Source organism: Pseudomonas sp. EA_65y_Pfl2_P74 (assembly GCF_963970575.1).
Classification (GTDB): domain Bacteria; phylum Pseudomonadota; class Gammaproteobacteria; order Pseudomonadales; family Pseudomonadaceae; genus Aquipseudomonas; species Aquipseudomonas baetica_A.
The window spans coordinates 1-51,094 of sequence record NZ_CAXAOQ010000041.1; the positions used below are offsets into that span (position 1 = coordinate 1).

Below are 51,094 nucleotides of genomic sequence, written 5' to 3' on the forward strand. Positions count from 1 at the left end.
GTTTTGCTCAAGCAACTGCTGCTTGAGGCACTCAGTCGCCAAGAGGAATCGGCCCAGGCTTATCAGACCCACATCGTCGACCTGAAAGAACAGATCAAGCTGTTGCGCGACCGTCTGTTCGGGCGTAGGTCCGAGCAAACCATCGAGCCCAACACCCCGCAATTGGCCTTGTTCAACGAGCCCGAAAGCGAACCCATGCCGTTGGTTGGCGACGCTGATGAAGAAGTTGTTGCCGCGACACCGCGCCGAGGCAAGCGCAAGCCACTGTCGGCTGATCTGCCGCGTATCGAAGTCATCCACGAACTACCCGAACACGAACTGACCTGTGCCTGCGGTTGCCGCAAGCATGTGATCAGCGAAGAAACCAGCGAGCAGCTGGATATCGTGCCGATGCAGATCCGCGTCATCAAACATATCCGCAAGATCTACGGTTGCCGTGGTTGTGAACGTGCACCGGTCACCGCCGACAAACCGGCGCAATTGATCGAAAAGAGCATGGCCAGCCCGAGTGTTCTTGCCATGCTGCTGACCACCAAGTACGTCGACGGCTTGCCGTTGCACCGGTTTGAAACGGTACTGAGCCGACATGGCATTGATATTCCTCGTCAGACGCTGGCGCGCTGGATCATCCAGTGCAGCGAACACTTTCAGCCGCTGCTGAATTTGATGCGTGACCGGCTGCTGGAAAGTGCGGTGATCCACTGCGATGAAACTCGCGTTCAGGTCCTCAAGGAACCGGGTCGAGACCCGACCAGCCAATCCTGGATGTGGGTACAAGCCAGCGGCCCACCCGATCGTAAAGTCGTGTTGTTTGACTACACGTCCAGTCGTGCGCAGGAGGTGCCGTTACGGCTGCTGGAAAGTTATCGCGGTTATGTCATGACCGATGATTACGCCGGCTATAACGCCTTGGCGTTGCAATCGGGTGTGGAGCGCCTGGCGTGCATGGCCCATGCGCGCCGCAAATTCGTGGACGCGCAGAAGGTTCAGCCCAAGGGCAAGACCGGGCGGGCCGATATTGCACTGACGATGATCAACAAGCTGTACGGGATCGAGCGTGAACTTAAGGAAGCCGACGATGAACAGCGGTTTATCGCTCGCCAGGAAAAGAGCCTGCCGATCTTGGGGCAGCTGAAAGTCTGGCTGGATAAAACCCAATCCCAGGTGACACCGCAAAGTGCATTAGGCAAGGCGGTGCATTATCTGGCGAATAACTGGAGCCGACTGGAGCGTTATGTCGAAGCGGGTTATTTACCCATCGACAACAACGCGGCCGAAAGAGCGATCAAGCCGTTTGTCATCGGACGCAAGGCCTGGTTATTCAGCGATACCGTCAACGGCGCCACTGCCAGCGCAAAGATCTACAGTCTGGTCGAGACCGCCAAGGTCAACGGCCAAGAGCCCTATACGTGGCTGCGCCACGTACTGGAGCGGTTGCCGCATGCCTCGTCGGTCGAAGAGTACGAAGCGTTACTGCCGTGGAACTGCTCGCCGCAGATGCCACGGTAGACCGTTGCCCCACCACTGGGTAGGTGGGGTTTATGGATCGCATACATTGGGCTCTGGAAGCTGGGGCTGTAGCGTTTCTGTATGGCATTGACGACAGCAAAATTGATCACATGGTCTACCCCAAGGATCTCGTCGAGTACGCGAGATCGCAAGCCAAAAAGCCTTAAATCTAAACTACGATATTCGTCACGGACATGACACTTGAAAATACGGCAGAAATATCTTACTGAATTACATTACGAAAACTTCCTGACAAACTACGAAGAAGAATTCGAATTCTGGAAGGACAAACTATTCACAGCAGACTCTCCTGAACAAGAGAAGTCTCTACGAGCCAGGAATTTTAAAAACCTCCACTTGGAGCACGTCTTTATGCTCTACACCGCTGGAGAGGACATACAAAGTCTGGTTCAGCCTCTGAAATTGCTGATTGCCAGTTATGAAGAACTCCAAAAATATCAGGCCACTTATGAACAGATACCTAACATCACTCCTCTGATTATTGATGACTGGCCAGATGAATATGAAGAATGCCTGCAAGTCATAAGTTTGTGCATCTTGTTGCACCGCACTGATTTGCTAAAACGTTTTGTCTTTTTAATCGACAGTGCAGGATATGCCGGCACGGACACTCTTTACGAAGACTTGCTGATCAAGGTTTTACCTGAGCGGGCGGATATCGATCAGTGGTATCACGATGTTTCCACGCCGCTGATACAGGCCATTTACGCTGAAGATAGGAATGAGGCTTCCAGTTTTCTAAGCAATTACTGCGAGAACTGGTATTCCGCCTTTGAGCAGGCGCCATGGCATGACACGCACCACGACGGCGAGGAAGGCAGTTACGTCGGATATTGGGCTTTCGAAGCGGGTGCCATTGCTTACTTATACGGCATCGATGACAGCAAAATAGACCACATGATCTACCCTAAGGATTTGGTCGAATATGCCAGAAACCATCAACTTTCTAATAAGCCAGGGGCGTTCGTTTAGATGCTGGCCTACCCTGTAGTCATGACAGGAAATTGGTTTACGCCGGCGTAAGCCGACTAAAGCAAGCGGAGGTGTAGAGACGTGAAAAAGAGACAAAAATTCTTCAGCGATACTCATTACAAGAACTTCCTGAGAGAGCACGACGAAGTTATAGATTTCTTGAAAACAAACACCTTTGAGTCAGACTCCCCTGAGGAAGAGGCAGCACTTCGCTCTCGGCATTTGCAAAAACTCGCGCTTGACCGGCTTTTGGCAGCTTATACTGCGGGCGAAGAGATCACTTCACTACCTCCCCTCTTAAGTGACTTGATTGACAAGTACGAGACCAGACAAGCAAAACTTGCGATATTCGAAAACACTCCTGCAATATCACCACTCGCGATTGATGACTGGCCCTACCTCTATGAAGAGTGCGTACAAGTTATAGGCTTCTGTGTATTACTGCAGCGTACCGACCTTCTTAAGCGCTTTGTAAAGCTAATGGACGATGCGGGCTATATCGGCGGTGATACTTTATTTGAAGACCTGCTAATTAAATTATTACCCGACAGAATAGATGTGGACCAATGGTTTCACGATATCTATACCCCTTTAGTTCAGGCCATCTACGCAGACAGCAAAGAGGAAGCATCCTCGCGCCTAGAGCAATACTGCTGCCAATGGTATTCAGCATTTGAACAAGCCCCATGGCACAACTTACATCTGCAGGGAGAAAATGGAAACTACGTCGGTTACTGGGCTATAGAGGCTGGAGCTATTGCATTTCTATACGGTATAGACGACAACAAAATCGATCACATGATCTACCCCAAGGATCTGGTCGAATACGCTCGCAACCTGCAACCACAATGACCTTTTCGAATGCCGCGCTACTCCCCCCTCAGCCTGCCCTCTTTCCACGGCAGGCTTTTTTGAGGGTGAACTCAAGCAGGCGCTTTCCAGTTCAACATTTGCTGCTGCGCGACCTGGAGCAAGTCATTGCCATCCTGCGTCAGCAGGTAAAGCGCATGGGTAATGTGTGGGATGTCCTGCACGTCGGCGTGCTTGAAGCACAGGCAATGCATGGTTTCGAGCAGGTCGGCGGCGGCGCGGATGCGCTGGACGGCGGCTTCGAGGATGTCTTTCGGGTTGGCTTGGGTGTCGATGAGCAGTGCCGGGGTTTCGGTGACGTTGCTGCTGAGGGGGAGATAGCGGTTTTGTAGCATTTTAATTATTGGCATTCTGAGTTACTCAACTGTATTAGAAGGTAACCGCCATAGCCGTGACCAAACGGTGGGAGGCGGCCGTGTACAGGCTTGGTCAACCGAGAACAGTTCAAACTCAGCTCGCCCGAAGGCGTCCTGCACACAGCCGCCACAGCAATGCACTTCACGGATCGTGAAATCCGAACGGTGCAAATGATGGCACATATGCAATGAACTTTTCTCAGGTGACCAAACCCGAACCACTGATTTTGCAGCGGCAACCGACAATAACTGTCCCGCTCCAGCCGCCGAAAGCAGACAAGGCACCAGCCTTTGTAGGAATTCGCCAAACGTTCCTGAGAAAACCGCCGCACTCCCTGACAGCCGGCGTTCAGCTCGGTTAACCATCTCTTAACGCCGTGGTCAAAAACTCTACTGAACTGCACGCCCTCAGCCGTTTTGGCTGTCGCCCAGTGCGGCAGGTTCGGGTGCATCACGCCGAACTCTAGAACCGCCACTCGGGAGTCCTTTCATGAACATTTGTCCTTTATTGCTCACTGCCGCCCTCGCCTGCACCGCGTTTGCCGGGCTGGCCCAGGCCAATGACACCTCTGCCACTTCCAAAGCCGTGCCGTATGAGTACGGCATGCCGCTGCATGTGGCCAAAGTGGTGTCGTTGACCGAGCCGCCAACGCATCTGTGCAAAGTGGTCACGGCCGATATGAAGTACATCGACAATGCCGGTAAGCCTGAGGAAATCAGCTACCGGAAATTGTCTGACGCATGCAACTTCCAGAACTGACAGAAACGTCTGATTTGCGGGTTTGCGGTAGGCGTGGGGAGTTTCGGCGGGTATGCTCGGAGCCCTCCCCACTGCCGCAAGGATTCGCCATGCAGTTGTCGTTTCGCACGTTGTCGGGCTTCACGTGTTCGTTGTGTTTTTTGCTGGCGCTGGCCTGGGGCGTTTTCCCGCAGAGCCTGCTGGCGATCTGGAGCATCGAGTACTCCGAAGGTGCCGGATTTGTCGCACGGCGCAGCGCGGTGCTGTTTGCAGCGTTGGGCGTGATGTTTTATCTGGTGCGCAAAGCGCCGGTGTCACTCGCGCGTAATGCCCTGAGCAACGGGTTTATCGTCGGTTGTTTTGGTTTGGCGGTGCTGGGTTTTGCGGAATGGCTGAACGGTCATGCCGGCCCCGGGATTTTGCTCGCGGTGCTGGTCGAGTTCGCGCTGGGCCTTGGTTTTTTGCAGGCCCGGCGCGTGACGGTCGAACTGGGTGAAACAGTGCGTTAAACGGCTTTTGATCGAGGACTGTAATGATGTGGCGTCGCTTGTTGCGCCAGATCCGAGCGCAATCCGGCAATGAGGTCGTTGATTGCGCGAGCGCCATTGAGGTGGCTGGCATCGATGCCGCTGACGAGCAGGTCGACCTGATCGGTCTGGTGATCGCCGAAGACCTTGACGGTCATCGACAACTCCGGCGACAGCGTGCATTGGCAACGTTTCGGCAGAAAACTGCTTTCAATGATATTGCGTAGTTCCAAGGCAGACAGAAACATGGTGAAACTCTCCTTAATAATGAAACCGCCAATCAACGCTTCACGCTGACCGTTTTTACTGCCCCCTGCACGGGTGGATCCCCGCTATTTCCCTGGGCGCGGCAAACGGTTGTACGGCGAAATGCCTCTTGGAGTGTAGGCGCCCGAAGCCGGTGCGCCGCACCAAACAGAGGCATAAAACGTGCCTTTCATCGGATCGTTTTGCCCCTATAAAAATCAAGCACTTGGCGACGAGGCCAGTATTTGGCCAGTTGCAAAATGCAAGAAAAGGCCTGCCAGGCCCTGCAAATTGCAACTCGGCGTCGGTTTGCATTCGACGCGCGTGAGGGTAAGAATGCCGCTCAACCACACTACACCCGCAAGGAGGCTCCCATGGTTTCTTTCCGCGCCTGCGCGACCACCGGCCTGATCATCGCCAGTCTGTCCACGTTTGTTCACGCCGCCAAACTGGAAGATGTGGCGCCGTATCCCAAGGCAGAAACCGGCTTCACCCGCCAGGTCATTCATCTGCCCAAGCAGGATCAGGAAGAGAACTTTCAGGTCGAAATCCTCGCGGGTAAAACCCTTGAAGTGGACTGCAATCGTCAACACCTGGGCGGCGTGCTTGCCGAGAAAAACCTCGAAGGCTGGGGCTACCCGTTCTATCGACTGGAAAAGGTCAGCGGTCCGATGAGCACGATGATGGCCTGCCCTGCCGGGATCCCGAAGAAACGCGCGTTCGTGCCCGTCGTCGGTGACGGCTTCCTGCTGCGTTACAACAGTAAACTGCCGGTCGTGGTTTATGCGCCCTCGGACGTCGAAGTGCGCTATCGCATCTGGTCGGCTTCGGACAAAGTCGGCACTGCCATTCAGGAATGACCTGAGCAAGGAGCGACATCTGTGATTACCTGCCACGTCAGATACGTGATCGATCCTTACCAATTGACGGAGTTCGAGGCCTACGCCAAGGCTTGGCTCGGCATTGTCGAGCGACTGGGCGGCACCCATCACGGCTACTTCCTGCCGTCAGAGGGTGCGAGCAATATCGCTTACTGCCTGTTCAGTTTTCCGTCGCTGGCGGATTACGAAAGCTACCGGCATATCACCCTGACTGATCCGCAAAGCAGCGCGCTGGTGCAATCACTGCTCGAGAAGAAGTTCATCGTCAGCTACGAGCGCAGCTTTCTGCGCCCCTTGCTGGCTTGAGCGCTTACGCCGGAACGCCGCATGCAGCGGCGCGCTCGGCGACGTGGCGCAGGCTGTCGAAGTTGATGTTGGCACCTGAGTCGATCGCCACGAAGGTCTGATCCCGCACACCGCTTCGCGCCACGTACTGTTTGATCCCGGCCACCGCCAATGCACCGGAAGGTTCGGTGATCGAGCGGGTATCGTCGTAGATATTCTTGATTGCCGCACAGAGGTCGTCGTTGCTGACCGTGAGCACCTCATCCACGCAAAAGCGGCACACCTCAAACCCATACTCACCGATCTGCGCCACGGCCACACCGTCGGCGAAAGTACCGACATTGGGCAATACAACCCGCTCTCCGGCGTGCATGGCCGCTTTCAGGCACGCTGAATGTTCGGACTCGACGCCAATAATGCGCACTTGCGGGCGCAGGTATTTGACGTAGGCGGCGATCCCGGCGATCAAACCACCACCGCCTACCGGGATGAAGATCACGTCCAGCGCGCCTTGATGCTGACGGAGAATTTCCATCGCTACGGTGCCTTGCCCGGCAATCACCTCCGGATCGTCGAAGGGCGAAACAAAGGTGCGCCCGGTCTGCTCGGCCAGTTGCAGCGCATGGTCCAGGGCAAACGGGAAGCTTTCGCCATGCAGCAGCGCTTCGGCGCCGCGACTTCGCACACCCAGCACTTTCAACTCCGGCGTTGTCGACGGCATGACGATGATTGCTGCGATCCCTAACTCCCGCGCCGCCAGCGCCACACCTTGGGCATGATTGCCGGCCGATGCGGTGATCACCCCGCGCGCCTTTTGTTCGTCGCTTAGCTGCACCAGTTTGTTGTAGGCGCCGCGGATCTTGAAGGAGAACGTCGGTTGCAGGTCTTCACGCTTGAGCAGGATGCGGTTGCCCAGTGCTTCAGACAACGCCGGCGCGGCCTGCAACGGCGTGCGTATGGCAATGTCGTAGACCGGCGCGGCAAGGATCTTTTTCACGTATTGCTCAAGCAAGGCTTGCTGGTCGGGGCTGTGCGGCATGGTCGTCTCCTGACGTTTTGATCAGAACCCCGGAGACAGAAAGTAAAAACCCGCCTCTAGGGCGGGTTGGGTGCTGCAGTCGTGAGCTAACCCGCCAAATGAGGAATGGCGGTAATAATGCTTGGCTGGCAGCGCAATACGATGGAAATCATGGCCTGAAAATTAGCCCGGACGTTGCTCACAAGTCAATGGTCAATTCTGCGTGGCAACGCTAGGCTGTCGATTGCACTCATCACTTCAAGGAACGAACGCATGATGTCTATCGCCCTGCCCCTCACCGCTTTGCTTGCGTTTACCGGTTATACGGTTTCGGTGATGCTTCAGGCTGAACAGTCGTTGATCGACTTCGGGATCAGCCTGATGTCGCGCCCCGATACCGCGCAGGTGGTGATTGATTTGTACCTGCTGGCGACACTGGCCGGCGTCTGGATGGTCAAGGATGCCAAGGCCCGTGGGCAGTCAGGTTGGTCGGTGGTGCCTTACTTGCTGTTGACGGCGGTTTTCGTGTCCGTTGGGCCTTTATTGTATTTGGTGGTTCGTGGGGTTCGGGAGCGGAAGAAAATTGACGAGGCGGCTCAACTGAGCTGAACCGGATGTGGTGTTGATGCTCAATCAGCGTTCGCGGGCAATTCCCAAAGGTTTCAGTGTCAATTGCGGTGTTATGCCCATCAAGGCCCGCCGTCGCGGTCAGCCATTCACTGACTTGCCGCTTGCGGCGCAGTGATGGCCCTGATCTTTCCTGGCAACTCTCCTGCGCCAAAGCTTCGGATCAACGGCAGATGCCCATAAGCATAGCGCCCGAATTCAGGCCTGCCTTGAACAGTCACTGACAAAGCAATGAATAAAATTTCGCTCTGTGGTGTTCAAAGTCAGACACAACCCTCAGTGGAGCCTTGCCCATGACTATCCGTTCCGTTATGTTCGCCGCCCCGTTGCTGCTGGCCGCAGCCCTGTCCAGCCATTTGGCGTTTGCCAATGGCGATGAGGGCGAGCCGGTCAAGAAGCCCGAATGCCCCAAAGGCCAGGTCCGGGACAGCAAAACGCAGAAGTGTGTGTTGCAAACCAGCAGCCTGTTGCCCGACGCCGATCGTACCGATTACGCCTATCGTCTCGCCAAGGACGGTCGCTACGAGGAAGCACTGGCGCTGCTCGACACCCTGCAACAACCGAACACCGCCAAGGCTCTGAACTATCGCGGTTACGCCACACGCAAACTGGGCCGTACCGATGAAGGTATTGGCTATTACCTGCAATCGGTGAAACTCGATCCGCACTACGCGCAAGTGCGCGAATACCTCGGCGAGGCCTATGTGATCAAAGGTCGCGTCGATCTGGCGCAGGAACAGTTGCAGCAGATCAAATCGATTTGCGGCACGTCTTGCGAGGAGTACCAGGACTTGGCTGAAGCCATCAACGATTCATCGAAAACCTGAGCATCAACTAGCGGAGGCGATCATCGTCAGCGATCAGGCATTCAGAACAGAACTCGGGCAGCACCTGGCGCGATTGTGGCGTTACGGTTTGTTGCTGTCGCGCAATCGGCATGTGGCCGAGGATCTCGTGCAGGCCACATGCGTGCGGGCGCTTGAGCGTTCTGCGCAGTACGTGACCGGCACGCGGATGGATCGCTGGCTGCTGAGCATTCTGCATTCGATCTGGCTTAACGACGTGCGCGCCCGACGTGTGCGTCAGGGTTCGGGTCAGGTCGATGCCGATGGGCGATTGGCGTTCGATGGCGAGTACGCAGCGCAGACTCACGTCATGGCGGCGCAGGTGATCCGCCGGGTCGATGCGTTGCCGGAAACCCAGCGCGAGACGGTGTATCTGGCCTACGTCGAAGGCCTGTCGTATCGCGAAGTCGCCGAGATTCTACAAGTGCCAATCGGCACGGTGATGAGCCGCCTGGCGACCGCACGCCTGAAACTCGCCGAATACCCGCCGTTGCAATCAGTGCCGAAAACCACCGAAGGAGACCGCTCGTGAACACACCTTCGGATGAGCAACTGGTGGCGTATCTGGACGATGAACTCGACCCGGATTATCGCCGCCAACTCGACCACGCCATCGCCGACGATCCGTTGCTCAACCTGCGCGTGCAGTGGCTGAGCCGCAGCAGCCTGCCGTTCAGGAATGCTTACGATGAACTGGCGCAACAGGCGCCACTGGATCGACTGCAAGCGCGGCTCGACGCCATTGCTTCGCCGCAAAAGCCAGGGCTGAGCCGACGCTGGTTTACCGGCGCGGCAGCCGCTGCACTGGTCGCCGGTGGCGTGCTGGCGGATCGTTTGTTTCTCGGCTGGCAGACGCAGCAAGCGCATAACTGGCGCGGTGTGGTCGGCGACTATATGGCGCTTTACGTGGTGCAGACGCTGGAGCACTTACCCACTGATGAGGCCTCACAACGCGCGCAGTTGCGCAGTATTGATGCAAGGCTTGGTCTGAGCCTTTCGCCAGCCGCGTTGAAACTGCCCGGCGCTGAACTCAAACGCGCACAAATGCTTGAGTACGACGGTGTACCGATTGCGCAGATCGTTTATCTGGATGCGGAACATGGGCCGCTGGCGCTGTGTGCCACGCGTTCGAACAGCGGCGCCCGGCCGCTGGCACATGAACGTCGACATGAGATGAACGTGGTGTTTTGGACCGAGCAAGAACATGCGTGGATGCTGATCGGCCGCGAAAGTAGCGCAGGACTGGAAGACAAAGCAAATTTGTTGAGAAGTCGTTTAGCGGTATGAGAAAAACCGCTTCTATGCTGGAAAGTCATCTTCCAAGGAGTATTTAACCGATGCCGATTTCGTCTCGCACTGCGTTACTGGTGATCGACGTTCAAAACGACTTCATCCCCGGCGGTCAATTGCCGGTGCCTGAAGGCGGCCGGATTGTACCGCTGATCAATCGCATTGCCGGCAGTTTCAAACAGGTCGTCATTGCCCAGGACTGGCACCCGAAGGGTCATGTCTCGTTCGCCTCCAGCCATCCTGGCCATCAACCCTTCGAGGTCATTGAACTGCCTTACGGTGAGCAGACACTGTGGCCCGACCATTGTGTGCAAGCCACACCCGGTGCCGACTTCCACCCGGAACTGGACCTGCCCCACGCCCAATTGATCATCCGCAAGGGCTGCAATCCGGACATCGACAGTTATTCAGCGTTTCTCGAGGCAGACCGGCGCACCACCACGGGTTTGTCCGGTTATCTGAAAGAGCGCGGTATCGATACGGTGTACATGGTGGGCCTGGCGCTGGATTTTTGCGTGATGTTCTCGGCACTGGATGCGCGGGCGGCGGGGTTCAATACTTTTGTGGTGCTGGATGCCTGCCGGGCGATTGATCTGGATGGATCACTGGCGTCGGCGATGGATCGCATGAAAGGCGCCGGCGTCGGGTTGATTCAATCGACCGACCTGTTATGAACGGTAGGAGCTGCAGCACGCAGCGCCTACAGGCATTCGATGATCAGGCGTTGGTGGGTAGCCACAGGCGGAATCGCGCCCCACCCAACGGCGAAGTCTGGACGGTCAATGTGCCGCCCTGCGCTTCCAGTGCGCGGCGACTGATCGCCAGCCCAAGGCCGAAGCCACCTGTGGCCCGATCTCGGCTGCGATCGAGCCGATAGAACGGTTCGAAAACCCGCTCACGCTCATCGTCGGGAATACCGATGCCGTCGTCATCCACCCAGATCTCACAACCGGCAGCGCTAACCTGCACGCCGATCTGAATACGCTTTTCGCAATAACGCATGGCGTTGCGCAGCAGATTCTGAATGGCCCTTGCGGTCAATCGAGGATCGAGCGAAAAACGCTCCAACTGGCCGTGCAGCAACACATCGATGACGATATCCGGCGACTCCAGTTCTTCGTCGACGCTGCCCAAAATGCTGTCGATGAACTCATCCAGCGATACCTCGACCTGCTCGGGCAACTGCGCCGGGTTTTGCAGCCGACTGTAAGACAGCAACTCCAACACCAGCTCGTCCAGCTCACGAATGTGCGCAACCAATCCCTGCAAACGCTCGCGGCTCGTGGCTGGCAATTCGTCGGACAGCGCCAGCGCCAGGCCGAAATCCAGGCGCGTCAACGGCGTGCGTAATTCGTGGGAGACCGCATTGAGCAAATCGCGCTGCTGGTTGAGCAGGTTCTCGATGTCGCCGGCCATGGTGTCGAACACATTGGCCAAGCTGCCGATGTTCGAACTCGGGGCGATTTTTGTGCGTTCACTCAAATGGCCTTTACCAAAACGCTCAGCGGTACCTTTGAGGCGCTCCAGATCACGCCAGTGAGGGCGCAACCACATCAACAGGCAGGCGAGCAGCGTCGCGCCGACCAATACGTTGATGCTCCAATACAACAGATTGACGTCCAGTGGGTCCGGGGGCACGACCATTTGCACCACAGAGGTGTCGTCAAGCGGCGTGACGGCAAGCGTACGCCAGCCCCAGTCGCCGATGCGGACCACGTTCTCGCCGCGCTGCAATCGCTCTCGCTCAATGGCGGTGAAGTCGGCATCGTCGATGCGCGCCAGTACGATGTGCAGCGGCTGGAAATCTTTGTCCATGGATGCCGCCACAGCGGGCCATTGTTCCTTGGGCACCGCATGAAACTGTTTGGTGATCAGCGTTTGCAAACCACGGGAAAAATCAAGGTTATAGGTGACGAAGCGCTCCCTGAAAGCCATGACCACCAGGTCCGGCACCAGATAGATCGCTGCGCTGTACGAGACAATCGTCACCAGATAGAGACGAAACAGGATGCGAAACATCAGCTCAACATTCCCATTCAGAGCGACTGAACAAGTAACCCTTGCCCCACACGGTCTTGATCTTGCGGGCCTCACCGGCATGGTCATCGAACTTGCGTCGCAACTTGGAAATCGCCACGTCCACGGAGCGGTCAGTGCCGTTGAACTCTATGCCGCGCAGACGTTGCAGAATCTGGTCGCGGCTGAGCACTTCGCCGGCGTGTCGCGCCAGCACCACCAGCAAGTTGTACTCGCCGCTGGACAACTCGACGGGCTGCTCGCGCCAGGTCACGGTGCGTTCGGACAGGTCGATGCACAGGTTACCCATGAGGATGCGATCGTTGGCCGTCAACGGCTCGCCAAGGCTGCTGCGGCGCAATAACGTGCGCACCCGAGCCAACAGCACCCGTGGTTCACAGGGTTTGGTGACGTAATCGTCGGCGCCCATTTCCAGGCCCAGCACCTGATCGTGGCTGTCGTCGCGTGCGGTAAGCATCAGGATCGGTAGCGTCGCCGAGTCGGCGCGCAGCAAACGACAGACTTGCAAGCCGTCGAGCCCTGGCAGCATCAGATCGAGGATCACCAGATCCGGCGGATTGACCCGCGCCCGCTCGCGCACATGGTCGCCACGGCCAATGACGCTGACGGAATAACCGTTGCGCTCAAGGTAGCTGGAAATCAGTTCGGCGAGGGCGGTGTCGTCTTCGACCAGGAGGATGTTGGGCATGGGGTGTTCCAGAAAGTGCTGTGGCGACCGGGTGGGCCTCATCGCGAGTTTGCTCGCGAAAGCGGTTTATCTGTCGCAATAAATTTCAAGGCCTGAAGGATATACGCCCTCGCCCATTCCTGAGTAAAACCCTTACACAATTTCACACAGCGCCTACAAAGCTTCACCGCTACTCTCGGCAACTGCCCGTAGGATGCGGGCATCAATATTGGGGGTGGTAAATGTCGAACAAACTGCTGGCCGGTCTCGGCCTGATCGCGATAGCACTGACGCTGAGCGCCTGTGATTCTTCCTCGAACGCCGAAGAACAATCCCCGCCAGCCACCGTGCGCATCGAGACCATCGAAGCCCACCCCCTGTCGATCAGCAGCGAACTCAGCGGTCGAATCGCCGCGCCGCGTATTGCCGAGGTGCGCGCCCGGGTCGCCGGCGTGGTATTGCAACGCACCTACCGCGAAGGCAGCGACGTGAAAAAGGGCGACGTGCTGTTCCGCATCGATCCGGCACCGTTCAAGGCGGATCTGGACAGCGCTCAAGCCTCATTGCGCAAAGCGGAAGCCAATGCATTCCAAGCCAAACTGCAGGAGCAGCGCTACGCCCAGTTGATCGACGACAACGCCATCAGCGCTCAGGACTACGACAACGCCCGCGCCAACACCCGGCAAACGGCCGCCGATGTCGCCGCCAACAAGGCCGCGGTGGAGCGCGCGAAGCTGAACCTCGGCTACGCCACCGTCACCGCGCCGATTTCCGGACGTATCGGCCGCGCGCTGGTCACCGAAGGCGCGCTGGTCGGGCAGAACGAGACCACCCCCTTGGCGCTGATCCAGCAACTCAACCCGATCTACGCCGACCTCACCCAGTCGACCCGCGAGCTCAATGAATTGCGCCGCGCGTTCCGCTCCGGGCAATTACAGGAAGTCGGCCAAGACGAGGTCAAGGCCACGCTGATTCAGGATGACGGCAGTCTGTATCCATTGCCGGGGAAACTCTTGTTCAGCGACATCACCGTTGATCCGGGCACCGGCCAGATCATCCTGCGCAGCGAATTCCCCAATCCCGACCTCGACCTGTTGCCTGGCAGCTTCATTCGCGTGCGTCTGGAACAGGCAACCATCGCGAACGGCATCACCGTACCGCAACGCGCCGTGCAGCGTGACAGCGCCGGCATTGCTCAGGTGCTGACCGTCGATGAGCAGATGCGCGTCGCTGAGCAACCAGTGCAACTGGGCGCGGTGCAGAACAATCGCTGGATCGTCACCGGCGGCCTCAAGCCCGGCGACCGCATCGTCATCGAAGGCCTGCAACACGCCCGCCCCGGCGAGAAAGTACAGATCGACGACACCCCTCTTCCACTTGCCCAGACCTCTGGTCAGTAAGCAGGACGCTTCTATATGCCGCAGTTCTTTATCGATCGCCCGGTGTTTGCCTGGGTGGTTGCACTGTTCATCCTGTTGGCCGGCGCACTGGCCATCCCGCAGTTGCCGGTGGCGCAGTACCCCGACGTCGCCCCGCCACAAATCGAAATCTATGCCGTGTACCCCGGCGCGTCAGCGCAAACCGTCGATGAAAGCGTGGTCAGCCTGATCGAGGAAGAACTCAACGGCGCCGACCACCTGCTTTACTTTGAATCGCAAAGCAGCCTCGGTAGCGCGACGATCAAGGCCACGTTCCAACCGGGAACCAACCCGGAACTGGCGCAGGTCGACGTGCAAAACCGCCTCAAAGTCGTCGAATCGCGTCTGCCCCAAGCGGTAAACCAGCAAGGTTTGCAGGTGGAGAAAGTGTCCTCCGGCTTCCTGTTGCTGATCAGCCTGACGTCCAGCGACGGCAAGCTTGATGACGTCGCGCTGAGCGATTTTCTGGCGCGCAACGTGATGAACGAGATCAAGCGCCTGGACGGCGTCGGCAAGGCTCAGCTGTATGGTGCCGAGCGGGCCATGCGTATCTGGATCGATCCGCAGAAACTCATCGGTTTCAATCTGACCCCGGCCGACGTCAACGCTGCCATCGTTGCGCAGAACGCCCAGGTGTCGGCAGGCAGCATCGGCGATCTGCCGAACCCTTCCAGCCAGGAAATCACCGCAACGATTCTGGTCAAAGGTCAGTTGTCGACGCCTGAAGAATTCGCCGACATCGTGCTCAAGGCCAACCCCGACGGCTCCACCGTGCGCATCGCTGACGTCGCGCGGGTCGAGATCGGCAGTCAGGAATACCAGTTCGGTACGCGTCTCAACGGCAAGCCGTCCACGGCGGTGGGTGTGCAGTTGTCGCCGGGGGCCAACGCGCTGAGCACCGCGACCCTGGTGCGGGCGAAGATGGATGAGCTGTCGCGCTACTTCCCGGCCGGTGTGGAATACAAGATTCCGTACGACACCTCGCCGTTCGTCAAAGTCTCGATCACCAAAGTGATTTACACCTTGGGCGAAGCGATGCTGTTGGTGTTTGCGGTGATGTTCCTGTTCCTGCAGAACGTGCGCTACACGCTGATCCCGACACTGGTAGTGCCAGTGGCGCTGATGGGGACTTTCGCGACCATGCTGGCGCTGGGCTTCTCGATCAACGTGCTGACAATGTTCGGCATGGTCTTGGCCATCGGTATTCTGGTGGACGACGCCATCGTCGTGGTGGAGAACGTCGAGCGGATCATGGCCACCGAAGGCCTGTCGCCCAAGGAAGCCACACGCAAGGCGATGACGCAGATCACCGGCGCGATCATCGGCATCACGCTGGTGCTGGTCGCGGTGTTTATTCCGATGGCGTTCATGCAAGGCTCGGTCGGGGTGATTTACCAGCAGTTCTCGCTGTCGATGGCGACGTCGATTCTGTTCTCGGCGTTCCTCGCCCTGACCTTGACCCCGGCATTGTGCGCGACGCTGCTCAAGCCGATTGCCAAGGGTGAGCATCACGAGAAGTCCGGGTTTTTCGGCTGGTTCAACCGCCGCTTCGAGCGCCTGACTGATCGCTATCAGGGCTGGGTCGGCTATGCGTTGAAACGCAGCGGCCGTTACCTGCTGATCTACGCTGTGCTGCTGGTTGGACTGGGCCTGTGCTTTGCGCGTCTGCCCTCCTCGTTCCTGCCGGTGGAAGATCAGGGCTACACCATCACGGATATTCAACTGCCGCCCGGTGCGACCAAGAATCGTACGGTGGCCGTGGCTGAACAGCTTGAGGCACATAACGCCGGCGAGCCAGGGATCAGTGACACGGTGGTGATTCTCGGTTTCAGCTTCTCCGGTAGCGGCCAGAACGCAGCCTTGGCGTTCTCGACGCTGAAGGACTGGTCGCAGCGCAGCAGTGATGATGCCGCCAGCTCGATTGCCGATCGCGCCAATATCGCACTGACTGAAATCAAGGACGCCATGGCGTTCTCGGTGCTGCCACCGCCCGTGGATGGCCTCGGCACGTCCAGCGGTTTCGAGTTCCGTTTGCAGGATCGCGGCGGCCTCGGCCATGCGACCTTGATGCAAGCGCGCACCGAACTGCTCGCCGCCGCCGAGAAAAGCCCGGTACTGATGAACGTGCGAGAAAGCGCGCTGGCCGAAGCGCCGCAGGTGCAGTTGGTGGTCGACCGCAAGCAGGCCAATGCCCTTGGCGTATCGTTCGCCGATATCGGCAACGTGCTGTCGACTGCCGTCGGCTCCAGCTACATCAACGATTTCCCCAATCAGGGGCGCATGCAGCGTGTTGTCGTGCAAGCCGAAGGCGATCAACGCAGCCAGGTGGCCGATCTGCTGAAAATGCACGTACGCAACAACACCGGACACATGGTGCCGCTGTCAGCGTTCGTGCAGGCCAACTGGATTCAAGGCCCGGCGCAGTTGACTCGTTACAACGGCTATCCGGCGATTGCGATTTCCGGCGAACCGTCGCCGGGACACAGCACCGGTGAGGCCATGGCGGAGATTGAACGTCTGGTGGCGCAGGGGCCGAAAGGTCTGGGTCAGGAATGGACCGGGTTGTCGTTGCAGGAACGCTTGTCCGGCAATCAGGCGCCGATTCTGCTCGGTCTGTCGCTGCTGGTAGTGTTCCTGTGCCTGGCGGCGCTGTACGAGAGCTGGTCGATTCCGACTTCGGTGTTGCTGGTGGTGCCGCTGGGCGTGCTCGGCGCGGTGCTGGCGGTGACCTTGCGCGGCATGCCCAATGATGTGTTCTTCAAGGTTGGTCTGATTACCATCATCGGTCTGTCGGCGAAGAACGCGATCCTGATCATCGAATTTGCCAAGAGCTTGTACGACGAAGGTCACGATCTGATTGATGCGACGTTGCAGGCTGCTCGCTTGCGCTTGCGGCCGATCGTGATGACTTCGCTGGCATTCATTCTCGGCGTGGTGCCGCTCGCGATTGCCACTGGCGCAAGCTCGGCGAGCCAACAGGCGATCGGTACTGGTGTGATCGGTGGGATGATCACCGCCACGCTCGCAGTAATTTTCGTACCTGTCTTCTTCGTCGTCGTCATGAAGCTCGTACAACGATTCACCAAACCCCACTGATAGCAGGCTCGCGCCCATAGGAATTTTGCAAACATCCAACGTTGTGGTCACAACTGTCATCGCTGGGCTAAGGTGTCTGAACCACCCGGGCCCATCGAGTCCTCATGCGCTTCCTCGCCCGCACCCACCCTCGCCTGTCCGCCGCCGCCCTCCTCGGCCTCGCCAGCGGTTTGCTGGTCCCCGCCGATTCCATCGTCAGCAAAATCCTCATCGGCTGGAACGCCGGTGTCTGGACTTACCTGATCCTGATGTTCTGGCTGACCGTGCGCGCCAAGGCCCCGGACGTCAAACGCATTGCTGAAGTCGAAGACGAAAATGCCGGGCTGGTACTGTTTGTGGTGTGCATCGCCGCGCTGGCCAGTCTGGCGACCATCACCTTCGAACTGGCGGGCAGCAAGGATCTGGAAACCACGCGCAAACTCATGCATTACGGTTTTACCGCGCTGACGGTGATCGGTTCATGGCTGCTGATCGGGGTGATTTTCTGCGTGCACTACGCGAGGTTGTTTTACACCTGGGATGGAAAGGAGCCGGCACTGCGATTCTCCGAAGGACTTACTACCCCCAATTATTGGGACTTTCTGTACTTCTCGTTCACCATCGGGGTGGCTGTGCAAACGTCGGATGTGGGTGTTGCGACGCGGGAAATTCGAAAAATCGTGCTGGCGCAGTCGTTGATCGGTTTTGTGTTCAATACGGCGATCCTCGGGTTCTCGATCAACATTGCAGCAGGGTTGTTCGGCTGAAAAACACGGCAGGTTCCTGCCGTTCAAAGATCACAAAAAAGCACGCCTGTAAACTGTCAACACTGACAGTTTACAGGCGTGCTGTATTCAGGCTTCCATACAACATCCAGAAGTAGGACGGGTCAGTCTTTGGATGTCCCCCACCATATCGTATGGAGATAAAACTCATGAGCTATGCAGCCCGTGCCTACGCGACAATCTTTCCGGCTTCAGCGCATACCTATTTGTCAGCCACGATCAACGGCGATGCCAATCCACGCTACAGGTTTGTAAAAGTCCCTCAATTCATGGAGTTTCGATCTACCTCTGCGCCTACCTTCGGGCCGAAGCCCTACCCGGAAGGCACGCGTTACGTCCTGAGCGCTGGATACACGGTGAATGGTGTGACGCGAACGATTGATTTTGTGTTCCCTTCCAAACCCCAATCAATGAAATATGACCTGTCCGAAGATAGCGATGATGTCAGAAGCACCTACTATTCCAATCCCGCGACGGGTGATCTGCACATCTCTGTGAGCGGGAGCCTGACAGTGAGATATGACGACATTGAAAAAACACTGAGTGGCACCTGGTCCGGCGCCTTTGACCATGGTGGAGAGAACGGCAACGAAGAATTCCCGATCACAGGGGAGTTTGTCGCTGTCGCCGACCTGAGCAAAAGAAAAAACGCTTAATGACTACGGAAAAAGGAAGCTGCGAAGCTTCCTTTTTTTAATGCTGATGCGATCAGAAATTGAAGCTCAACCCGACACTCGCTCCTAGCTCCTGGTCAGCTTTGCTGCCCCTGCTAGTCCCTATCTCACCATACATCTGCCATTTGTTATTGGCTGGCACCCAGTTCAGGCCAGCGGTCAGCTCAAGACTGGTGCTGGACAAATCGTTGTTGAAGTCAGTGTCATTCACGCTGACACGATTGTTGTTGACGAATTCATGACTTACCGCCGCGTGCAGCCTGGGTTGCAGTTTGCCGCCATTGTTCAGCACCACCTCGCGGCCAACTGTCATTCCGACCTTGCCGAGCAATGAGCGGGTCTCGTTGCTGTCTACCTGCAGTCCATTGTCCAACTTGTAGTCTTTGCCTTTCACAGTCGCGACACCAAACTGAGCAGAGGGCTCGATGAAGTAACCTCGGTTCAAGACGATATGCTTACCCACTTCGACGGTTCCACTGATGCCGATATTATCGAAGTCTCCCTTTGTTCGAGTGTCATCGCTCAAGGTGACTTTGACGTCATTACTAAAACGGTTGATTTTGCCAACGGTATCCACGTAGTACCCGGTCATTTCGTCATACCACGACAGATACATCCCGCCATAGGTGCTGTCGATCGTGCCGGCGCTGCCACGGGCAAGGTTAAGTCGAGTGGTGCTGTATCCACCAAAAACTCCGATCAACCATTGGCCATCACCTATCGGTAGTGGCGTATCCACCCCCAACGAGACGCCAGTCTGATTTTGTTTATAACCATCACCGTAGGCATTCTTGACGTTGTACTGATTGGCATGTGTCCGTATCCACAGGCCGGATGTCGCGTTCTGATTATTTGAGTCCAGTGCAGCAACCGATCGCGACCGGGGTTGAGTGCCGGCCATGCGACGGTCGCCGAGGCGGGTATTGAGAGTGGTCATTTCCGAATAGATAACCGTCGGTGCGGTACCGGCAATAGCCAGTGCTGTTTGTGAACCTGTGCTCGGCGTTGTCCCATCCGTTCGTAGGAAAATACCTTCGCCCTCTCGCACCAGTTTGTACGCCAAAGCACCAAGATCAACCTGACCGTTTCTCAGATCGAACTGAGCATCCCCGCCAGCGATGTTAGCCACTTGAACGGGTGCACCAGTGACAGGTTCGCTGGCGCTTGCACCGACCACCAGCTCATGACGGCCACTGGCTGACTCCGTGACATTGAGAAAGTCGGTTTCACCGGTGGACACGTCAGCATCCAAAAAAAACCGGCCATTGCCTGACAAGTTGGCAACGTCCAGGCGGACGAACTCGGCGGGCGTGCCGAGTCTCACGTTCCCGCCATGCATTTGGACATTCGATAACGAATTGTTGCCAACCAGGTTCCATTCAGCACCACGCCCGATGGACATAGTACTGACGCCGGTAACCGAACCGTGCAGGATCGAGTCGTTGTCCAGCGTCACGACGCCAGTCCCCGAGCCCTGAATGTTACCGGTGAGTATGCTTCGGGTATCGAGCGAAACAGAGGCAACGTTGAGCAAATTGCCATCAAGGCTGGCATTGTTTTGCAAGAAAACGGCGGCGGTTCCACCGTCAGCAACCTCTACATTGCCCGTCAACTGGCTGTTGTCGACCTGAAATCGCGCCGCTGCGCCATCGATGACTTCGAGGATATTGCCGTTGCCGCCGATCAGGTTCGAACGGTTGGCTATTTCGATCAATACCGGTTGATCGTCCGGCGTCGCAAAATCGACTTTGATCGCTGCGCCGGTGCGGCCCTGCACGGTTGACCCATCAACCTTCAATACGCTCTGTGCGGTGACATCGCTCGGGTTCAAAACGGTGTCCTCGCCGAAGATGATCCCGTTCAGTTCTCCGATGACCCGGCTGTCTGCACTGATGTTGGCGTTGCCGCCATAAAGCTCGAGGCCAACACCACCTGCGTCGGTCCCTTCAACCCGGCTGTCCACCAGATTCAACGTACTGAGGGATGTCACCGCGGCACCCGAGAAACCTCCTGTCAGCGTACTGCCAGTGACGGTCGCTGTTGAGCCAACGGGTATGTTCAGGTCGCGCGCAAGCAACATAGCTCTGCCATCGCTGGACAGCGTACTGCCGGATACCACTGCCGAACTGTCGGTCAAGCTCAGCGCAGTGTCAAAATTGCTACCGGTCACCGTCGCCCCATCCAGAGTCACGAGGGCATCTGCGGAGGCTTCAATCTGTGAAGTGTTGGCGGAAATCGCGTTTAACGTCCCACCGCCGACAACGATGTTAAGCGCATCACCACCATTGAGGTTGAGCGTGGCAGTGGCAGGGATGAACCAGGCCTCTGGCGTAGCACCGACGGATACGGTTTCGACCTCGCCAGGGTTGAGATTTCGCGAAAAAGAAACCTCCGAGAACGCAACTAGCACTGCCGCGTACGAGAGCGTGCCAGTAATTTTTAAAACTGTCGGCCCCAGTCTTTTTTCAATCGTCATATTAACTTCTCATTGAGTTTAATCGGGACTGAAAAACGACGGCTCAGATAATCAAGCCCCTTCAGTCACCCGTGGTTGAGGGGGGGCAGAGGATACCTGCAGGCCCGAACCATCTCTGTAGGAACAATCCTCTTTGTTAGTGGGTTTAATCGTCCAGAATCGAGATGCAACGTACGTTTTTAGTCGTCAACGAGGTTGCATTGCCGGAGGAGTTTCGCTCTCCCGGCAATGCAATAACACCGATTGCCGATTAAGGAGCAGGCGCAGGATCCCAACCCGGTTCCGTCTCGCAGTACTTGAGGTCACCGTTGAGCAAGTAAACCACCATTTCTTCAACTTCCGATGTAGGCACAGTCGGCGTGGAGTACCAGATTTTCACATAGCCCGCATAAAAATCGGCTGGATCAGCTGGGGTAGCAGGAGGACGAGGAAGATTGCGAATATTAGGTGTATACGGAATGTCCCAGATCATGCCATCCGTTAGTTCTGTATCGGTGATAGCACGAGTCTCACTAAACACGGTATCGGCCGGCGCATCTATCGTATAAGCTTCGTCATGCCAGCCTTGCCAATTGAATGTGATTTGCATCCCATCGGTGAAATGATCATTTGGCTGGATCTTGAAGCTCGCAACGTGTTCATCTCCCGTCAAACTTCCGCAAATGATGTACGGGTATCCGGTGCCATCGGTCGGTGGACGTTGGAATTCCGGTTTATCGAGGACGATGACTACAGTATTGACAGTTACCGTCTCTTTTTCCGACTTTTGAGTATTATTTCGAGCCGGGTTTTCATATACCCACCAAGCGTCTTTAGATCCAATACCACCCGGGCCGACAACGCTATATGGCAAATCTACCTCAATGATTGTATTGATATTCGATATAGTCATTGGCATTGAATTAACGATAATTTCGCCTTGATCCCCGAGATACATCAGAGTGACCAGATCGCCCGGCTCGGGATCGGGAAATGTCGTCCCGACTGTGACAGGCGATACATCGATGTGAGCCTTGGCTGTTTGATTGACGTCATGAGGGCCGAGCACGTTGTCCGTAACAGGGGCCTGTCCGCGGACAATAAGTTTCTTGAACTCGGGATTAACCTCAAGGGGCGGGTTCGCCGGGTCGACGGTATAAGGCGGATGCGTCGAGAAATCTGTTTTGACAGTTATCGTTCCATCGTCGATCGATAAATTGCTACGCATCAAGTCAGCTTTGACGACCACGTCCAGCTCAAAATTCGTCCCCGTCTGGTTATCAAAGTATTGTTTGCTCAGACTCGCCCAAGGAATGGTGAACTCCAGCTCCTGGAGTGCATTGAATTGGAGATCCTGGGCAGGTTGAGTGCCATACGTCAGGCTCACTCCATCGGTGTCGAGCGTATCTACCAACCGGCTGACTTTTACCTTCACACCTGTACGCGCATCTTGTAAATCGATCAGACCATCTTCGTTTGCCGGGACGGTAATTACGCCCAATTTAGGAAGTGGCAGAAAACGTACGTTTCTGTAATACGCACCCCATGCGCTCTGGTTGCTGGCAGCGTCAGATATGATGAACCAGATGAACACCCGGCCGCTCGTTACCTTGCGCAGCTCTGCGGTCGGGATGGACAGCTTGCCATCGGTGGGCATTGGCCCTTCGAAAAAAGGCGGCACTTGCGGAGGGTTGGTACGTATACCTGCCACGTACAGGGTCAACGTGTCATCCGGCTGAGCGTTGGGGTAGGACGTATCAATTACTACCTGCAATCCCCCTGAGTTACCTGGCAGGTTCGCCCATGTGTCATCGAGATCGCCGGGGGCATTTGGAAACGTGGCTGGTGGAATTGTTTTGGCGCCAGGGATTTGCCCGGGATTTGTACCTGTTTGTGCAGGTTTAGCCTGCCAGGCACCGGTGCGGTCGATAAAAAACTGCATCACAGTGCCGACCAGCGGGTTGAGCCCCCGCTCATACAGCACGCTACGAACCCAGATCGGCGTCGGTCCGTCAGGGGTTGCATCTTCGCCCAGATATTCGGTAGGCACTGTGATCGGAATATCTACAGGGCGGCTGGCCAGGTTACCGAGTTTCACCCGTGGTAGCCGCGTGAAGTCTGTCGGCAACGGGGTGGCGGGAGGTTGGGTTCGCGTGACATCAAGGGTGATCTCATCCAAGTCGTGGGGGTTCAACCACACATTAGTCTTGACCATAAGTGTCAGCGGGCCGCCCACAGGAATCGCGGCTATCGGAATAATGTTCTTGTTTGGACCGCGCCCATCCGGTAACTCCGGGGTCGGCGCAGCCAAAATGCCCACTGGTGACCCTGACGCCGCTGTTTGAATACTTGTCATGTGCTTTCTCCATTGCGTAGAAAATGTCTTCAACCCATGCATCTTCGACAATGGCGAACGGCGCCAACTGCAGTCGTGATATCGCTGCCACTATTACGCTCTGATCAAGTCATCCAACTTGAGTCAGCGCAATATTCGGTTTCTCCCGGAATCACCCTGTCTACTTTCACCAGCCCGGGAAAAGAGCGAAATATAGCAACTCCATTTCGCAACAACTGGTAATTGACGGTCGCTGAATGCTTGTTTCGCATCGGCTCTATATGTGAGGCAAATGGTTTTATCACCAACTTTACCGGTTGCTTGCTTACAACATCAGTTACAACCTCAGTGAATTCGAACTCTGGCGTTAATGGTTCTACTAATTCTCCTGGTCCGTTTAGAGAGTTCCATGCTTGCCAATACACCATGAGAACATCTTTTGGTTCAAATAAATCATCAAAGGGGATCTCGACGCGAATCCCTTCCCAGATAAACAAGGACTCCGGATCGTCGGGATAATTTTTATGACAACCGATGTATCCCCAAAGGTCTGCGTCGGGAAAACCCGCCTCTTTCAAACGTTGCGGTGGCGCAACGATTGCGTAGGTGAGGCGTCGTTTATCCGACGTCGTAGGGTTGATCGAACGGACCGTATAAAACAACTCAAACGTCGCCACATCCGGTAGTTTCTCGGGAGCCACTGAAATACGAAATTCCACAGCGTCGTCCGCGGCCCCATATTCGCCCCAGGCGACAAAATCGGGATTACCGGCAATGAAGATCTCGACACGGTCTTTGCGCGCGCCAGAAACAGGAAAATTCAGCCAGCGGTCAATCACGCAGACGATGCCGACTTGTTTTGCGTCCGGCGGCAATGTTCCCGCCGGATCTTGGGGGTCAACTCCGTCCACTCGCGGAAGGCTCAGGAGCACAGCGGAATTCAATGTGCTGCTGGCAGTAATTGGCGCTTTGGTCGGCATGGAATTTCTCACTGGATGGTCACCTTGGCCTGAAGAAATTAAGCGCTGTTATCCAGAAACTGCCTACTGTCAGATCTGACAGGTCAAGTAACCGCCTGTCGGAAATCCGGCTTGCCATGAATGCTTTTGACGTATTTGAAGGTTGACGACCCAGGGTTTGATAGTGTCTTCTGAAACCGGTTTCAGTGGTATTTCATATTGAACCGCTACCCTCCAAAAATAAGGTCTACCGAATTGAACGTCCTTTCCGCCGCTCAGCACAGCCGCGTCACCATGCTTGATGTTGCCAGACGCGCAGGCGTGTCCAAGGCCAGCGTCTCGCGCTTCATCGGCGATGACCGCGCCCTGCTCTCGGATGCCATTGCCCTGCGCATAGAGCAGGCAATTGCCGAACTCGGCTATCGTCCCAATCAGATGGCTCGCGGTCTGAAACGCGGGCGTACGCGCCTGATCGGCATGCTGGTCGCCGATATCCGTAACCCTTATTCGATTGCCGTGATGCACGGGGTGGAAACCGCCTGCCGTGCGCACGGCTACAGCCTGGTGGTGTGCAACACCGACCGTGATGACGAGCAGGAACGCCAGCACCTGGCGCTGTTGCGCTCGTACAACATCGAAGGCCTGATCGTGAACACACTTGGCCATCACCGTGACGAGTTGCATGAGTTGCGCCGCGAGATACCGCTGGTGCTGGTGGATCGCAAGGTCGACGGTCTCGACAGCGACATGGTCGGGCTGAATAACCCGCAGGCTGTCGAGATGGCGCTTACCCATCTCGAGCAGCGCGGTTATCGGGATCTGGTGCTGGTCACTGAGCCGTATGACGGCACCAGTTCGCGGATCGAGCGGGTCAGCAGTTTTCAGGCGCAAATTGCTCAACGTTCCGATTTGACCGGGGCGGTGCTGGAAACCGGCAACGATCTGGCCACTCAGCTTCACATTTTTCTAAACACGCCAGATACCAGGCCGAAGGCGCTGTTCTGCGCCAACGGTGTGGCGGCGCTGGCGGCGACCCATGCGTTGCGGACGATCGGTTCGCGGCTGTTCGAGGATGTCGGGCTCATCGCCCTGGATGATCTGGATTGGTATCCATTGGTGGGCAGCGGGATCACTGCGCTCGCCCAACCGACCGAGGAGATTGGCGCGCGGGCGTTCGAGTGTTTGCTCAAGCGTTTGCGTGGGAATGATGAAGCGGCGCGGGTGCTGGATTTTGCGCCGGTGCTGGTTGAGCGGGGTTCGACCCTCGGGATTTTGCGGTGACTGATCTGGCCTCTTCGCGAGCAAGCCCGATCCCACAATGGGATCGCATTCCAGGGTGGCAGCGGGCTTGCTCGCGAAAGGGCCCGAAGGAACAACAGAGAAACATCTGAAAAAAAATTAAACAAAAATGAAACCGGTTTCAGAGGTACACAACAATGAATAGACCTGCTGTTTCCATCAGCCTGTCCAGCTACGGCGCCGAGCTTGTACGTCTGCGCGGGCAAGATTTTTTTATCGACGTATTGGCTGCCGCCGGAGCTGATCGCATCGAGTGGCGCGAGGAATTGCTGACCCGAGAAGTACCCGCGCAGTTGAGCGCCGCCACTCAGGCGCTGGGTTTGCAAAGCATCTATTCGTCGCCGACCGAACTGTGGCTGGCCGGCCAGTCCCATCCCAACCCGGAGTTGATTACTGCCCTGCAACACGCCGAGGCGTTCGGTTCGAAGTGGCTGAAGGTTTCACTCGGCTACTTCACCGACAACTGCGATCTGTCAGCCCTAAAGCCATTGCTCGGCAATATCGAGGTGCAGTTGCTGGTAGAGAACGACCAGACTCTGCACGGCGGGCGGATCGAGCCGTTTCAGCGGTTCTTCACTGCCATCGAAGCACACAACCTGCCGATCAAAATGACCTTCGACATCGGCAACTGGCAGTGGCAGGACCAGTCCGCCACCAACGCCGCGCGCCTGCTCGGTCGCCACGTCGGTTACGTGCATTGCAAAGCCGTGGCCCGCCGCGCCGACGGCAAACGGGTGGCAGTGCCGCCCGCCGCGAGTGATTTGCATCAGTGGGAACAACTGCTGAGGCACATGGCTCAAGGCGTTATGCGCGCGGCCGAGTATCCATTGCAGGGTGATGATCTGGTCGAGTTGACCCGCGAACACGTCGCCACCCTCGCCCGTCTCGGCCAATGCCGTCTGGAGCCTGCTCATGTCTGAGATCGATATTCTGTCGTTTGGCGAAACCATGGCGATGCTGGTGGCCGAGCAATGCGGTGATCTGGCGGCGGTCGAGCACTTCCATAAACGTATTGCCGGAGCCGATAGCAACGTGGCAATCGGGCTTTCGCGGCTGGGTTTCAATGTGGCTTGGCTGAGTCGGGTCGGCAACGATTCGCTCGGACGCTTTGTGGTCGAGACCTTGATCAAGGAAGGTCTGGATTGCAGCCATGTTGATGTCGACAAGGCGCACCCCACTGGTTTCCAGTTCAAGTCCCGCACCGACGATGGCAGCGACCCGCAAGTCGAATATTTCCGTCGAGGCTCGGCGGCCAGTCATTTGTCGCCACAGTCGATTACGACCCATCTGCTGAGCGCTCGCCATCTGCATGCGACGGGCATCCCTCCAGCGCTCTCGGCCTCGGCGCGGGAGATGTCCTCTGAGTTGATGACCCGCATGCGCAACGCCGGGCGCAGCGTATCGTTCGACCCCAATCTGCGCCCGAGCCTGTGGGCCAGCGAGCGCGAGATGATCAGCCAGATCAACCGCCTCGCCGCCCTCGCCCATTGGGTACTGCCGGGGTTGAGTGAAGGTCGTTTGCTCACCGGTTTCGACGACCCGGCGGACATTGCGGCGTTTTATCTGGACCAGGGTGCTGAGGCGGTGGCGATCAAGCTTGGCCCAGAGGGTGCCTATTACCGCACGCATCTGGATCAGGGATTTGTCGCCGGGGTGCCGGTGGCCAATGTCATCGACACGGTGGGTGCCGGCGATGGCTTCGCAGTGGGGATGATCAGTGCCCTGCTTGAGCACCAGAGTTTTGCCGAGGCGGTGCAGCGCGCGAACTGGATTGGTAGTCGGGCGGTACAGAGTCGCGGGGATATGGAAGGTTTGCCGACCCGCCAGGAGTTATCCGCTGAATTTGAAGCCGCCTTCGCGAGCAAGCCCCCTCCCACATATGAAACGCATTCCACTGCCGGAGCGGGCTTGCTCGCGAAGAGGCCCGCTTGATCAGCGTCAAAATTTGAACCTGCTGCGACAAAAACAACAAGCTCAGGAGCAAGACCCATGAAAACCGCAACCCTCGCCACCCGCCGCTGGTGGTACATCATGCCCATCGTGTTCATCACCTACAGCCTGGCGTATCTGGATCGCGCCAACTACGGTTTCGCCGCTGCGTCCGGCATGGCCGCCGACCTGATGATCACCCCGGGCCTGTCCTCGCTGCTCGGCGCGCTGTTCTTCCTCGGCTACTTTTTCTTCCAGGTCCCGGGCGCCATCTACGCGCAAAAACACAGCGTGAAGAAACTGATTTTCGTCAGCCTGATCCTTTGGGGTGGCCTCGCCACGTTGACCGGCGTGGTCTCCAACGCCTATTGGCTGATCGTCATCCGCTTCATGCTCGGCGTTGTCGAAGCGGCAGTCATGCCGGCGATGCTGGTGTACCTGTGCCATTGGTTCACCCGCGCCGAACGCTCGCGGGCCAATACCTTTCTGATCCTCGGCAACCCGGTGACCATGCTGTGGATGTCGGTGGTTTCCGGGTATCTGGTGCAGCATTTCAGTTGGCGCTGGATGTTCATCATCGAAGGCTTGCCGGCGGTGCTGTGGGCGTTTATCTGGTGGCGTCTGGCCGATGATCGTCCGGCCCAGGCCAAATGGCTCAACGACCAGGAAAAGCAGGATCTGGAAAGTGCCCTAGCCGCCGAACAGGTCGGGATCAAAGCGGTGAAAAACTATGCCGAGGCATTCCGCTCGCCGAAGGTGATCATTCTGGCCCTGCAGTTTTTCTGCTGGAGCATTGGCGTCTACGGCTTTGTGCTGTGGCTGCCGTCGATCCTCAAGGCCGGCGCGCAAATGGACATGATCGAGGCCGGCTGGCTGTCGGCGCTGCCGTATCTGGCGGCGGTGATCGGCATGCTCGTCGTTTCGTGGGGCTCGGACAAACTGCAAAAACGCAAACGCTTCGTCTGGCCGCCGCTGCTGATCGCCTCGATTGCGTTTTATGGCTCCTACGCGCTCGGCGCCGATCATTTCTGGTGGTCGTACACGCTGCTGGTGATTGCCGGCGCCTGCATGTACGCACCTTACGGGCCGTTCTTTGCCATCGTCCCGGAAATTCTGCCGGCCAACGTTGCCGGCGGCGCGATGGCGCTGATCAATAGCATGGGTGCGCTCGGTTCGTTCGGCGGCTCCTATCTGGTCGGTTATTTGAACAGCTCCACCGGCTCGCCTGGCGCTTCGTACCTGCTGATGAGTGGTGCGCTCATGCTGTCGGTGGTGCTGACGATTTTTCTCAAGCCCGGCGCCAGTGATCGCGTCGTCGCCAAAGCCGTCGCCAAGCGGGCCGTGCCAGCTCATTCCTGAAGAGACTTTTGCCATGAAAAAACAGGTCGTGTTGTACAAGAAACTTTCGCCCGCGCTAATGGCGCGTTTGCAAGAACAGTGCGAAGTGACGCTGATCGACAGCCTCGATGCCGACGGCCTCATGCAACTGCGCGATGCCCTGCCCCGCGCCCAAGGCTTGCTCGGCGCCAGCCTGAAACTCGATGCGCCGTTGCTCGATCTGGCGCCACAACTCGAAGCCATCGCCAGCGTTTCGGTGGGCGTCGACAACTACGACATCGACTACCTGACGCGGCGCAAGATCCTGCTGACCAACACCCCGGACGTACTCACCGAAACCACCGCCGACACCGGTTTCGCCTTGATCCTGGCGGCGGCCCGGCGCGTGGTGGAACTGGCCAACATGGTGCGCAGCGGCCAATGGCAGCGCAGCATCGGGCCGGCACATTTCGGCACCGATGTGCACGGCAAGACGCTGGGCATCATCGGCATGGGCCGCATTGGCGAAGCATTGGCCCAGCGCGGACATTTCGGCTTTGGCATGCCGGTGATCTATCACAGCCAGTCGCGTAAGCCGGCAGTAGAGGATCGCTTTGATGCGCAGTACCGCAGCCTTGAAGACTTGCTGAAGCAAGCCGATTTCATCTGCCTGACCTTGCCGCTGACCGCGCAAACCGAAGGGCTGATCGGCGCTGAGCAGTTCGCGCTGATGCGCCCGCAAAGCATCTTCATCAATATCTCCCGGGGCAAGGTTGTCGATGAGGAGGCGCTGATCGATGCACTGCGCCATAACCGGATTCGCGCGGCGGGCCTGGATGTGTTCGAGCGTGAGCCGTTGAATCAGGACTCGCCGTTGTTGCAGCTCAATAATGTGGTGGCGACGCCGCATATGGGATCGGCGACCCACGAGACACGCGAGGCGATGGCACGCTGTGCCGTGGAGAATCTGTTGCTGGCGTTGAGTGGGGAGAAGCCTTTGAATCTGGTCAATCCATTGGCCTGGCAAGGCTGAAAAACCGTCGCCTGACAGACCGTTCTCGCGAGCAAGCCCGCATTTGAAATGCACGCCACTGTGGGAGCGCGCTTGCTCGCGAAGGGGCCCGTTCAGGCAACACAAAACCCCTCAGGCACGGCGCATCTGTAACAACTGCGCCGCACACAGGGCAATCCGCGCACAGGCATCGGCCAGTTTCACCCGGTCCACCACCAACCCGATGCGAATATGCCCCGCCGCACTCGGCCCGAAGGCTTCACCGGCCAGCACCGACACGCCATAGCCCTCCAGCAACCGCTCGGCAAACGCCTGCGCGCCGAGCCCGGTCTGGCGGATATCGACCATCACGAACATCCCGCCATCCGGCCGGATCGGCTGCAAACCCGGACAGCCGCGCAACCGCTCGCACACCAGATCGCGACGCAGGCGATACTCCTCGCGCATCTGCGTCACTTCGGGCAAATCCGTTTCCAGCGCCACTTGCGCGGCTTTCTGGACGAAATCCGGCAAGCCGAACAACATGCTCAGCGACAGGTTTACCAAGTGCTCAGCCAATGATTTCGGCCCGATCATCCAGCCGATGCGCCAGCCGGTCATGGCGTGGGATTTGGACAGGCTATTGATCGTCGCGGTGCGCTCGGCCATGCCCGGCAGGCTCGCCGGGCTGACGTGCTCGCCCTCGTAAAGCAGTTCGCTGTAGACCTCATCGCTGATCAGCCACAAATCGTGACGAATGCACAAGGCCGCCAGTTCCTGCCAGATCAGCAGCGGCAAACTGGACCCGCTGGGATTGTTCGGACTGTTGAGCAGCATGGCGCGGGTCTTGGGGGTGATGCGCGCGGCGACATCGGCGGGGTCTACGCGAAAGCCGTTTTCCGGCCGTACCGGCACCGGCACCACCGTCGCGCCACAGGCGCCAAACACGCCTTCGTAGGTCACGTACATCGGCTCGGCGACAATCACCTCGTCACTCGGATCGAGCAGGCATTGCGCCACCGAATACACCGCGCATTGCGCGCCGGGCATGACAATCACATGGTCGGCATCGACCGTTTGACCACTGCGCCGCCGATGGCGTGCGGCAATCAACTGGCGCAGCGCCAAACGGCCGCGCACTTCGGAATAATGGGTATCACCTGCCAGCAAACTGTCGATGGCGCCGTGGATAATCGGCAGCGGCGTATCGAAATCCGGATCGCCCACGCTCAGCAGCAATATATCGACACCCTCGGCGCGCAACGCCAGCGCTCGGTCGTGAATCTGCCAGGCCGCTGCACCCTCCCCGGCGATTCGTTGGGTCAAGGCTGAATAGCGCATGTACGTCTCCTGATGGCGCGGTCTCCAGCCTTCACCCTATCTCAAATCACAAAACGCGCCACCATGGCGTTCAAATCCGCCGCCAGACGCGACAGTTCGTGGGTCGCGGCGCTGGTCTGGTTGGCGCCTGCGGCCGATTGCGTGGCCAGGTCGCGGATGTTGACGAGATTGCGGTCAACTTCACGGGATACCTGCGCCTGCTCTTCCGAGGCGCTGGCGATCACCAGGTTGCGCTCGTTGATCTGGTGGATCGACTGAGTGATTTGCTCCAGTGCCACACCGGCGGCGCGGGCCATTTCCAGCGTGGTTTGGGTGCGCTGGTTGCTTTGCTGCATCGACGAAACCGCTTCGCCAGTGCCGTTCTGGATGCCGGCAACCATTTTTTCGATTTCCTGCGTCGACTGCGCCGTGCGATGGGCCAGCGCTCGCACTTCGTCGGCAACCACGGCGAAACCGCGTCCGGCCTCACCGGCACGTGCCGCTTCGATGGCTGCGTTGAGAGCCAGCAGGTTGGTCTGTTCGGCGATGGCGCGGATCACGTCGAGCACTTTGCCGATGTCGCGCCCCTGCGCTGCGAGGCCTTCGACCATGTGCGCGGTGTTCTGCACGTCGTGGGTCATGGTCTGGATCGCGTCGACGGTTTTTACCACCTGATCACGACCTTCGCGCGCGGCGTGGGTCGATTGGTTCGAGGCTTCGGAGGTCGACACGGCATTGCGCGCCACTTCTTCAACAGCGGCGGTCATCTCGTTGACAGCGGTAGCCGCTTGTTCGATTTCGTTGTTCTGCTGTTGCAGGCCACGGGAGGCCTCTTCGGTCACGGCGCTGAGTTCCTCGGCGGCGGCCCCCAACTGTGTGGCGGAGCCGGCAATCTGCTCGATGGTTTTACGCAGGTTCGTTTGCATGGCCACAAGGGCTTCGAGCAGGCGCGCCGGTTCGTCCTTGCCATCGACTTCGATGAGGGTGGTGAGGTTGCCGCCTGCGATGGTTTGCGCGGCCGCCACTGCGCGGTTCAGCGGTGTGACGATGCTGCGGGTCAGCAGCCAGGCCAGCAACACGGTCGCCAGCGCGGCAACGACCGCGACGATGATGATGCCGGTGATGGCGCTGTCGTAATAGTCACTGGCCTGCTCGGAGGCTGCTTTCGCCCCTGCACCGTTGATCGCGATCAGTTTGTTGAGCTGCTCGCCCATCCGGTCGGTGCCGTCCTTGATCCGCGTGTTGATCAGCGTGCGCAACTCATCGAGCTTGTCCTGACGGGACAGCTCCAACATCTGGTTTTGCGCTTGCAGATAGTTGTCCAGCGTCGCCGTGAAGGTCTGATACAGCGCTCGCTCTTCTGTGCCTGCCGGCAGCGCAGCATAGGCGGCCTGGGCGCTGCGGACTTTATCGACCAGTGCAGCAATGCGGGTCTGTGCTTCCTGTAGACCGGCGGGTTCGCGATTGACCAGCACGCGAAACGACAGAATCCGCAGGCGCAGAACGTTTTCCGTCATGACACCAAGCTGCGTCACGCTCGGCAGTTGGTTGGTGTCCATGTCGATGGAGGCCTGGCGGATGGTCGACATGCGATTGACGGCGAACATGCCGAGCACAATTACCAGCAAGGCGATAAAGGCAAAACCGAGGAAAGCACGGGGCGCGATATTCAGGTTACGCAAGGACATAGTGGACTCTCGAAAGATAGAAACTACGAGCGTCCTTGCCGTGATCATTGGCCTGTGGAGCAGGCTTCAGTCCGGCGTCACGGGGGTTGATGTTCTTGTGCGCGCCTATTGGTTGTATCGGCCAGGCTTTAGGAAGTTTCTGGGTCAAGCGCAAATATTTTTCAGGGTGTTACACAATTGGAACAATGTGCACACCCTGATTGCGGAGCAGCCGAAGGTGGCTCCAGAGTGGGTCAGCGTTGGCTGGAGAGTTGCCAGACACGCGCGATATCAGTGGCGCGCTCACGCAACAGTCGAGGCGCTTCGGCGCAGGCCTGTTCCAGCGTCATCGGGCCACTGGTCACAGCGAATGCTGCATCGATGCCATGGGCGTAGAGCTCCTGATAACCCTCGCCCAATGTCCCGGCGATGACGATCACCGGCACCTTGTGCTGTTTGGCAATCCGCGCCACGCCGAACGGGGTCTTGCCGCGCAAGGTCTGCGCGTCGAAACGCCCTTCGCCAGTGATGACCAGATCGGCGCCTTTTACCGCTTCTGCCAGCCCCACCAACTCGGCGACCACCTCAACGCCCGCCTGAAATTGCGCGCCGAGAAATGCCTTGGCGGCAAAACCCAAGCCACCCGCCGCCCCGCTGCCCGGTTCATCACGAACGTCTTTGCCTAACGCCTGCGCGCACAGTTCGGCGTAGTGCCCAAGTGCCTGATCCAGTTGTTGAACCTGCGCAGGCGATGCACCTTTCTGCGGACCAAAGATCGCCGAAGCACCGTGGGGGCCGCACAGCGGGTTGTTGACGTCCGCCGCGATGTCAAAACGCACCTCGGCCAGACGCTCGTCCAGGCCAGTGAGATCCAGCCTTGCCAATTGCGCCAACGCCAGACCGCCCGGCATTAGCGTCTGCCCTTGTGCATCAAGCAGTTTGATCCCCAACGCCTGCAGTGCCCCGGCGCCGCCGTCATTGGTCGCACTGCCGCCAATCGCCAGGATCACCCGCTGTGCCCCGGCATCCAGCGCGGCGCGAATCAGCTCGCCGGTGCCGAAGGTGCTGCTGATACAGGCATCACGCTGCCCCGGCGGCACCAGTTGCAGGCCGCTGGCCTCGGCCATTTCGATGATCGCCGTGTGGTTGTGCGGCAACCAGCCCCACGCCGCGTCAACCGGTGCGCCCAACGGGCCACGCACGCGGGTGCGGCGCAACTCGCCTTCGCACGCGGCGAGAATCGACTCGACCGTACCTTCGCCGCCGTCAGCCATGGGGCATTTGACCAGCGTGGCGTGCGGCCAGACTTGCCCCAGCCCCAGCGCAATGGCCTCGGCGACGCCTTGGGCACTCAGGCTGTCCTTGAACGAATCGGGGGCGATGACGATCTTCATGTGAATTCTCCAGTTCCAATGCCCCTCATGCTGCCAGTCGGCATGAGCATTGACGCCTGTCCGTCGCACAATTGTTGCGGGCGTTTATTGTTCATTTCTACAAAAGCCATGAAGACGTGCTCGCGAAGGCGTCATTGAGATCAGCGACTAACCCGGGTCTGTCTGCGGCAAAAGCTGCACGCCAAGATACAGCGCCAGCATCCCCTCCAGCCGTAACGGGTCCACTCCACTGATCTCGGCAATCCGCTCCATCCGATAGCGCAGGCTATTGCGGTGAATCCCCAGCGCATCGGCACACGCCTGACTCTGCCCATCGTGTTCACACCAACTGCGCAGCGTCGCCAGTAATTGACCGTTACCGTCCTTGGCGATGACTTTGCGTAACGGTTTGAGCAACTCGTCCAGCGCATCATCGTTACGATGGCGCCACAACATGACCGGCAGCCGATAACGATTGAGGATCAGCAATCGCGAGTGCGGCAGCACCTCACGGCCATAAGCGAGCAAATCGCCTACCCGTCGATAACAACGGCGCAACCCGGCCAGCCCATCCGCCTGTCCGCCGACGGCGATGCGCAGAACATTCCAGCCCAGGCCATCGAGTTTCTCCAGCAAACGATCATGCTCCACGCTCTGACTCGCCGGCCGACACCAGAGCAGCGACGACTTCGCCGAACTGACGCACCAGCTATCCGGGTAACGCGACATCAACCAGGCACTCAGCGCCTCGACAGTTTGCCCCGGCCCGTGTTCCTGCCCCAACTCGAACAGATACGGCACGCGGGTCAATTGCGGCTTGAGTCCCATCTGCTGCGCTTCGTCGACCAAGCGCGGCGAATCCCCTGCTTCGCTCAGCAACAACGCCAACAGATCATCGCAACGCTGACGGCGCCATTGCTGTTCGGCCTGCTGATTGCGCTGGCCCACCAGCATTTCCGCCGTCATGCGTACCAGTTCGGCGTAGGTGCGCAATTGCTCCGGTTCGCCAGTGATGCCAAGCACGCCGATCAAGCGTTGATCGAGCAGCAGCGGCAGGTTGATGCCAGGCTGCACGCCTTTCAAATGCAGGGCAGTCGGGCCGTCGATCTCCACCACCCGACCATTGGCCAGCACCAGTTGCGCACCTTCATGACGGGTGTTGATGCGCTCCGGTTCGCCGCTGCCAAGGATCAACCCCTGGCTGTCCATGACGTTGACGTTGTAGGGCAAAATGGCCATGGCCCGGTCAACGATGTCTTGGGCGAGGTCGTGGTCGAGTTCGAACATAAGCGCTGAAATCCTTGAAAACAGGTGCGGACACGTTGTTCAGCCGCACAGGGTCTGGCGGTAAACCCTGTGCTCAGGCACAAAGACAATCCGGCCACAGGTGGCCGAGACTCTCGGGGCGATCAACGTTACCCGTTGCATCGCAAAAAATCATAATAAAGAGAGAGCCGCTATGTCGCAGAGCGCCGCAGCTACCCAGACCATCGATGACGTAAAAAATGCCGTTTATAAACGCGTCACCTTGCGTTTAATCCCCTTCATTTTCATCTGCTACTTGTTCAACTACCTCGACCGGGTCAACGTTGGATTCGCCAAACTGCAGATGCTCGATGCACTGAAGTTCAGCGAAACCGTGTACGGCCTCGGTGCCGGCATCTTCTTCATCGGCTACGTGCTGTGCGGCGTACCGAGCAACCTGGCGCTGAGCAAATTCGGGCCACGGCGCTGGATCGCGCTGATGATGATCACTTGGGGCGTCTTGTCGACCTGCCTGTTGTTCGTCACCACACCGACCGAGTTCTACACCTTACGTTTGTTTACCGGTGCGGCTGAAGCCGGGTTCTTCCCGGGCGTGGTGTTGTACCTCTCGCAGTGGTTCCCGACCTTGCGCCGTGGCCGGATCATGGCGCTGTTCATGTCGGCGATCCCGGTCTCCGGGTTGCTCGGCAGCCCATTTTCGGGTTGGATTCTCAACCATTTTGGCGCCGGACAAGCTGGTTTGGCCGGTTGGCAGTGGATGTTCCTGCTGCAAGGCATTCCGACCGTGGTGCTGGGCGCGCTGGCGTACTTCCTGCTCAGCGATAGCTTCGCAACGGCCAAATGGCTGACCGCGCATGAGCGCTCTGTACTGGAAGCGGATCAGGCCGAAGACCTGGCGAACAAGCCGAAAACCACTTCGGATTCGCTGATCGCCGTGTTCAAGAATCCGGCGATCTGGGCGTTTGGCCTGATCTATTTCTGCATCCAGAGCGGCGTCTACGCGATCAACTTCTGGCTGCCGTCAATCATCAAGAACCTCGGTTTCAGCGACAACCTGGTGATCGGCTGGCTGAGCGCGATCCCGTATCTGCTGGCAGCGGTGTTTATGCTGATGGTCGGTCGCTCGGCAGACTTGCACAAGGAACGTTGCTGGCATCTGGTGGTGCCGATGCTGATGGGGGCTAGCGGTCTGATCATCGCGGTGAATTTCGCCGCTAACCCGGCGATTGCGATTCTAGGGCTGACCATCGCGACCATGGGCGCCCTCACCGGCCTGCCGATGTTCTGGCCAGTGCCGACGGCGATGCTCAGTGCAGGCGAGGCGGCGGGTGGTCTGGCTTTGATCAACTCGATGGGGCAGATGGCCGGGTTCCTCAGTCCGTATCTGGTGGGTGGGGTCAAGGACAGCACCGGCTCGACCGATTTGGCGTTGTACCTGCTGGCGGGGGTGATTGTTGGCGGGAGTTTGCTGGCGCTGCGGATGACGCGCACGCTGCGGGCCTGATCACGTCAGAACGTTCCCCCGACTCAATTAAGTGAACACAGCGCCCTGCTCTACTTGCGTAATGGCGGGCCCTATAACACTTGGCACTTCAGTCGCGGCGATCAAGTGCTGGACGTCGATGTGGATGGTGATTACCTCAGCGACGACGGCGAAGTCGCCCGCCGCTGGGCATTGGCCGGCCATGGCATCGCCTACAAGGCGTGGCTCGACGTCGCCGAAGACGTGCGCGCCGGGCGACTGGTAACGCTGTTTGATGACTGGCAGGGTGAAAGCGTGCCGTTCAATTTACTGTGCCCGCATCGGCTGCAGGTATCGGAAAAGGTCAGGGTGTTGCAGGCGTTTTTGCGCGAGCGCTGCCTTGTGTTGAGTCGATAATTCACTTTGCCGCATCCGATGATTCTGGTATTTGATTAGCGCTTTCCCACTGACAAAAGGATTTCGGCATGAGCTATCGCACACTGGGTCATTCGGGGTTGCAGGTGTCCACCCTCACCCTCGGCACGATGATGTTTGGCGAACAGACCAGCACCGAGGAGTCGCTGCGCATCATCGACAAGGCGTGGGATCAGGGCATCAATTTTATCGACACCGCTGACGTCTACACCCAAGGTCGCTCGGAAGAAATCGTCGGCGAAGCGATTGCCCACCATCGGCATGAATGGGTAGTGGCGAGCAAGGTCGGTTTTGGCCCGGTGGACGGTGTGCCGAACCGCAGCGGTTTAAGCCGTAAACACATCTTCAACGGCCTCGATGCCAGCCTGACGCGGCTGGCCACTGACTATCTCGACATCTACTACCTGCACCGCGAAGACCACAACACGCCGCTGGAAGTCACCGTCTCGGCGATTGGCGATCTGATCCGTCAGGGCAAGATTCGTTACTGGGGCCTGTCGAACTACCGGGGCTGGCGGATTGCCGAGGTGATTCGCATCGCTGACAACCTCGGCGTCGATCGCCCGGTGATCAGCCAGCCGCTGTACAACATCGTCAACCGGCAGGCCGAGGCTGAGCAAATCACGGCTGCGCAAACCTATGGCCTGGGCGTGGTGCCCTATAGCCCGCTGGCCCGTGGCGTACTCAGCGGCAAATACGCGCCGGACGTGAAACCCGACGCCAACAGCCGCGCCGGGCGTCAGGACAAACGCATTCTGGAAACCGAATGGCGCGTGGAATCGCTGCGCATTGCCCAACAGATTCACCAGTACACCGAACAGCGCGGGGTCGGGATGGTTGAATTTGCCATTGCCTGGGTGTTGAACAACAGCGCCGTGACGTCGGCGATTGTCGGGCCGCGCACTGAAGCTCAGTGGGATGCGTACACCAAGGCGCAGTTGGTGAAGATCACGGCTGAAGATGAGGCGTTTATCGATTCGCTGGTGACGCCGGGGCATTCATCGACACCAGGCTTCAATGATGTGAGCCATTTTGTGTCGGGCCGTACACCGCGTCAGGCCTGAAAGCATCGCAGGCAAGCCAGTTCCCACCATGCTCTGTGTTGAAACGCAAGCTATCGTTCAACATGCAATCTGCGGGAACTGGCTTGCCAGCGATAGCATTCACGACCATGTCCTGAATATTGAACATCCGGCCAATATTCAGCACAAAAACCACGTATCCTTCGCGCCCCGTTCGATCACCCACCCGCGAGGACAGTTTGTCTAAAGGTATCGCTCTATCGGTTTCAGCCTCGGTGCTGTTTGCCGTCATGTATTACTACACTTCGCTGCTCACCCCGTTGAGTGGCGTGGAGATTTTTGGCTGGCGAATGCTGCTGACCGTGCCATGCATGACCGTGTTCATGCTGGTGTCCGGCGAATGGCGTCGGGTGCTGGAGCTGGTTCGCCTGATGGCATCGAAGCCGAAACTGATCACCGGGCTGTTCGTCTCGGCCGCCCTGCTCGGCGTGCAGTTGTGGCTGTTCATGTGGGCGCCGCTCAACGGCTACAGCCTCGACGTATCGCTGGGCTACTTCCTGCTGCCTCTGGCGATGGTGCTGACCGGCCGGATCGCCTACGGCGAGAGCCTGTCGTACCTGCAAAAGGTGGCGGTGTTCTTCGCAACACTCGGCGTGTTGAACGAGCTGTATCAGGTCGGCGGTTTTTCCTGGGCGACGCTGGTGGTCGTGGTCGGTTATCCGCTGTACTTCGTGCTACGCAAATACCTGAACACCGACAACCTCGGCGGGCTGTGGGTCGACATGAGCCTGATGCTGCCGGTTGCCTACTGGTTCGTGCACGGCGGCGAGCAGGGTTTTACTGTGTTCGATCAATACCCGGGGCTGCTGTGGCTGATTCCGTTGCTGGGCCTGATCAGTGCTTCGGCGTTGGTGGTGTACATCATCGCCAGCCGTTTGTTGCCTTTCAGTCTGTTTGGGTTGTTGAGTTATGTGGAGCCGGTGTTGCTGCTCGGTGTGGCGCTGTTGCTCGGTGAGAGCATCAAGTCGGGTGAGTGGCTGACGTACATTCCGATCTGGCTGGCTGTATTGGTGTTGATCTTCGAAGGCTTTAAACACCTGATGCGCCAACGCAGATCTTAAATCCAGCACAAAAAAAATTCCGGCCCTGCATCACTGCAGGCCGGGATTTTTCATTTCAGTTGCGTATTACTCAGTGGCGAGCACACCACGACGCACCTGATCACGCTCGATCGATTCGAACAGTGCCTTGAAGTTACCCTCGCCGAAACCATCGTCGCCTTTGCGCTGGATGAATTCGAAGAACACCGGGCCCATCAGGGTTTCCGAGAAGATCTGCAGCAGCAAACGCTTGTCGCCCTGCTCCGACGAACCGTCGAGCAGAATGCCGCGCGACTGCAATTGATCAACGGGTTCGCCGTGGTTCGGCAGACGGCCTTCGAGCATCTCGTAGTACGTTTGCGGCGGCGCGGTCATGAAGCGCATGCCGATTTTCTTCAGTTGATCCCAGGTCTTGATCAGGTCGTCGGTGAGGAACGCGACGTGCTGGATGCCCTCGCCGTTGAACTGCATCAGGAACTCTTCGATCTGCCCGGCGCCCTTGGACGACTCTTCGTTCAGCGGGATGCGGATCATGCCGTCCGGCGCGGTCATGGCTTTGGAGGTCAGGCCGGTGTATTCGCCCTTGATGTCGAAGTAGCGGATCTCGCGGAAGTTGAACAACTTCTCGTAGAAGTTCGCCCAGTAGGCCATGCGACCGCGATACACGTTGTGGGTCAAGTGGTCGATGATCTTCAGGCCTGCACCAACCGGGTTGCGATCAACGCCTTCGATAAACACAAAATCGATGTCATAGATCGAGCTGCCTTCGCCGAAACGGTCGATCAGGTACAGCGGCGCGCCGCCAATGCCTTTGATCGCAGGAAGGTTCAGCTCCATGGGACCTGTTTCGATGTGGATCGGCTGAGCGCCGAGTTCCAGTGCGCGGTTGTAGGCTTTTTGCGAATCCTTGACCCGGAATGCCATGCCGCACACCGACGGGCCGTGCTCGGCCGCGAAGTATGAAGCAACGCTGTTCGGTTCGTTGTTGAGGATCAGGTTGATCGCGCCCTGACGATACAGGTGCACGTTTTTGGAGCGGTGGGTCGCGACTTTGGTGAAGCCCATGATCTCGAAGATCGGCTCCAGGGTGCCGGGTACCGGCGACGCGAGCTCAATGAATTCAAAGCCCATCAGGCCCATTGGGTTTTCGTATAAATCTGCCATGGTGACGCCTCATCATTCTTATCAAATTAACCAGAGTTATTTGTCAGTAATGCTGAGAGCGGTGGGCGGAGCGCAGGAGATGCCACGCACGCTGCGGGCGAGGAAGTCACCGTAGATCAGTTGAAACCCGAATATCTTCATTGTCGACCCAAGGCTCTTGCGGGCGAGGCTTCTGCTGCCAGAAGACGATTATTATTGTATGCGTAAACCGATTCTACACAGCGTAAATAAGGTTGTCTGCCCTCTCTATAAAATCCGCTTTTCTGCGGGCGATGCAAGGGGTCTGTTGCGGCGCACAGAACAGCACTGGCTTTACCGGGCAGGCTACTGATCGGCTGCACAAGCGTTATCCGCCATCTATCATCCCCCTGAACGAACTGTTTGTAAGCGTTGCACCGGTGCCCGGTCTGCATTCGAGAGCCCCATTTTTCAGCCACAGGATGCGCCTATGCCGCTAACCGTCAGATCTCGCCGCAAACGTAGCACCCGTATTGCCGTGACATTGCTCTGCGGCCTGCTTCCAATGTTGCTGGGCAGTGTGATTCTTTACCTGCAGGCCGAACGTACTCTCCAGCAGAGCTCACAGCAGACAGCCGTGGAGGCATTGCGCCAGTTTGAACTGATGCTCGACAACACCGCCCAAGCGGCCCGCGAGTTATTGCCGCTGGCCGGCCAGCGTTGCGAGGACGTCAAACTGGCCCTGCGCGAGCAAGTCACCCGCCGGCCCTTCGTGCGCTCGACCAATCTGGTGTGGGATCACAACCTCTATTGCAGTTCGTTGTTCGGCAACTACAAGGAAGCCGTCAACGCTGGTGATTACACACAAGGCAAGTTGTGGTTGATGAACGGCAACCCGGTAACACCGAATACTGCGTTGCTGGTGTATCGACTCAGCGAAGGTCGTGGCAGTGCATTGACGACACTGGACGGCTATCACCTGAGCAACGTGCTGCGGTTGATTGGCCCGCAAAGGTTGCTCTTGCTGCAAGTGGGCGACAACTGGCTGTCCGCCAATGGCGAGGTACACAAAGGTGCCCTCCCCGTACTGCCGATAGCGCAGAGTACGCTCGACTCTTCGCGCTACGCATTCAGTGTGTCGGCGGGCTATCCCAAGGGTGAAGTCTGGCGCTACATGACCCACGAGTATCCGCCGCTGTTCAGCCTGCTGGTTTTCTTTGGCGTGGTCTCGGCCGCGATCAGCCATGTCCTGCAAAAACGCGCCACCTCGCCGAGCCACGAAATGCTCCGGGCCTTGGATGCCGGCGAATTCATTCCGTACTTCCAGCCGGTGGTTCATGGCGAGAGCAAAAAGTGGTCGGGCGCCGAGGTGCTGATGCGCTGGAACCATCCAAAAGAAGGCCTGGTGCGTCCGGACCTGTTTATTCCGTTCGCCGAACACTCAGGCTTGATCGTGCCAATGACCCGCGCCTTGATGCGACAGACAGCGGCGTTGCTGGGACCACCGTCATCGACCTTCACCACACCGTTTCACATCGGTATCAACATCACGGCAAGCCATTGTCAGGATCTGGAACTGGTGGAAGACTGCCGCGAATTTCTCACCGCCTTCGCACCCGGGAGCATCAACCTGGTGCTGGAGTTGACCGAACGCGAGCTGATCGAGCCCACCGAGACAACACGGCAACTGTTTGAACAACTGAACGCCATGGGCGTGATGATCGCCATCGACGATTTCGGCACCGGTCATTCAAGCCTGGGTTATTTGCGCAAATTCAATGTGGATTTCCTCAAGATCGATCAGAGCTTCGTCGCCATGATCGGCGTCGATGCGCTCTCACGGCATATTCTCGACACCATCATCGAACTCTCGGCCAAGCTGGATCTGGGCATTGTTGCCGAAGGTGTCGAAACTCAGGCGCAGGCCGACTATCTGACTGCCCACAACGTCAACTTCCTGCAGGGCTATCTTTACGGCAAACCCATGCCGGCGGCAGACTTCATTAGTGCATTAAGTCACCATTAACTAACCAGAGATTAAGCGTGGCGCGCCCACAAGGCGCACCAAATTGATACAAAAGACCACTGTTGTTACATAAGTACAACGTCAGGATTTACTCCTGAGGCATTAACAACTACAATTTTTCTTGCCTGTGCAAGATTGGCAGGTGAGCCAATTATCACCGAGTCGCTACAAGGCTCTTGGCTTTTAGCTTTGTTTGCGGTTGGTATCAGCCAAACACACTATTGGAGTAAAGATATTGTCCAGACTCGCTGAATTTCGTGCAGCTGAAAAGGCCCTTCAGGAACAGCTCAAGCAGCTGGAATCGCTGAAGAACGATGCCGGGCTCAAGAAAGAAATCGAATTCGAAGAAAAGCTCCAAGGGCTGATGAAAACCTACGGCAAAGGCCTGAGAGACATCATCGCCATTCTCGATCCGAATCCGGCAAAATCCGGTCTGCAAACTACTGCAGCCCCTAAAACCCGCCGCGCTCGCGTGGTCAAGGTCTATCAGAATCCGCACACCGGCGAACTGATTGAGACCAAGGGCGGCAACCACCGCGGCCTTAAAGCCTGGAAGGAACAATACGGTGCAGCCACCGTTGATTCCTGGTTGCGCGGTTAATCCCACGCCAACAAACAAGCCCTGCATCAAGCAGGGCTTTTTATTGACAATATCTAACAAATGAAATGAATTTCATCGTGCAAGTTGAGCGCTTTCTGTAGCCTCCCCGACTCGTGAGACCTAAACATTTTGCCGCGCAATGTTGCGGAAATGGCCATCATTAAACTTTGTGCTTAATCCCTTCAGGTATCTAACCATGCCTTGAAAAGTACAGGCACTTAAAGTTTCAAGCTGTTTCTCACCGCCACGATCTCCTCCGCGCTTGCTTTATAAACCTCGGCCTGGCCGGCATAGGAAAGTACATAAGCCTTATCCGCATCAACCGCCGCCACCAGCGTTTGCGATAACACATGCCGGCCGTTTTCGGTCACTGTGCAAGTCGTCTCCAGTGCAGACAAAGCACCAAGCATCGTCGGATGCACCTTATTGCAGACACTCTGATACCCCCCCTGGAAAAAGTCCTTTTGTATCGACTTGCGCATTTCCAGCAACACACCCTGCAAGTTAACCTGATGACCCGATTCGACCCGAGTCATCGTGAGTTCCATCACCATCACCTGATTGCCATCGGCATCGTTCTTGACCGCCCGCTGACGGGAAACCTGCGGCGCCACATCAGTCAGCGCTTCGACCTCCCAGCCTGCGGGCCAGGTGATATCGGGCTCGCCGGCGAACACGCTCATGGCGATTAGCGAAAAGACAAAGTAAACAAACAGGGATTTGAACAGTCGGATCATTGCCGCAGACACTCGCAGATTGATCGGCAAAGTCTGAGGCTCGCCCGCGTGGAGGGCAAGCCTGCCCTTTCGTTTGGCGATGCCGACAGGCATGCGTATCATTGCGTCCATTCACTCGCCCCATCGTTATTGGAGGGCCCATGAGCCTCAAAGAACTGAACACCTTCCCCGGCGTCACGGCCACGCCAGACAGCGCAACCCGCAACTTCGTGTTCAACCACACCATGCTGCGTGTAAAAGACATCACCCGGTCGCTGGACTTTTACACCCGCGTGCTGGGTTTTTCGCTGGTTGAAAAACGTGATTTCCCGGACGCCGAGTTCAGCCTGTATTTCCTCGCACTGGTCGACAAGGCGCAGATCCCTGCCGACGCCGCCGCCCGCACCGAATGGATGAAGTCGATCCCGGGTATTCTGGAGCTGACGCACAACCACGGCACCGAGAGCGACGCTGACTTTGCTTACCACAATGGCAACACTGATCCGCGTGGCTTCGGTCACATCTGCATCTCGGTGCCGGACATCGTTGCTGCCTGCGCGCGCTTCGAAGAACTGGGCTGCGACTTCCAGAAACGCCTGAGTGATGGCCGCATGAAAAGTCTGGCGTTCATCAAGGATCCGGACGGCTACTGGGTCGAGATCATTCAGCCAGCACCTATGTAATTCAACACTCCTACGCTGTTTTTGTGTAAGGCACAAAAAACCCCATGATCACTCATGGGGTTTTGTGTTTTCAGGCCGGACGTTTACGCCGGAGCCGAAGTGCGGATCAAGTGATCGAAAGCACTCAGCGAAGCCTTGGCGCCCTCGCCCACCGCTATCACGATCTGCTTGTACGGCACGGTGGTCACGTCGCCCGCAGCGAAGATGCCGGGAATCGAGGTTTCACCACGGTTATCGACAATGATCTCGCCACGCGGTGACAACTCGATGGTGCCTTTGAGCCAGTCGGTGTTGGGCAACAGACCGATCTGTACAAAGATCCCTTCCAGCTCGACAGTACGCAACGCGTCAGCCTGACGATCCTTGTAACGCAAGCCATTGACCTTCTGCCCATCGCCTGTCACTTCAGTGGTTTGCGCACTGGTTATGACGGTCACGTTCGACAGACTGTGAAGTTTGCGCTGCAACACAGCGTCAGCACGCAGTTGTACGTCGAACTCCAACAGCGTCACATGAGACACGATACCGGCCAGGTCGATGGCTGCCTCAACACCGGAGTTACCGCCACCGATTACCGCTACGCGCTTGCCTTTGAACAGAGGGCCATCGCAGTGCGGGCAATAAGCCACGCCTTTGTTTCGGTATTCCTGCTCGCCCGGTACGTTCATTTCACGCCACCGTGCGCCGGTCGCCAGGATCACACTCCTGGCTTTGAGCGTCGCACCGCTGGCGAAACGGACTTCATGCAGCTCGCCGTTTTTGCCGGCAAGCAACTTGTCGGCGCGTTGCAAGTTCATGATATCGACGTCGTACTGTTTGACGTGCTCTTCCAGGGCCGTTGCCAGTTTCGGGCCTTCAGTCTCCTGTACGGAAATGAAGTTCTCGATGGCCATGGTGTCCAGCACCTGACCGCCGAAACGCTCGGCGGCAACGCCGGTGCGAATACCTTTACGCGCAGCATAGATAGCCGCTGAAGCACCGGCCGGCCCACCGCCAACCACCAGCACATCAAAGGCTTGTTTGGCGCTGATTTTCTCGGCCTGACGCTCGATGGCTCCGGTGTCGAGTTTGGCGAGAATTTCTTCCAGGCCCATGCGGCCCTGACCAAAATTTTCACCGTTGAGATAGATGCTCGGCACCGCCATGATCTTGCGATCATTGACTTCATCCTGGAACAGCGCGCCGTCGATGGCGACGTGGCGGATATTCGGGTTGAGCACGGCCATCAGGTTCAGCGCCTGGACCACGTCCGGACAGTTCTGGCAGGACAGCGAGAAATAAGTCTCGAAGCTGAACTCGCCTTTGAGCGAACGGATTTGCTCGATCACTTCAACACTGGCTTTCGAAGGGTGGCCGCCGACTTGCAGCAAGGCCAGCACCAGCGAGGTGAATTCGTGGCCCATCGGGATGCCAGCGAAACGCAGACTGATGTCTGCACCCGGGCGGTTGATCGAGAACGACGGTTTGCGTGCGTCATCACCGCTGTCGATCAGGGTAATTTGGCTCGAAAGACTGGCAACGTCTTTGAGCAGTTCAAGCATTTCACGGGATTTCGCACCGTCATCGAGAGAAGCAACGATCTCGATCGGCTGGGTGACCCGTTCCAGGTACGATTTCAACTGGGCTTTAAGATTGGCGTCCAACATACGGGCGATTTCCTTTATTTAAGGCGAAAAAAAGCCCGAGCGAATCTCGCCCGGGCTTTTCTATTGGGCGGTGCAGCTTACTTAAGTAGGTGCGGAGTCCCGCCCTGAGTTGCGTGTCACAGACTTAGATCTTGCCGACCAGGTCCAGGGACGGAGCCAGAGTGGCCTCGCCTTCTTTCCATTTGGCTGGGCAAACTTCGCCTGGGTGAGCAGCAACGTACTGCGCAGCCTTGATTTTGCGCAGCAGCTCGGAAGCGTCACGGCCAACGCCGCCATCGTTCAGCTCAACGATTTTGATCTGGCCTTCAGGGTTGATCACGAAGGTGCCACGGTCAGCCAGGCCAGCTTCTTCGATCAACACGTCGAAGTTGCGGGAGATAACCTGAGTCGGGTCGCCGATCATGGTGTATTGGATTTTGCCGATGGCTGGCGAGGTGTTGTGCCAGGCCGCGTGGGCAAAGTGGGTGTCGGTGGAAACGCTGTAGATCTCTACGCCCAGTTTCTGGAAGGCAGCGTAGTTGTCAGCCAGGTCTTCCAGCTCGGTTGGGCAAACGAAGGTGAAGTCGGCTGGGTAGAAGAACACGACCGACCACTTGCCTTTCAGATCAGCGTCCGAGACTTGAACGAAGTCGCCGTTTTTGAACGCGGTAGCTTTGAACGGTTTTACTTGGCTGTTGATGATAGGCATTGATGACTCTCCGTCAGGGGTTATGAAGTTGATGGGGTGAATCCTACCCACTCACTCGACGGATGGCTCATTGGCAAACCTGATGCTGCTGATTTGTTTTCGCTATTAGCGGGCTGTATTAATAGAAGAAAACGATATCTAGGGCGACAGCGGCTTATCCGTAATCCGGGCCATCCCTTGAAAGGGGCTGGCTTCAACATAGCGCATGGCTGACTTCATGTCCTTCCAGCCGACGTAACTCATCAGAGACTTCAGATCCCAACCACTTTGGTGAGCCCAGGTCGCAAAACCGCGACGCAGCGAGTGACTGGTGTACCCCTCGGCAGCGATACCGGCGCGCTCAAGCGCCTGACGCAACAGCGGTATCACACTGTTGGCGTGCAAGCCCTCCTCGCACAGATTGCCCCAGCGGTCGATGCCACGGAAAACCGGGCCGCGCACCAGAGCGGCTTCGTTGAGCCAATCGATGTATGCCTGAACCGGGCACAACTTCAAAAGTGCCGGGGTTTGATACGTTTGCCCGAGGTTTTCCCGATCACTCTTGCTGCGTGGCAGATACAGCGTAATGCCGCTGCCGGCCTGCGCCTGCACATGTTCAATCTGCAAGCGGCACAATTCATCACTGCGAAAACCACGCCAGAAGCCAAGCAGAATCAACGCGCGATCGCGGGATGCCTTGAGCAACTGCGGTCGATCCTGTTTTTCCTTCGCGGCTTTAGCCTCCTGCTCCAGCCAATCAACGACTCGCTCCAGATCCCGTAACTGCAGAGGTTCGGCTTGCTTCTCCTGGACCGGGTGCAAAGCGCGGATGCCCTTAAACACCTTACGCACTACGGGTGCTTTGGTCGGGTCGGCAAAACCTTGGCTGTTGTGCCACTGCGCCAGCGCCGACAACCGCAGCTTGAGCGTATTGATCGACAGCACGCCTGCATGCTCGACCAGATACCGCGCAACGTTGTCGGCCGTGGCCGGCAGAAATCCGCCCCAGCTCACTTCGAAATGTTCGATAGCCGCACGATAGCTGCGGCGGGTGTTGTCACGGGTGGCGGCTTGCAGATAGCGATCCATATCGCTCATGGGCTGTTTTCTCGCTGGCGTACTGATTCGCAGATCAAAAAGCGGATTTAATCACCTGACACTGGGTAATACCAGAATATCCCGCGTCTTAAATATCAAAGATTTATCTTTATTTTTGACATGGTACACTGCGTACTTTAGTGGCATGTACCACAGTACATAACCGTAGGAGCTCACATGGCCCGTGGCGGCATTACCAAAGCGCTGGTTCAGATCGCGCGCACAGCGATTCTGGCCCGAGGCGAACACCCGAGCATCGATGCCGTACGCATTGAAATGGGTAACACCGGCTCGAAAACCACGATCCATCGCTATTTGAAGGAGCTGGATGACGGCGCCCAGCCGATCGAGGCATCGGCGCAACCGATTGATGACGAGCTCACAGCACTGGTTTCACGCCTGGCGCAACGCCTGAAAGAGCAAGCCCAAGAGCCCATCGAGCAGGCCCGCGAGGCGTTTGGGCAGCAGCGTGAGGCATTGGAGTCGGAGCTTAAGCAGACCCGCCAGGCGCTCGAGCAGTTGGAGCAACAGCACGACATTCAGGGCGCTGCACTGGAGCGCGAATCCGAAGCACTGAACAACACCCGCTCGATGCTGCAAACCGAGCAAACCCGCAATGCCGGTCTGAATCAGGCATTGGCCGACTTTGAATTGCGCTTGCAGGACAAGGACGAGCAGATTCGCTCGCTAGAAGAAAAACACCTGCATGCCCGCGACGCGCTGGAGCATTACCGCAACGCCAGCAAAGAACAGCGTGAGCAGGAACAGAGCCGCCACGAAGGCCAGGTGCAGCAGCTGCAGGCGGAGTTGCGCCAAGCACAGCAAAGCGCACTGGTTCGACAGGATGAAATCACTCAGCTGCATCGCGACAACGAGCGCCTGCTCACCGAGAACCGTGGCACCCAGCGCGAATTGAGCCTGATGCAGGAGCAGCTCAAACAGAGCAATCAGCGTCAGGACCAATTGCTGGAGCAGGCCACCCGGGTCGACAGCGAACGCACCCTCCTCCAGGAACGCTTGCGTGTGGCATCACTGGAAAGTCAGACACTCAAGCAGAGCGTCGAAGAACAGACGTTGCTTAATCAGTCACTGGAAAAGGAGTTGACCAAGACTCAGGCGAGCCTGGAAGACAGCCTGCGCCTGGCGGCTACCGTTGCGGCAGCGCCAGACCCGGCCAAACCGAAAGACGCTTAAGCGCCGACCGGTGTACGCATGGTGACAAACTCTTCGGCGGCCGTCGGGTGAACCCCGATCGTGTCGTCGAAATCACGCTTGGTGGCGCCAGCCTTCAACGCAATCGCCAGCCCCTGCACGATTTCCCCGGCATCCGGGCCAACCATATGGCAACCGAGCACTTTGTCGGTCTTGCCGTCGACCACCAGCTTCATCAGCGTACGCTCCTGACACTCGGTCAGGGTCAGCTTCATCGGCCGGAAGCGGCTTTCGTAAATCACCACAACGTGCCCCGCCTCTCGGGCCTCCTCCTCGGTCAAGCCGACCGTACCGATGTTCGGCAGGCTGAACACCGCCGTCGGGATCATCTTGTAATCCACCGGACGGTATTGCTCCGGCTTGAACAGACGACGCGCCACTGCCATACCTTCGGCCAACGCCACGGGCGTGAGTTGCACGCGACCAATCACGTCGCCCAGCGCCAGGATCGAAGGCTCAGTGGTCTGGTACTGCTCATCGACCTTGATGAAACCCTTGTCATTGAGCTGCACGCCGGTGTTTTCCAGTCCCAGATTGTCCAGCATCGGACGGCGACCGGTGGCGTAGAAAATACAATCTGCTTCAAGGACTCGCCCATCCTTGAGGGTGGCTTTCAAGCTGCCATCAGCCTGTTTTTCGATGCTCGCGATATCGGTATTGAATTGCAGATCCAGCCCACGCTTGGTCAGTTCTTCCTGCAAATGCTTGCGCACCGCACCATCGAAACCACGCAAGAACAGATCGCCGCGATACAGCAGCGTCGTGTCTGCACCGAGGCCATGGAAGATGCCAGCGAACTCGACCGCGATATAACCGCCGCCCACCACCAATACGCGTCTAGGTAACGCTTTGAGGAAGAACGCCTCATTGGAGCCAATCGCATGTTCGTGCCCCGGAATCTGCGGGATGTGCGGCCAGCCGCCCGTGGCAATCAGGATATTTTTTGCAGTAAAGCGCTTTCCGTCGACTTCAACCTCATGCGGCCCCACGATCCTGGCATGAGCTTCATGCAGGGTCACACCGCTGTTGACCAGTAAATTGCGATAAATGCCGTTCAGGCGATTGATCTCGCGATCCTTGTTGGCAATCAGCGTTGCCCAATCGAAACCGGCCTCCCCCAGACTCCAGCCGAAACCGGATGCCTGCTCGAAGTCTTCGGCGAAATGCGCCCCGTACACCAACAGCTTTTTCGGCACGCAGCCGACGTTGACACAAGTACCGCCCAGATAACGGCTCTCGGCCACGGCCACTTTTGCACCAAAACCGGCCGCAAACCGCGCAGCCCGCACACCACCGGAACCGGCACCAATCACATAAAGGTCAAAATCGTAGGCCATTTCTATCTCCTCGGCAGGCGATCAGCATACCTGTAGGCACCCATCGGGCAAGCATTGCATTGATATAAGGGCGCAAAATGAAAAAGCCACCCGAACAGACTGTGTGAAAACACACTGATGAAGGCCCAACAAAACGCCCCGACTTGTTCGGGGCGTTTGTTTTTGTGCGGGCAACAGACGAAAAAAGGCCTTTCAGCCCATTAGCGCCATCAAC

Annotated in this window: 46 protein-coding genes and 3 pseudogenes; 30 read left to right on the forward strand and 19 right to left on the reverse strand. The window is 57.7% G+C overall.

What is annotated here, in order from left to right; translation table 11 throughout:
• The 4 genes and pseudogenes from tnpC to AACY18_RS25760 all read left to right on the forward strand — a co-directional run.
• Positions 1-1,509: IS66 family transposase (tnpC, locus tag AACY18_RS25745; protein WP_339466497.1), on the forward strand; the 1,509-nt coding region annotated here is incomplete at its 5' end.
• Between the two features lie 44 nt (positions 1,510-1,553).
• Positions 1,554-1,676: pseudogene (locus AACY18_RS25750) on the forward strand (PoNe immunity protein domain-containing protein); the annotation flags it as partial.
• Between the two features lie 34 nt (positions 1,677-1,710).
• A complete protein-coding gene (locus AACY18_RS25755; RefSeq protein WP_339466501.1) occupies positions 1,711-2,502 on the forward strand; it encodes a PoNe immunity protein domain-containing protein in 792 nt (263 codons plus the stop codon).
• An 81-nt stretch (positions 2,503-2,583) separates the two neighbouring features.
• The gene (locus AACY18_RS25760; RefSeq protein WP_339466503.1) at positions 2,584-3,354 is read left to right on the forward strand and encodes a PoNe immunity protein domain-containing protein; all 771 of its coding nucleotides are present in this window, start codon (positions 2,584-2,586) and stop codon (positions 3,352-3,354) included.
• A gap of 71 nt (positions 3,355-3,425) precedes the next feature.
• Here AACY18_RS25760 and AACY18_RS25765 read toward each other — a convergent pair whose 3' ends face one another.
• On the reverse strand, positions 3,426-3,722 hold the full coding sequence (locus tag AACY18_RS25765) for a hypothetical protein (protein ID WP_339466505.1): 297 nt from the start codon (positions 3,720-3,722) through the stop codon (positions 3,426-3,428).
• Between the two features lie 496 nt (positions 3,723-4,218).
• Here AACY18_RS25765 and AACY18_RS25770 point away from each other — a divergent pair, with 496 nt between their 5' ends.
• The gene (locus AACY18_RS25770; protein ID WP_339466506.1) at positions 4,219-4,488 is read left to right on the forward strand and encodes a DUF2790 domain-containing protein; all 270 of its coding nucleotides are present in this window, start codon (positions 4,219-4,221) and stop codon (positions 4,486-4,488) included.
• An 89-nt stretch (positions 4,489-4,577) separates the two neighbouring features.
• Positions 4,578-4,976 carry a hypothetical protein gene (locus tag AACY18_RS25775; RefSeq protein WP_339466507.1) on the forward strand — a complete coding sequence of 133 codons (399 nt, stop codon included), beginning with the start codon at positions 4,578-4,580 and terminating at the stop codon, positions 4,974-4,976.
• On the opposite strand, the gene AACY18_RS25780 is transcribed toward AACY18_RS25775, so the two are convergent.
• Positions 4,973-5,242, reverse strand: coding sequence for a DUF1652 domain-containing protein (locus AACY18_RS25780; protein ID WP_339466510.1), 270 nt, complete (start codon positions 5,240-5,242; stop codon positions 4,973-4,975). The two genes, AACY18_RS25775 and AACY18_RS25780, sit on opposite strands and share 4 nt — an antisense overlap.
• A 372-nt stretch (positions 5,243-5,614) precedes the next feature.
• Between AACY18_RS25780 and eco the strand changes: the two genes are divergently transcribed.
• Positions 5,615-6,100 carry a serine protease inhibitor ecotin gene (gene eco, locus AACY18_RS25785; protein ID WP_339466512.1) on the forward strand — a complete coding sequence of 162 codons (486 nt, stop codon included), beginning with the start codon at positions 5,615-5,617 and terminating at the stop codon, positions 6,098-6,100.
• Positions 6,101-6,121: 21 nt separating this feature from the next.
• Complete coding sequence (locus tag AACY18_RS25790; protein ID WP_339466513.1) at positions 6,122-6,427, forward strand: NIPSNAP family protein; 306 nt, start codon at positions 6,122-6,124, stop codon at positions 6,425-6,427.
• A 28-nt stretch (positions 6,428-6,455) separates the two neighbouring features.
• On the opposite strand, the pseudogene ilvA reads toward AACY18_RS25790, so the two are convergent.
• Positions 6,456-7,445 (reverse strand): annotated as a pseudogene (ilvA, locus tag AACY18_RS25795) (threonine ammonia-lyase, biosynthetic); the annotation flags it as partial.
• A 252-nt stretch (positions 7,446-7,697) separates the two neighbouring features.
• Here ilvA and AACY18_RS25800 point away from each other — a divergent pair.
• The 5 genes from AACY18_RS25800 (at position 7,698) to pncA (ending at position 10,860) form a co-directional block, all read left to right on the forward strand.
• The gene (locus AACY18_RS25800) at positions 7,698-8,033 is read left to right on the forward strand and encodes a DUF2834 domain-containing protein (RefSeq protein WP_339466514.1); all 336 of its coding nucleotides are present in this window, start codon (positions 7,698-7,700) and stop codon (positions 8,031-8,033) included.
• A 311-nt stretch (positions 8,034-8,344) separates the two neighbouring features.
• Complete coding sequence (locus AACY18_RS25805) at positions 8,345-8,878, forward strand: tetratricopeptide repeat protein (RefSeq protein WP_339466515.1); 534 nt, start codon at positions 8,345-8,347, stop codon at positions 8,876-8,878.
• A 19-nt stretch (positions 8,879-8,897) separates the two neighbouring features.
• Positions 8,898-9,428: an RNA polymerase sigma factor gene (locus tag AACY18_RS25810; RefSeq protein ID WP_401161038.1), complete on the forward strand. Its 531-nt coding sequence runs from the start codon at positions 8,898-8,900 to the stop codon at positions 9,426-9,428.
• On the forward strand, positions 9,425-10,183 hold the full coding sequence (locus AACY18_RS25815) for a transcriptional regulator (protein ID WP_339466516.1): 759 nt from the start codon (positions 9,425-9,427) through the stop codon (positions 10,181-10,183). The genes AACY18_RS25810 and AACY18_RS25815 overlap by 4 nt, the downstream gene beginning before the upstream one ends.
• 50 nt (positions 10,184-10,233) lie before the next feature.
• The gene (pncA, locus tag AACY18_RS25820) at positions 10,234-10,860 is read left to right on the forward strand and encodes a bifunctional nicotinamidase/pyrazinamidase (protein ID WP_339466517.1); all 627 of its coding nucleotides are present in this window, start codon (positions 10,234-10,236) and stop codon (positions 10,858-10,860) included.
• 43 nt (positions 10,861-10,903) lie between these two features.
• On the opposite strand, the gene AACY18_RS25825 is transcribed toward pncA, so the two are convergent.
• Together AACY18_RS25825 and AACY18_RS25830 are read right to left on the reverse strand one after the other, a co-directional pair.
• Positions 10,904-12,205: an ATP-binding protein gene (locus tag AACY18_RS25825; RefSeq protein WP_339466518.1), complete on the reverse strand. Its 1,302-nt coding sequence runs from the start codon at positions 12,203-12,205 to the stop codon at positions 10,904-10,906.
• 4 nt (positions 12,206-12,209) lie between these two features.
• Positions 12,210-12,911 carry a response regulator transcription factor gene (locus tag AACY18_RS25830; protein ID WP_122607702.1) on the reverse strand — a complete coding sequence of 234 codons (702 nt, stop codon included), beginning with the start codon at positions 12,909-12,911 and terminating at the stop codon, positions 12,210-12,212.
• Between the two features lie 221 nt (positions 12,912-13,132).
• On the opposite strand from AACY18_RS25830, the gene AACY18_RS25835 reads away from it, so the two are divergent.
• The 4 genes from AACY18_RS25835 to AACY18_RS25850 all read left to right on the forward strand — a co-directional run bounded on the left by AACY18_RS25835 (position 13,133) and on the right by AACY18_RS25850 (position 18,824).
• Positions 13,133-14,290, forward strand: a complete 1,158-nt coding sequence (locus AACY18_RS25835) for an efflux RND transporter periplasmic adaptor subunit (protein ID WP_339466520.1) — start codon at positions 13,133-13,135, stop codon at positions 14,288-14,290.
• Positions 14,291-14,305: 15 nt separating this feature from the next.
• Entirely contained in the window at positions 14,306-17,404 is a 3,099-nt protein-coding gene (locus AACY18_RS25840) for an efflux RND transporter permease subunit (protein ID WP_339466521.1), read from the forward strand.
• Between the two features lie 104 nt (positions 17,405-17,508).
• Positions 17,509-18,150: a DUF1345 domain-containing protein gene (locus tag AACY18_RS25845; RefSeq protein WP_339466523.1), complete on the forward strand. Its 642-nt coding sequence runs from the start codon at positions 17,509-17,511 to the stop codon at positions 18,148-18,150.
• Between the two features lie 167 nt (positions 18,151-18,317).
• Entirely contained in the window at positions 18,318-18,824 is a 507-nt protein-coding gene (locus AACY18_RS25850) for a hypothetical protein (protein ID WP_339466525.1), read from the forward strand.
• A gap of 52 nt (positions 18,825-18,876) precedes the next feature.
• Here AACY18_RS25850 and AACY18_RS25855 read toward each other — a convergent pair whose 3' ends face one another.
• From AACY18_RS25855 to AACY18_RS25865, 3 genes are all read right to left on the reverse strand, one after another.
• Complete coding sequence (locus AACY18_RS25855) at positions 18,877-21,318, reverse strand: autotransporter outer membrane beta-barrel domain-containing protein (protein ID WP_339466526.1); 2,442 nt, start codon at positions 21,316-21,318, stop codon at positions 18,877-18,879.
• Between the two features lie 250 nt (positions 21,319-21,568).
• Entirely contained in the window at positions 21,569-23,653 is a 2,085-nt protein-coding gene (locus AACY18_RS25860; RefSeq protein ID WP_339466527.1) for a hypothetical protein, read from the reverse strand.
• 104 nt (positions 23,654-23,757) lie between these two features.
• Entirely contained in the window at positions 23,758-24,612 is an 855-nt protein-coding gene (locus AACY18_RS25865) for a hypothetical protein (protein WP_339466529.1), read from the reverse strand.
• Positions 24,613-24,846: 234 nt separating this feature from the next.
• On the opposite strand from AACY18_RS25865, the gene AACY18_RS25870 reads away from it, so the two are divergent.
• From AACY18_RS25870 to AACY18_RS25890, 5 genes are all read left to right on the forward strand, one after another.
• Positions 24,847-25,872, forward strand: coding sequence for a LacI family DNA-binding transcriptional regulator (locus AACY18_RS25870; RefSeq protein ID WP_339466532.1), 1,026 nt, complete (start codon positions 24,847-24,849; stop codon positions 25,870-25,872).
• A 155-nt stretch (positions 25,873-26,027) separates the two neighbouring features.
• Complete coding sequence (locus AACY18_RS25875; RefSeq protein ID WP_339466533.1) at positions 26,028-26,810, forward strand: sugar phosphate isomerase/epimerase family protein; 783 nt, start codon at positions 26,028-26,030, stop codon at positions 26,808-26,810.
• A complete protein-coding gene (locus AACY18_RS25880) occupies positions 26,803-27,822 on the forward strand; it encodes a sugar kinase (protein ID WP_339466534.1) in 1,020 nt (339 codons plus the stop codon). The genes AACY18_RS25875 and AACY18_RS25880 overlap by 8 nt, the downstream gene beginning before the upstream one ends.
• Positions 27,823-27,879: 57 nt before the next feature.
• Positions 27,880-29,178 (forward strand): MFS transporter, encoded by a 1,299-nt coding sequence (locus tag AACY18_RS25885; protein WP_339466535.1) that lies wholly within the window; start codon positions 27,880-27,882, stop codon positions 29,176-29,178.
• A 13-nt stretch (positions 29,179-29,191) separates the two neighbouring features.
• Positions 29,192-30,169 (forward strand): 2-hydroxyacid dehydrogenase, encoded by a 978-nt coding sequence (locus AACY18_RS25890; RefSeq protein ID WP_339466537.1) that lies wholly within the window; start codon positions 29,192-29,194, stop codon positions 30,167-30,169.
• 111 nt (positions 30,170-30,280) lie between these two features.
• Here the strand turns inward: AACY18_RS25890 and AACY18_RS25895 are convergent, their stop codons facing one another.
• The 4 genes from AACY18_RS25895 to AACY18_RS25910 form a co-directional block, all read right to left on the reverse strand.
• On the reverse strand, positions 30,281-31,468 hold the full coding sequence (locus tag AACY18_RS25895; RefSeq protein WP_339466538.1) for a pyridoxal phosphate-dependent aminotransferase: 1,188 nt from the start codon (positions 31,466-31,468) through the stop codon (positions 30,281-30,283).
• Positions 31,469-31,509: 41 nt separating this feature from the next.
• Positions 31,510-33,135, reverse strand: a complete 1,626-nt coding sequence (locus AACY18_RS25900; RefSeq protein ID WP_339466541.1) for a methyl-accepting chemotaxis protein — start codon at positions 33,133-33,135, stop codon at positions 31,510-31,512.
• 233 nt (positions 33,136-33,368) lie between these two features.
• Complete coding sequence (locus tag AACY18_RS25905) at positions 33,369-34,508, reverse strand: glycerate kinase (RefSeq protein WP_339466542.1); 1,140 nt, start codon at positions 34,506-34,508, stop codon at positions 33,369-33,371.
• Positions 34,509-34,655: 147 nt separating this feature from the next.
• Positions 34,656-35,774, reverse strand: coding sequence for a sugar diacid recognition domain-containing protein (locus tag AACY18_RS25910; RefSeq protein WP_339466543.1), 1,119 nt, complete (start codon positions 35,772-35,774; stop codon positions 34,656-34,658).
• 172 nt (positions 35,775-35,946) lie between these two features.
• Between AACY18_RS25910 and AACY18_RS25915 the strand changes: the two genes are divergently transcribed.
• From AACY18_RS25915 to rarD, 4 genes and pseudogenes are all read left to right on the forward strand, one after another.
• Complete coding sequence (locus tag AACY18_RS25915) at positions 35,947-37,257, forward strand: MFS transporter (RefSeq protein ID WP_339466544.1); 1,311 nt, start codon at positions 35,947-35,949, stop codon at positions 37,255-37,257.
• 15 nt (positions 37,258-37,272) lie between these two features.
• Positions 37,273-37,632 (forward strand): annotated as a pseudogene (locus AACY18_RS25920) (LysR substrate-binding domain-containing protein); the annotation flags it as partial.
• A gap of 68 nt (positions 37,633-37,700) precedes the next feature.
• Positions 37,701-38,714 carry an aldo/keto reductase gene (locus tag AACY18_RS25925; RefSeq protein WP_339466545.1) on the forward strand — a complete coding sequence of 338 codons (1,014 nt, stop codon included), beginning with the start codon at positions 37,701-37,703 and terminating at the stop codon, positions 38,712-38,714.
• A 197-nt stretch (positions 38,715-38,911) separates the two neighbouring features.
• Positions 38,912-39,793 carry an EamA family transporter RarD gene (rarD, locus tag AACY18_RS25930; RefSeq protein ID WP_339466546.1) on the forward strand — a complete coding sequence of 294 codons (882 nt, stop codon included), beginning with the start codon at positions 38,912-38,914 and terminating at the stop codon, positions 39,791-39,793.
• Between the two features lie 66 nt (positions 39,794-39,859).
• Here rarD and hppD read toward each other — a convergent pair whose 3' ends face one another.
• Positions 39,860-40,936: a 4-hydroxyphenylpyruvate dioxygenase gene (gene hppD / locus AACY18_RS25935; protein WP_339466548.1), complete on the reverse strand. Its 1,077-nt coding sequence runs from the start codon at positions 40,934-40,936 to the stop codon at positions 39,860-39,862.
• Positions 40,937-41,384: 448 nt separating this feature from the next.
• Between hppD and AACY18_RS25940 the strand changes: the two genes are divergently transcribed.
• Together AACY18_RS25940 and AACY18_RS25945 are read left to right on the forward strand one after the other, a co-directional pair.
• On the forward strand, positions 41,385-42,920 hold the full coding sequence (locus AACY18_RS25940) for a cyclic diguanylate phosphodiesterase (RefSeq protein WP_339466549.1): 1,536 nt from the start codon (positions 41,385-41,387) through the stop codon (positions 42,918-42,920).
• Between the two features lie 235 nt (positions 42,921-43,155).
• Positions 43,156-43,521, forward strand: coding sequence for a histone-like nucleoid-structuring protein, MvaT/MvaU family (locus tag AACY18_RS25945; protein WP_221729758.1), 366 nt, complete (start codon positions 43,156-43,158; stop codon positions 43,519-43,521).
• Positions 43,522-43,739: 218 nt separating this feature from the next.
• Here AACY18_RS25945 and AACY18_RS25950 read toward each other — a convergent pair whose 3' ends face one another.
• Positions 43,740-44,258 carry a DUF4946 domain-containing protein gene (locus AACY18_RS25950; protein WP_339466561.1) on the reverse strand — a complete coding sequence of 173 codons (519 nt, stop codon included), beginning with the start codon at positions 44,256-44,258 and terminating at the stop codon, positions 43,740-43,742.
• A 140-nt stretch (positions 44,259-44,398) separates the two neighbouring features.
• On the opposite strand from AACY18_RS25950, the gene gloA reads away from it, so the two are divergent.
• Positions 44,399-44,920, forward strand: coding sequence for a lactoylglutathione lyase (gloA, locus tag AACY18_RS25955; RefSeq protein ID WP_339466550.1), 522 nt, complete (start codon positions 44,399-44,401; stop codon positions 44,918-44,920).
• A gap of 83 nt (positions 44,921-45,003) precedes the next feature.
• Here gloA and ahpF read toward each other — a convergent pair whose 3' ends face one another.
• The 3 genes from ahpF to AACY18_RS25970 all read right to left on the reverse strand — a co-directional run bounded on the left by ahpF (position 45,004) and on the right by AACY18_RS25970 (position 48,331).
• The gene (gene ahpF, locus AACY18_RS25960) at positions 45,004-46,566 is read right to left on the reverse strand and encodes an alkyl hydroperoxide reductase subunit F (RefSeq protein WP_339466551.1); all 1,563 of its coding nucleotides are present in this window, start codon (positions 46,564-46,566) and stop codon (positions 45,004-45,006) included.
• 124 nt (positions 46,567-46,690) lie between these two features.
• Positions 46,691-47,254: an alkyl hydroperoxide reductase subunit C gene (gene ahpC / locus AACY18_RS25965; RefSeq protein WP_007958941.1), complete on the reverse strand. Its 564-nt coding sequence runs from the start codon at positions 47,252-47,254 to the stop codon at positions 46,691-46,693.
• A gap of 138 nt (positions 47,255-47,392) precedes the next feature.
• Entirely contained in the window at positions 47,393-48,331 is a 939-nt protein-coding gene (locus AACY18_RS25970; RefSeq protein WP_339466555.1) for a site-specific integrase, read from the reverse strand.
• 177 nt (positions 48,332-48,508) lie between these two features.
• On the opposite strand from AACY18_RS25970, the gene AACY18_RS25975 reads away from it, so the two are divergent.
• Complete coding sequence (locus AACY18_RS25975; RefSeq protein WP_339466556.1) at positions 48,509-49,525, forward strand: DNA-binding protein; 1,017 nt, start codon at positions 48,509-48,511, stop codon at positions 49,523-49,525.
• Here the strand turns inward: AACY18_RS25975 and gorA are convergent.
• A complete protein-coding gene (gene gorA / locus AACY18_RS25980) occupies positions 49,522-50,880 on the reverse strand; it encodes a glutathione-disulfide reductase (protein ID WP_339466557.1) in 1,359 nt (452 codons plus the stop codon). The two genes, AACY18_RS25975 and gorA, sit on opposite strands and share 4 nt — an antisense overlap.
• Positions 50,864-51,094, reverse strand: a 231-nt coding sequence (locus AACY18_RS25985; protein ID WP_339466558.1) for a hypothetical protein, incomplete at its 5' end; no start/stop codon positions are given. The genes AACY18_RS25985 and gorA, both read right to left, overlap by 17 nt.

Coding starts and splice junctions, on each gene's coding strand:
- AACY18_RS25905 (WP_339466542.1), bottom strand. CDS start 34,508: ATGAAGATCGTCATCGCCCCCGATTCGTTCAAGGACAGCCTGAGTGCC.
- AACY18_RS25850 (WP_339466525.1), top strand. CDS start 18,318: ATGAGCTATGCAGCCCGTGCCTACGCGACAATCTTTCCGGCTTCAGCG.
- eco (WP_339466512.1), top strand. CDS start 5,615: ATGGTTTCTTTCCGCGCCTGCGCGACCACCGGCCTGATCATCGCCAGT.
- AACY18_RS25975 (WP_339466556.1), top strand. CDS start 48,509: ATGGCCCGTGGCGGCATTACCAAAGCGCTGGTTCAGATCGCGCGCACA.
- AACY18_RS25880 (WP_339466534.1), top strand. CDS start 26,803: ATGTCTGAGATCGATATTCTGTCGTTTGGCGAAACCATGGCGATGCTG.
- AACY18_RS25950 (WP_339466561.1), bottom strand. CDS start 44,258: ATGATCCGACTGTTCAAATCCCTGTTTGTTTACTTTGTCTTTTCGCTA.
- pncA (WP_339466517.1), top strand. CDS start 10,234: ATGCCGATTTCGTCTCGCACTGCGTTACTGGTGATCGACGTTCAAAAC.
- gorA (WP_339466557.1), bottom strand. CDS start 50,880: ATGGCCTACGATTTTGACCTTTATGTGATTGGTGCCGGTTCCGGTGGT.
- AACY18_RS25775 (WP_339466507.1), top strand. CDS start 4,578: ATGCAGTTGTCGTTTCGCACGTTGTCGGGCTTCACGTGTTCGTTGTGT.
- AACY18_RS25855 (WP_339466526.1), bottom strand. CDS start 21,318: ATGACGATTGAAAAAAGACTGGGGCCGACAGTTTTAAAAATTACTGGC.
- gloA (WP_339466550.1), top strand. CDS start 44,399: ATGAGCCTCAAAGAACTGAACACCTTCCCCGGCGTCACGGCCACGCCA.
- AACY18_RS25865 (WP_339466529.1), bottom strand. CDS start 24,612: ATGCCGACCAAAGCGCCAATTACTGCCAGCAGCACATTGAATTCCGCT.
- AACY18_RS25800 (WP_339466514.1), top strand. CDS start 7,698: ATGATGTCTATCGCCCTGCCCCTCACCGCTTTGCTTGCGTTTACCGGT.
- AACY18_RS25910 (WP_339466543.1), bottom strand. CDS start 35,774: ATGTTCGAACTCGACCACGACCTCGCCCAAGACATCGTTGACCGGGCC.
- AACY18_RS25895 (WP_339466538.1), bottom strand. CDS start 31,468: ATGCGCTATTCAGCCTTGACCCAACGAATCGCCGGGGAGGGTGCAGCG.
- AACY18_RS25940 (WP_339466549.1), top strand. CDS start 41,385: ATGCCGCTAACCGTCAGATCTCGCCGCAAACGTAGCACCCGTATTGCC.
- AACY18_RS25830 (WP_122607702.1), bottom strand. CDS start 12,911: ATGCCCAACATCCTCCTGGTCGAAGACGACACCGCCCTCGCCGAACTG.
- AACY18_RS25860 (WP_339466527.1), bottom strand. CDS start 23,653: ATGACAAGTATTCAAACAGCGGCGTCAGGGTCACCAGTGGGCATTTTG.
- AACY18_RS25825 (WP_339466518.1), bottom strand. CDS start 12,205: ATGTTTCGCATCCTGTTTCGTCTCTATCTGGTGACGATTGTCTCGTAC.
- AACY18_RS25765 (WP_339466505.1), bottom strand. CDS start 3,722: ATGCCAATAATTAAAATGCTACAAAACCGCTATCTCCCCCTCAGCAGC.
- AACY18_RS25890 (WP_339466537.1), top strand. CDS start 29,192: ATGAAAAAACAGGTCGTGTTGTACAAGAAACTTTCGCCCGCGCTAATG.
- AACY18_RS25770 (WP_339466506.1), top strand. CDS start 4,219: ATGAACATTTGTCCTTTATTGCTCACTGCCGCCCTCGCCTGCACCGCG.
- AACY18_RS25915 (WP_339466544.1), top strand. CDS start 35,947: ATGTCGCAGAGCGCCGCAGCTACCCAGACCATCGATGACGTAAAAAAT.
- AACY18_RS25780 (WP_339466510.1), bottom strand. CDS start 5,242: ATGTTTCTGTCTGCCTTGGAACTACGCAATATCATTGAAAGCAGTTTT.
- AACY18_RS25835 (WP_339466520.1), top strand. CDS start 13,133: ATGTCGAACAAACTGCTGGCCGGTCTCGGCCTGATCGCGATAGCACTG.
- AACY18_RS25925 (WP_339466545.1), top strand. CDS start 37,701: ATGAGCTATCGCACACTGGGTCATTCGGGGTTGCAGGTGTCCACCCTC.
- ahpC (WP_007958941.1), bottom strand. CDS start 47,254: ATGCCTATCATCAACAGCCAAGTAAAACCGTTCAAAGCTACCGCGTTC.
- AACY18_RS25875 (WP_339466533.1), top strand. CDS start 26,028: ATGAATAGACCTGCTGTTTCCATCAGCCTGTCCAGCTACGGCGCCGAG.
- AACY18_RS25805 (WP_339466515.1), top strand. CDS start 8,345: ATGACTATCCGTTCCGTTATGTTCGCCGCCCCGTTGCTGCTGGCCGCA.
- AACY18_RS25845 (WP_339466523.1), top strand. CDS start 17,509: ATGCGCTTCCTCGCCCGCACCCACCCTCGCCTGTCCGCCGCCGCCCTC.
- ahpF (WP_339466551.1), bottom strand. CDS start 46,566: ATGTTGGACGCCAATCTTAAAGCCCAGTTGAAATCGTACCTGGAACGG.
- AACY18_RS25900 (WP_339466541.1), bottom strand. CDS start 33,135: ATGTCCTTGCGTAACCTGAATATCGCGCCCCGTGCTTTCCTCGGTTTT.
- AACY18_RS25840 (WP_339466521.1), top strand. CDS start 14,306: ATGCCGCAGTTCTTTATCGATCGCCCGGTGTTTGCCTGGGTGGTTGCA.
- AACY18_RS25885 (WP_339466535.1), top strand. CDS start 27,880: ATGAAAACCGCAACCCTCGCCACCCGCCGCTGGTGGTACATCATGCCC.
- hppD (WP_339466548.1), bottom strand. CDS start 40,936: ATGGCAGATTTATACGAAAACCCAATGGGCCTGATGGGCTTTGAATTC.
- AACY18_RS25970 (WP_339466555.1), bottom strand. CDS start 48,331: ATGAGCGATATGGATCGCTATCTGCAAGCCGCCACCCGTGACAACACC.